The organism is Erwinia sp. PME.40.26/001 (assembly GCF_055556675.1).
Window position 1 is genome coordinate 1 of sequence record NZ_JBVHNP010000016.1, and the last position, 48,322, is coordinate 48,322.

Sequence of the window (48,322 nt, forward strand, 5' to 3'; positions counted from 1 at the left end):
TGGAGCGGGAAACGAGACTCGAACTCGCGACCCCGACCTTGGCAAGGTCGTGCTCTACCAACTGAGCTATTCCCGCTCTGGGTACCGACGAAAATTGTTCACCGGTACGGGGTGCGAATTATACGAGTATTTTGCCCTCCCGCAACCCCGTCACGGCAAAATTTTACTTTTTTTTTGCCAACTGCCGATTAAACCGCCATTGCGCTGATTTTTGCAGCATTACCGGGTTAAAAACAGGGCTGTTGGTCCATTTCCCGTTAACGGCCAGCATTACAGCTGGATGAAGTGCTCACGATAGTAGGCCAGTTCCGCCACTGACTCGCGGATATCATCCATCGCCTGATGGGTACCCTGCTTTTTGAAGCCCGGCAGGATTTCCGGTTTCCAGCGGCGTGCCAGCTCTTTCAGCGTGCTGACATCCAGGTAACGGTAGTGGAAGTAGGCTTCCAGCTCCGGCATATATTTAAACAGGAAGCGGCGATCCTGACCGATGCTGTTACCACAGATCGGGGAGCTGTTGGCGGGAACCCACTGTTCAAGAAAGGCAATCGTCGCCCGCACAGCGGCCTCTTCATCGATCTGGCTGGCTTTAACACGTTCCACCAGGCCACTGTTGGTGTGGGTACGCACATTCCACTCGTCCATTAACGCCAGTTGAGCATCTGACTGGTGAACAGCCATCACCGGGCCTTCGGCCAGAATATTCAGATCGGCGTCCGTGACCAGGGTGGCGATCTCAATAATCCGATCCTGCTCCGGGTCCAGGCCGGTCATCTCAAGGTCAATCCAAATCAGGTTGTTAGCATTAGCTGTCATAGTACGTCTCGCGTTGGCCGAAGCGGCATAGTGTCGAATTAAGGTGTATGATAGACGTTTTGCCCTGCCAGGGCGAAATATGCAAAACCGGTGTGAGGAACAGTGACTAAAAACAAACTATCCAAAGGTCAGCAACGTCGCGTGAGTGCCAACCACGATCGTCGCCTGAAACAGCGTGCTGATAAACCTGAGCCAGATGACAATCTGTTCGGTGAAGCGCGCGATGGCGTGGTGATCAGCCGTTTTGGTATGCATGCCGATGTGGAAGATACGGATGGTTCCGTGCACCGCTGTAACATCCGCCGCACCATTCGATCGCTGGTCACCGGTGACCGTGTGCGCTGGCGTCCAGGCGTGGAAGGGGGAGCTACCGTTAAGGGCATTGTTGAAGGCGTGCATGAGCGTACTTCAGTACTGACGCGTCCCGACTTCTATGACGGTGTGAAGCCTATCGCCGCCAATATCAATCAAATCGTCGTGGTGTCAGCGATTCTGCCTGAGTTGTCGCTGAATATCATTGACCGCTATCTGGTGGCGTGCGAAACGCTGGGCGTTGAACCGCTGCTGGTGCTCAACAAAACCGATCTGCTGGATGATGAAGGTCGTGCCTTTGTTAATGAGCAGATGGATATCTACCGCCGTATTGGCTACAAGGTACTGATGGTTTCCAGCCACCGTAAAGAGGGCCTGGCAGAACTGGAAGAGGCGCTGACCGGACGGGTCAGTATCTTCGCCGGACAGTCCGGCGTTGGTAAGTCCAGCCTGCTCAACGCGCTGCTGGGTCTGGAACTCAGCGCGGCGGAGATCCTGACTAACGACGTTTCCGATAATTCAGGCCTTGGCCAGCACACCACCACTGCTTCCCGTCTCTATCACTTCCCGCACGGCGGCGATGTCATTGACTCCCCGGGCGTACGTGAATTTGGTTTGTGGCACCTGGAGCCGGAACAAATCACGCTCGGATTTGTCGAATTCCGTGACTACTTAGGCGGATGCAAATTCCGCGACTGTAAGCATGACACCGACCCCGGCTGTGCCATACGCGAAGCCGTGGATAAAGGTGAAATAGACGAGTCGCGTTTTGTTAACTACCACCTGATTCTGGATACGATGTCTGAAGTGCAGGCGAAAACCCGCCGCTTTAGCAGCGACAAAGACTGACAAAACTGGCCTGATTGACAGGCGCGGGGAAGTAAACACAGCGCTCATCGCCAGGCAATAGCCTAAACCTGTGGGCGCTGCTACAATCCGCTCCCTTTATTAGCGCTGTCCCCCTGATTGATCACGTTACAGAATGGCATACCGCGCCTCTGCAACCTGACCCGGGGCAGCTATATCTGATTGAGCCAGGAGGCTAACGTGTTAGATCGTATTAAACTCGGCCTGAATAATATACTGCCTAAAAAAGCCCTGACTGAACTGGCCGGCTGGGGTGCCAGCAAACGGGGTGGATGGCTGACCAAAGCCGTGATTGACGCTTTTGTCTGGTTTTACAAGGTGGATATGAAAGAGGCGCAGAAGCCGGACACCGCCAGCTATCGTACCTTTAACGATTTCTTCGTCCGCCCGCTGCGCGACGAAGCCCGCCCGATCGAAACCGACCCGAATCTGCTGGTTCTGCCTGCTGACGGCGCGATCAGCCAGTTAGGCCATATTGACGGAGAACAAATTTTTCAGGCTAAGGGACATACTTATTCACTGGAAGCACTGCTCGCGGGTAATTCCGCGATGACTGAGATGTTCCGTGACGGTGAGTTTGTCACCACTTACCTGGCGCCACGTGACTACCACCGTGTTCATATGCCTTGTAACGGGATCCTGCGCGAAATGATCTACGTACCGGGCGACCTCTATTCGGTGAACCCGCTGACGGCACAGAACATTCCCAACCTCTTTGCGCGTAACGAACGGGTGATCTGCCTGTTTGATACCGAATTTGGTCCGATGGCGCAGATTCTGGTGGGCGCTACGATTGTTGGCAGCATCGAAACCACATGGGCGGGCACCGTAACGCCACCGCGTGAAGGCGTGATCAAACGCTGGAGCTGGCCGGGTGCGGATGCCGAGGGATCGATCGTCCTGTTGAAAGGTCAGGAAATGGGGCGCTTTAAACTCGGATCAACCGTGATCAACCTGTTTGCTCCTGGTAAAGTTAAGCTGGCAGAAAGCCTGACGGCTGAGAGCAAAACCCGTCTTGGCACGACCCTCGCCATCGCACTGCAAAAAGACAGTGCGGAAGACGTCCTCCATCATCCATAGCGGATAATCATGTCACGTCTGATACTCACCCTTTTGTTAGGCTGGAGCCTGCTCCAGCCAGTTTATGCCGCCAGCGCACCGGAGGCGACGCAGATCAAACAACAGCTGGAAGAGGCGAAGTCAGAAAAAACCTCCGCAAGTCAGACCGCCACCGTCGAGGCCCTGCAGTCCACGCTTAACTGGCTGGATGAATATCAGAAATCGGTGGATCTTACGCAGGATTATCAGCAGGTCATCGACGATTTTCCCAAGCTCTCCCGTGAATTACGCCAGCAGATCGTCACCCTGACAGACAGCAACAAGCCGCTGCGCAGCAACATGAGTGCCGCCGATCTCGATCAGGAGATCCTGCAGGTCAGCAGCCAGCTGCTGGAAGAGAGCCGCCAGGCCCAGCAGGAGCAGGATCGCGCCCGTGAGATCAGCGACTCTCTCTCCCAGCTGCCGCAGCAGCAAACCGATGCCCGCCGCGCGCTGAACGAGATAGAACGTCGCTTACAGGGACAGCCTGCCCCCAACACGCCACTCGGTCAGGCTCAGCTGGCGCAGCGTCAGGCGGAGTCTGCCGCACAAAAAGCCCGCGTGGATGAGCTTGAGCTGGCACAGCTTTCAGCCAACAACCGTCAGGAGCTGGCGCGTATGCGCGCCGAAGTCCATCAGCGTAAAGCCGCCAGCCTGGATGCCTATTTACAGGATTTACGTAATCAACTTAACAGCCTGCGCCAGCGTGAGGCCGAAATGGCCCTGGCCCGCACCGAACAGCTGGCCGAAAACAGCGGTGATATGCCCGCTGGCATCACCGAACAGTTTCGCATCAACCGCGAACTTTCCAGCGCACTGAATCAGCAGGCGCAGCGCATGGACCTGGTGGCCTCGCAGCAGCGAACCGCCGCCAATCAGACCATTCAGGTTCGCCAGGCACTCAGCACCATTCGCGAACAGTCGCAGTGGCTGGGCGTCTCCAACGTGCTGGGCGAAGCGCTGCGTGCCCAGGTAGCCCGCCTGCCGGACATGCCCAAACCGCAGCAGCTGGATAATGAAATGGCCCAGCTGCGCGTGCAGCGCCTCTACTATGAAGATCTGCTCGAGCGTCAGAAATCGCTGCGCCAGCTGCGTCAGGATGACAACAGCGACCTGACGCCTGAACAACGCCGTATCCTTGAAGCACAGTTGAAAACCCAGCGTGAGCTGCTGACCTCCCTGCTTTCCGGCTGTGACAACCTGATCCTCGGTGTCACCAAACTGAAAGTCGGCAACAGCCAGCTGGTGGATGCGCTAAATGAAGTCAAAGAAGCCACCCACCGTTACCTGTTCTGGACGGCTGATGTCAGCGCCGTGGACTTCAGTTACCCCATCAACCTCGCGCGTGACCTGCACCGCCTGCTGTCGCTGGACACGTTGGGTCAGTTGGGCGGCGCGATGGTGATGATGGTGACCAGCCGCGAAACCGTGCTGCCGCTGCTTGGCGCAGTGCTGCTGGTCGGCTTTAGCATCAGCTCACGCCGCCACTTCCGTAAATTCCTTGAACGCGCCTCCAGTAAAGTCGGCAAGGTGACCCAGGATCACTTCAGTCTCACCCTGCGAACGGTGTTCTGGTCAATTCTGGTGGCACTCCCTCTGCCGGTGCTGTGGGCAGCGCTGGGCTTTGGTTTGCAGCACGCCTGGCCCTATCCGATTGCCATTGCCATCGGTGACGGCGTGACCGCCAGCGTCCCACTGCTCTGGGCGTTTATGGTCAGTAATACTTTTGCCCGTTCGCAGGGGCTGTTCATCGTCCATTTCCGCTGGCCACAAACCCGTGTAGCGCGCGCGATGCGTTTCTATACGCTGTGCATCGGTCTGGTAGTCCCGCTGATGATGATGCTGATCGCCTTCGATAATCTTGAAGACCGCGAGTTTTCAGCCACGCTCGGTCGCCTGTGCTTTATTCTGATTTGCGGTGCCCTGAGCCTGGTGACCGTCAGCCTGAAACGGGCGGGGATCCCCCTGCATCTGGATAAAGAGGGCAACGGCGATAACTTTATTAACCGGATGCTGTGGAATGCGATGATCGCAATCCCGCTGGTCGCGGCCCTCGCCTCCTGTATCGGCTATCTGGCGGCAGCTCAGGCGCTGCTGGCGCGCCTGGAAACCTCGTTAGCGATCTGGTTCCTGCTGCTGGTGATTTACCATATTATTCGCCGCTGGATGCTGATCCAGCGGCGGCGTATCGCCTTCGATCGGGCACGTCAGCGCCGGGCTGAGATCCTTGCCCAGCGTGCGCGCGGCGAAGAGGAACTCGCCGCCCAGCAAACCGCCGCCGACAGCGTGGAGGTAGAAGAGCCGGTGATCGATCTGGATGCCATCAGCGCGCAGTCATTACGCCTGGTGCGTTCAATACTGACGCTGATCGCGCTGGTTTCGGTGATCGTCCTGTGGTCAGAGATCCACTCCGCGTTTGGCTTTATGGAAAATATTCGCCTGTGGGATGTCAGCACTACCGTACAGGGAGTGGAAAGCCTGCAGCCGATCACGCTGGGCTCGGTGGTGATTGCTATCCTGGTCCTGGTGATCACCACCCAGCTGGTGCGCAATATGCCTGCCCTGCTGGAGCTGGCGCTGTTGCAGCACCTCAGCCTGACGCCCGGCACGGGCTATGCCATCACCACCCTGACCAAATATATGCTGATCCTGATTGGCGGTCTGGTCGGGTTCTCCCTGATCGGCATTGACTGGTCGAAACTACAGTGGCTGGTGGCGGGTCTGACCGTCGGCCTGGGCTTTGGTCTGCAAGAGATCTTTGCGAACTTTATCTCCGGCCTGATCATTCTCTTCGAGAAGCCGATCCGCATCGGGGACACCGTGACCATCCGCGATCTGACCGGTAGCATCACACGCATTAATACCCGCGCCACCACCATTACCGACTGGGACCGCAAAGAGATTATCGTGCCGAACAAGGCCTTTATCACCGAGCAGTTTATTAACTGGTCGCTGTCAGACTCGGTCACCCGCGTGGTACTGACCATCCCGGCCCCGGCCGAGGCGAACAGTGAAGAGGTGACCAACGTGCTGCTCACCGCCGCACAGCGATGCAGCTACGTGCTGGAGACACCGCCGCCGGAAGCCTTCCTGGTGGATTTGCAGCAGGGGATCCAGCTATTTGAGTTGCGCATTCACGCTGCCGAAATGGGGCACCGCATGCCGCTGCGACACGAGCTGCACCAGCTGATCCTGCGGGGTTATCAGGAGCACGGGCTGGAGATGCCGTTCCCACCGTTCCAGGTGCGTATGGAAACGATCGGTCGCAAAACCCCCGCCAGCAACGGCGCGCCTGCGGCACGTAATTATAAATCGGGCGGGTTGTGATGGCCCGGCACCGGCCGAAGGTGGCCCTTCAGCCCTGACGCCGGGATCCTGACGGGGCGCACCGACTTTTCAGTGCGCCCTGCGCGCTAACAACGATCGACGGTAAACGCAATCACATCACTGAGCTGTTCGGCCTTCAGGGCCAGCATCACAATACGATCCACCCCCAGCGCCACGCCGGAACATTCCGGCATCCCGTGAGCCAGCGCGTCCAGCAGGTGAGTATCAATCGGCTGCACCGGCAGACCGGCTGCGGCACGTTTGCGGTTGTCCTGCTCGAAGCGCAGGCGCTGTTCGCGGCTGTCGGTAAGCTCACGGAAACCATTGGCCAGTTCAATCCCTTTGAAATAGACCTCGAAGCGCTCTGCCACGCGATGATCTTCCGTGCTGATCTCAGCCAGCGACGCCTGGCTTGCCGGAAAGTGATAAACGAAAGCGGGTTTCTCTTTACCGATCTCAGGCTCCACGCCCAGCATAAACAGCAGCTGTAAAAGCGTGTCGCGATCTTCTTCCCGATGGGCAAGATCGCCTGCGCCCAGCTTCACGGCGGCCTCACGCAGCTGCGCTTTATCGGCCGACAGCGGGTCAATCTCCAGATGACGGATAAACGCCTGCTGATAGGACAGGGTTTCTGCCGGCGCACACTCCAGCACCTGCTGTAAGAGATCGTCCACCTCGTTCATCAGGCGGTACATATCATAGTGTGGCCGGTACCACTCCAGCATGGTGAATTCGGGATTATGGTGACGCCCCATCTCTTCATTACGGAAGCTGCGGCACAGCTGAAAGATCGGGCCACTGCCCGCTGCCAGCAGGCGCTTCATATGGTATTCAGGGCTGGTCATCAGATAAAGATCGATGCCTGCGGCGGCGCCGGGCCCCACAAACCGCGTCTGGAACGGGAACAGATGCACGTCCGTCACCGTTGCCTGGCTCATCGCCGGGGTTTCCACTTCCAGTACGCCGCGATCGGCAAAGAAACGCCGGATTTCAGCCATAATCGCCGCACGCTTCAATAAATTGGCGATGGGTGCACAAGGCCGCCAGCTGGCCGAATCGCTCATCTTTTTCACTCCAAAGTCAGTAGGGGCAGGAAGTCTACCTGTACCAGCAGCAACACACAATTCTACGTCGAAAAAACCAGCAGCGCTTTATCCTTAAAAATAAAGTGGTTTTTATCCGCTACCCGCCTAAATGGCCGAACACATCAAATTAGCGCGTTTTTAACCCGCCTATACTGGGCGGCGACTGGCGGGTCAGAACCACCCGCCGTGCCTCTGGAATCATGTCAAACACTTACATACCTTCACTATTTCGCCCCGCAGGACCCGCTTCAATGGCGATGCGGTGGGAAGTATGTCGGGTATAAGGGAGGAAGCTGTGCAAACCCTGAATGCCGATTTGGTCATTGTTGGAGCCGGTGGTGCCGGGCTTCGTGCCGCGATTGCCGCTGCCGAAGCCAACCCGCGACTAAAGATTGCCCTGATATCCAAAGTCTATCCGATGCGCAGCCACACCGTGGCCGCCGAGGGGGGAGCCGCTGCGGTCACCCAGCAGCAGGACAGCTTTGATTCTCACTTTCACGATACCGTTGCCGGGGGCGACTGGCTGTGTGAGCAGCCGGTCGTGGACTACTTTGTCCAGCACTGTCCGCAGGAAATGGCGCAGATGGAGCTGTGGGGCTGCCCGTGGAGCCGTAAAGAAGACGGATCGATTAACGTGCGCCGCTTCGGTGGAATGAAGATCGAACGGACCTGGTTTGCCGCCGATAAGACCGGTTTTCATATGCTGCACACCCTGTTTCAGACTTCACTGAAATACCCGCAGATCCAGCGCCTGGATGAGCATTTTGTCCTCGACCTGCTGGTAGATGATGGCGTCGCGCACGGTGTGGTGACCCTTAACATGATGGAGGGTACGCTGCTGGAGGTGCGCGCGCAGTCAGTGATCCTCGCCACCGGCGGGGCCGGACGCGTCTACCGTTATAACACTAACGGCGGCATCGTCACCGGCGACGGTATGGGCATGGCGTTTCGTCATGGTGTTCCGCTACGCGATATGGAATTTGTCCAGTATCACCCGACCGGCCTGCCGGGTTCGGGCATTCTGATGACGGAAGGCTGCCGGGGTGAAGGCGGTATCCTGGTCAATAAAGACGGCTACCGTTATCTGCAGGATTACGGCATGGGGCCGGAAACCCCGCTCGGTGAACCGAGGAACAAATATATGGAACTGGGGCCCCGCGATAAGGTTTCCCAGGCCTTCTGGCACGAGTGGCGCGCAGGGCGTACCATCGCCACCCCGCGGGGTGATGTCGTGTACCTTGACCTGCGCCATCTGGGTGAGAAAAAGCTGCGGGAGCGACTGCCCTTTATCTGCGAACTGAGCAAAGCCTATGTGGGGGTCGACCCGATTACCGCCCCTATTCCGGTTCGCCCGACCGCACACTACACCATGGGCGGCATTGAAACCAACGACCAGTGCGAAACCCGTATTCAGGGTCTGTTTGCCGTCGGTGAATGCTCATCAGTCGGATTGCACGGGGCTAACCGCCTGGGATCCAACTCGCTGGCCGAGCTGGTGGTCTTTGGTCGCCTGGCGGGCGAACAGGCTGCACAGCGGGCCTCCCAGCCACATCCACTACGCGACACCGTCCTCAGCGCACAGCGCAACGATATTGAGAAACGCCTGCATGGCCTGGTGAACCAACAGGGCAACGAAAATGCAGCCACCCTGCGCGACGAAATGGGCATGGCCATGGAAGAGGGCTGCGGCATTTATCGCACCACCGACCTGATGCAAAAAACGATCGATAAACTGGCCGAGCTGAAGCAGCGTTTTTCCCGCCTGCGCGTTACCGATACCTCCAGCGTATTCAATACCGAACTGCTGTACGCCATTGAGCTGGCCCACGGGCTGGATGTGGCGGAGTGTATGGCCCATTCGGCCATCCAGCGGAAAGAGTCTCGCGGTGCCCATCAGCGACTGGATGAAGGCTGCACCACGCGCGACGACGAACACTTCCTCGCCCATACCCTGACATTCTACAACCCGCAGGGTGCCCCTGCGATCGCCTATGATCCGGTCACGATCACCCATCTCCCGCCAGCCGCACGCGTGTATGGCGCGGCCTCTGAGGACAAAACCCCTAAGGAGCCTGCTCATGAGTGAGAGCAAACGCCGTCAGATTGATATTCTGCGTTATAACCCGGAAAGCGATCGCGTTCCGCGCAACGAGATTTATGACGTGCCGTGGGATGAAACCACCTCGCTGCTTGATGCTCTGGGTTATATCAAAGATAACCTCGCCTTTGACCTGTCGTATCGCTGGTCATGTCGCATGGCCATCTGCGGCTCCTGCGGCATGATGGTGAACGGCGTGCCGAAACTGGCCTGTAAAACCTTCCTGCGTGATTACCCGTCAGGAATGAAGGTCGAGCCGCTGGCTAACTTCCCGATTGAACGCGATCTGGTGGTCGATATGACGCACTTTATCGAGAGTCTGGAGGCCATTAAACCCTGGATCATCGGCAACACGCGCGGTGCCAGTGAAGGTCCCGGACGGCAAACTCCGGCGCAGATGGCGAAATACCATCAGTTCTCTGGGTGCATCAACTGTGGCCTGTGCTATGCCGCTTGCCCGCAGTTTGGCCTTAATCCGGAATTTATTGGTCCGGCGGCCATCACCCTTGCCCACCGCTATAACCTTGACAGCCGCGACCAGGGTAAGGCCCAGCGGATGCCGCAGCTTAACGGTATTAACGGCGTCTGGAGCTGCACGTTTGTCGGATTCTGCTCAGAAGTCTGCCCTAAACACGTCGATCCGGCCGCCGCTATCCAGCAGGGCAAAGTGGAAAGCAGCAAAGACTTCCTGATCGCCACGCTCAAACCCCATTAAGGAGGCCATGAATGACCACAAAACGTAATGCGTATATTCGTCCGGTACGGGGAAACTGGTGGCAGGCGCTGCCATTTTACCGTCTGTACATGCTGCGTGAAGGCACAGCTATTCCCGCGCTGTGGTTTAGCATTGAGCTGATTATCGGCCTGTTTGCGCTCAAACTGGGGCCCGATAGCTGGGCAGGTTTTGTCAGCTTCCTGCAACACCCCATCGTCCTGTTGCTGAACCTGGTGGCGCTGGTCGCCGCCCTGCATCACAGCAAAACCTGGTTCGACCTGGCCCCCAAAGCACAGATTATTATCGTCAAAGGGGAAAAGCTGCCACCGGAGCCGGTGATCAAAGGGCTGTGGCTGGCATTGATTATTCTGAGTGGTGCGGTGCTGGCCGTATCACTGCTGGCCTGAGGAGTCATGATGAAAACACAACCACAACGTTCTGATGAACCGATCTTCTGGGGGTTGTTTGGCGCGGGAGGCATGTGGGCTGCGCTGGTCAGCCCGGTGATCGTTCTGCTGGTTGGGCTGCTGCTGCCGCTGGGCTGGGCCCCTGCAGGAACCTTCAGCTACGAGCGCATTCTGGGTTTCGCCCAGTCACTGCCGGGCAGAGTGATCCTGCTGTTGATTATCGTCCTGCCGCTGTGGTGCGCGCTGCACCGCCTGCACCACAGCCTTCACGATCTCAGACTGCACGTCCCGTCCAGTAAACTGCTGTGCTACGGGATCGCCTCGTTATTGAGCGTGGTGGCGCTGATCGCCGTTATTGCGGTCTAAAAACACAGCACAGGCTATACTTAAGCCATTCAATGATAAAGGAATGGTTTATGTCACTCTGGAAAATGCTCACCGCAGGCGCCGGGGCACTGCTCTCGGTCGCCTGTTCAACCACCCCACCGCAGGGCGTTACCCCTGTGACCGGATTCAACGCCGAACGCTACCTGGGCAGCTGGTATGAGATCGCCCGTCTCGATCACCGTTTTGAACGCGGGCTCGATCACGTTACCGCCACCTACAGCAAGCGAGACGATGGCGGCCTGAAAGTGGTTAACCGGGGCTTTAATACGAAAAAACAGCGCTGGCAGGAGAGCGTGGGCAAAGCCTACTTTACCGGCCCCAGCGATCGCGCCACCCTTAAAGTGTCCTTCTTCGGGCCATTTTACGGGGGGTATAACGTGATCGCGCTGGATAGCGATTATCAGCATGCGCTGGTGTGTGGGCCTAACCGGGAGTACTTGTGGATCCTGTCCAGGACACCACAGTTGGATGCCGGCGTGAAAGCCGATCTGGTGGCGCAAGCCCGTCGTGCCGGGTTTGCCGTGGATAAGCTGATCTGGGTTAATCAGCAATAACGACGTCGGGCCGGTGCAGCGCGCCGGCCCGTCAAAGCAGATTAATTCGTGCTTTTCTGAATTGCCTGACCACCTGCCTCAACATCTTCACCTACGCCACGCGTGGTGTTACAAGCTGAGAGTACGGAAGAGAGCACCAGAACTGAAAGAATGGCAACAATACTTTTCTTCATAGCAATTTCCTTTTAATTAGAGATAAGTACAACGCTATAAGCATAGCTGCATTTTATCCACCTGCCCGTGGTAAGCAGAAAAAAGGTCAGTTTATGAGAAGTTCAGGGGGAGTGAATTGAAAAGATAAGGGCCTGACGGGCAGGCCCCTACTGATTCGGGCTTATTTTACGCGTGAAACGTATTCGCCAGAACGGGTATCGACTTTGATCACTTCACCAATCTGCACGAACAGTGGCACTTTCACTACCGCACCGGTAGACAGCGTTGCTGGCTTGCCGCCCGTCCCCGCAGTATCGCCTTTCAGGCCCGGATCGGTGTCGGTGATTTCCAGCTCAACGAAGTTCGGTGGCAGCACCTGGATCGGCTTACCGTTCCACAGGGTCACGATGCACTCAGCATTGTCGAGCAGCCATTTAGCCGCATCGCCCACGGTCTTCTCTTCAACAGGGTGCTGTTCGAAGGTTTCCGGGTGCATGAAGTGGTAGAACTCACCGTCGTTGTACAGGTAGTTCAGGTTGGTATCAACGACATCAGCGCCTTCAGCGGAGTCGGTAGATTTAAACGTTTTCTCAACGCGCGTTCCGGTCAGCAGACGGCGCATTTTAACGCGTGCGAATGCCTGGCCTTTACCTGGCTTCACAAACTCGCTGGATTCGATGGCATAAGGTTCGCCTTCGAACATGATTTTAAGACCGGGACGGAAATCGTTGCTAGAATAAGTCGCCATGAAGGCCCTCTAAATTTATAACTGGTACTTAGCCAAAAAAATGGCACACATTGTAACCCTAAATACCCCTGTGCGAGAAGAATGGTTGCATCAACTTGCCGATGTAATCACTGATCCGGATGAATTACTGCAACTTTTAGCGTTGCAACACCACCCTGAACTGGTTTCAGGCCATGACGCACGGCGTCTTTTTGCCCTGCGCGTCCCGCGGGCCTTCGCTGCACGTATGCGTAAAGGCGATCCGCAGGATCCTCTGCTGCTTCAGGTGATCACCTCGCAGCAGGAGTTCGTTGATGCACCGGGTTACAGTACCGATCCGCTGGATGAGCAGAGCAGCGTGGTGCCGGGTCTGTTACATAAATATCGTAATCGTGCGCTGTTACTGGTCAAAGGCGGCTGTGCCGTCAATTGCCGTTACTGTTTTCGCCGCCATTTTCCGTACTCTGATAACCAGGGCAATAAACGCAACTGGCAGCAAGCCCTGGAGTATATCCGACAACAGCCAGAACTGGATGAGATTATTTTCTCCGGTGGCGATCCGCTGATGGCGAAGGATCACGAACTGGACTGGCTGATGAGTGAACTGGAGCAGATCCCTCATATCAGACGCCTGCGCATCCACACCCGCCTGCCGGTCGTGATCCCCAAACGCATCACGGAAACACTGTGCCAGCGGCTGGCTCAGTCACGCCTGCAAACGCTGATGGTGACCCATATCAACCATGCGCAGGAGATCGACGACGATCTGCGTCTTGCAATGCAAAGCCTCAAGCAGGCCGGGGTGACGCTGCTCAATCAGAGCGTATTGTTGCGCGGCATTAATGACAATGCCGCCACGCTGGCCACGCTGAGTAATGCACTGTTTGATGCCGGTATCCTGCCCTATTACCTGCACGTACTGGATAAAGTGCAGGGTGCCGCACATTTCTATGTAGACGATGAGCGTGCCCGCGTCATTATGCGTGAATTGCTGGGCAGGGTATCAGGCTATATGGTGCCGAAGCTGGCGCGGGAAATTGGCGGGGAGCCGAGCAAAACGCCGCTGGACCTCCAGCTACGTCAGGAGTAAGTCCTGCTTTTGTGCCGGAAAGTAAAAAGGGTGGCCATCATGCCACCCTTTCTGAACATCAGCAGCCTGACAGGCTTACGGACATTTATAAACCTGGCCGCTCATTTTACTATCCAGCGGTGCAAAGCTGGACCAGATGTTCTGGGTTGGGCTGGTCGCACCGTAAATGACGTTGCCGCCCATCTCTGCGGCACGATTGCGCAGGTCGTTAGCCGCGCCGCGCAGTGAACTGCCCTCGCCGCCGGAACCCGAGAACCAGTTACTTTGCGATCCGGTAACGTTGCCCAGCAACTGGCAGCTGCTGGCCGGTTGCTGATCGGTAAAGGTGACGCGTTCGCCCGCAGAACTCAGCGTGTTAGAAGAAGAACTACAGCCTGCCAGCAGCAGGGCCGCCACAGAGAGTCCCAGCAAGTTAATCCGCATTATAATCCCCATTTATTATCATCAGAATCAGGCCAGAGCGTACCGAACATAAGCACGGTGTCTTATCTATCCTTGCCCCATGCACCTTAACCCGTTCAGCGGGTTAGCGTTGCGCCATTACTTATACTATTTTCCCCCCAAAAAGAAAAACCCCCCGTCAAAGACAGGGGGTTTATTCTCACACGGGGGTGGGAAGGAATTACATCATTCCGCCCATACCGCCCATACCACCCATGCCGCCAGCACCTAAATCAGGCGCGTCGCCTTTAGGCAGGTCAGTCACCATACATTCGGTGGTGATCATCAGGCCAGCAACAGAAGCCGCGTACTGCAGTGCAGAACGGGTGACTTTGGTTGGGTCCAGAATACCGAAGTCGATCATGTCGCCGTACTCTTCGGTCTGCGCGTTGTAACCGTAGTTACCTTCGCCCGCTTTCACGTTGTTGGTCACAACGGAAGGCTCTTCGCCGGCGTTAGCTACGATCTGACGCAGTGGGGATTCCATCGCGCGCAGCGCAACTTTAATACCCACGTTCTGGTCTTCGTTCTGGCCGCGCAGTTCAGACAGCTTAGAAGCCACACGTACCAGTGCAACACCACCACCAGCAACAACGCCTTCTTCTACCGCTGCACGGGTTGCATGCAGGGCATCTTCAACGCGTGCTTTTTTCTCTTTCATTTCAACTTCAGTGGCTGCGCCCACTTTCAGAACGGCAACGCCGCCTGCCAGTTTCGCTACGCGCTCCTGCAGTTTTTCACGGTCGTAATCTGATGTTGCTTCTTCGATCTGCTGACGGATCTGCGTCACGCGACCAGAGATAGCCACTTCTTCACCGGTACCATCAATGATGATAGTGGTGTCTTTGCTGATCACAACGCGTTTCGCCTGGCCCATATCTTCCAGACCGGCTTTTTCCAGCTCCATACCGATCTCTTCAGAGATCACGGTACCGCCGGTCAGAACAGCGATGTCCTGCAGCATGGCTTTACGACGGTCACCGAAACCAGGGGCTTTAACGGCAGCCACTTTCACGATACCGCGCATGGTGTTCACCACCAGCGTTGCCAGTGCTTCGCCTTCAACATCTTCTGCAATGATCAGCAGTGGTTTACCGGCTTTCGCAACGGCTTCCAGCACTGGCAGCATTTCACGGATGTTGGAGATTTTTTTGTCAGCCAGCAGGATGAATGGAGATTCCAGCTCAACTGCGCCTGTTTCTGGCTTGTTGATGAAGTAAGGGGACAGGTAACCGCGGTCAAACTGCATACCTTCAACCACGTCCAGCTCGTCCTGCAGGCCGGTACCTTCTTCAACGGTGATCACGCCTTCTTTGCCCACTTTTTCCATCGCCTGAGCAATCAGTTCGCCCACGGTTTCATCGGAGTTAGCAGAGATGGTGCCGACCTGAGCAATCGCTTTAGAGTCAGAGCAAGGTACGGACAGTTTTTTCAGTTCTTCAACCGCAGCGATCACCGCCTGGTCGATACCGCGCTTCAGGTCCATCGGGTTCATACCCGCCGCGACGGCTTTCAGGCCTTCGGTGATGATGGACTGTGCCAGTACGGTGGCGGTGGTGGTACCGTCACCCGCAGCATCGTTAGCTTTAGAAGCCACTTCTTTCACCATCTGAGCGCCCATGTTTTCGAACTTGTCTTCCAGCTCGATTTCACGCGCAACAGAAACACCATCTTTGGTGATGGTCGGTGCACCAAAAGATTTATCCAGGACCACGTTACGGCCTTTCGGACCCAGGGTAACTTTTACTGCATCTGCCAGTACATTCACACCGCGCAGCATTTTTACGCGAGCGTCATTACCGAATTTTACGTCTTTAGCTGCCATTTTATCTTTTTCCTTAAATTCGTTACGTTCAGTGAATTACGCGCTGTTTACGCTTCAACAACGGCCAGGATGTCGTTTTCAGAGATGATCAGGACTTCTTCGTTGTCGATCTTTTCAGTTTTCGCGCCGTAGCCTTCGCTGAAGATGACCACATCACCTACTTTGACGTCTAATGGCTTCACGTCGCCATTTTCCAGGATGCGACCGTTACCGACGGCCAGGATTTCGCCACGGGTGGATTTACCCGCCGCCGATCCGGTCAGCACGATGCCGCCTGCAGATTTGGATTCAACTTCTTTACGCTTGACGATAACACGATCGTGCAATGGACGAATTTTCATTGTTAGCTCTCCTTTGAGAAGTCCAATCAGTTTTGGGATGAAAGCCGGGCATCATGAGCAACCGGCCTCGTGACGAATGAGATGCGGCCGCAGGAGAGGCCTTTCAAGGGCCAGGCGTAAATTTTTTTGCTAATGGCACTGTTTGGTGTTTTTTTGCACAAGCGCAGGGAAAGACAAAATAAAACGGCGCCCCGTCAGGAAAGCGCCGTTTTTGCCAGGCAGTGTACTTTAGTGTTTGTCGTTGTCACGATCGTGCTCAATCAGGTTTGACTCTTTGCGCTCGTACTCGCCATCAACGGTAAATCCACTGTCGGGGCCTGCGCCCGGACCACGCCAGACTTTCAGATGCGGCATCAGTTTCAGCGTCAGGTGTTTTTGCACCGGCGGCAACAGCAACAGCAGGCCGATGAAGTCGGTAAAGAAACCTGGCAGCAGCAGCAGAAAGCCTGCCAGTACCAGCGACACACTCTTGATCATCTCGGCAGCCGGACTTTCACCAGCGTTCAGCTTCTGCTGCATCAGCATAAAGTTTTTCATCCCCTGATTTTTCACCAGCGAGATACCAATGCAGGAGGTGAAGATCACCAGCAGCATGGTCATTAATACACCCATCACATGGGCGACCTGAATGAAGAGAGAGATCTCGATCCATACCAGGGCAAATATCACTAAGAACGGTAACCAGCGCACCGCGTTCTCCTGTATCAAGGGCTGCCCTGCAGACTGCATGGCAGCATAAAATGGCGATCGTCGCGATCGATAGTATAGAAGGTGGGAACGAAACCTCCGGTTTTCAACCGGAAAGGTGGAAAATCATTCCGCGTCTTCCATTGTGAGGACGATCACATAAGATTGAAACTGTTTGATTCAGCAGGCAGTTTAAGTGATCTGGATTCAGGCTTTTACATCGCAACAGAATATGATCGTGCTCGGGTTGACGCAAACGGATAAAATGCCGCGGCAGCCGTTCCCCGGCCCGATATTCTCTGGATGTCGACCGCTGAAGCAGGCACTTGAATTGTATTGATTTAACCGGTATTCCCAACAGAAGGTTCTCATGGCTAATAACATTCGTATCGAAGAAGACCTGTTAGGTATGCGTGAAGTTCCCGCGGATGCTTACTACGGTGTTCATACTCTGCGTGCGATTGAAAACTTCTATATCAGCAACAGCAAAATCAGCGATATTCCTGAGTTTGTCCGCGGTATGGTCATGGTTAAAAAAGCAGCGGCACTGGCTAATAAAGAGCTACAGACCATCCCGCGCAACGTGGCTAATGCCATTATCAGCGCCTGTGATGAGGTGCTGAACAACGGCCGCTGCATGGATCAGTTTCCGATCGATGTCTATCAGGGCGGCGCAGGCACCTCGGTCAACATGAACACGAACGAAGTGCTGGCTAACATCGGTCTGGAGCTGATGGGGCATCAGAAAGGGGAATACCAGTTCCTTAATCCAAACGACCACGTCAACAAATGCCAGTCAACGAACGATGCTTACCCGACCGGATTCCGTATCGCGGTTTACAGCTCTATTTTAAAACTGCTGGATGCTATCGGGCAGTTGAGTGAAGGCTTCCAGCGTAAAGCGGTGGAGTTCAATACTATCCTGAAAATGGGCCGTACCCAGCTGCAGGACGCGGTACCAATGACCCTCGGTCAGGAGTTCCACGCCTTTAACGTCCTGTTGAATGAAGAGATCCGCAGCATCCTGCGCACCGCCGAGCTGCTGCTGGAGGTAAACCTCGGCGCAACGGCCATCGGCACCCGTCTGAATACCCCGGATGGCTATCAGCAACTGGCCGTAGAGAAGCTGGCCGAAGTCAGCGGGCTGGCGTGCGTTCCGGCGGAAGACCTGATCGAAGCCACCTCAGACTGCGGCGCCTACGTGATGGTACACAGCTCACTGAAGCGCCTGGCGGTAAAACTGTCAAAAATCTGTAATGACCTGCGCCTGCTCTCCTCGGGGCCGCGCGCCGGGCTGAATGAAATCAACCTGCCGGAACTGCAGGCGGGGTCGTCAATCATGCCTGCCAAAGTGAATCCGGTGGTGCCGGAGGTGGTCAATCAGGTGTGCTTCAAAGTCATTGGTAACGATATTACCGTGACGATGGCTTCTGAAGCCGGTCAGCTGCAGCTGAACGTAATGGAGCCGGTGATTGGCCAGGCGATGTTTGAATCCATTCATATCCTGACCAACGCCTGCTACAACCTGCTGGAAAAATGCGTAGACGGCATCACCGCCAACAAAGCCGTGTGTGAAGCCTACGTGTTTAACTCCATCGGCATTGTCACCTATCTCAATCCGTATATCGGCCATCACAACGGCGATATCGTGGGTAAGATCTGTGCAGAAACCGGTAAGAGCGTCCGTGAAGTGGTGCTTGAGCGCGGCCTGCTGACCGAAAGCGAGCTGGATGATATTTTCTCAACGCAGAATCTGATGTTCCCGGTGTACAAAGCGAAACGCTATACCGATGAAAACGAACAATAACAGACCCGATCATTAGCTCCCTTTTAAGGCACGTGTTCACTGAACAACGTGCCTTTTTACTTTTCGCGGCACACAAAATTTTAACGGTTTATTAGCAAAAAAATTAAGGAACACCCTATGTTATTACCTGAGCTTATCGTCGTCTTTCTCGCGATTTATCTGGGGAGTCGGCTGGGAGGGATCGGCATCGGCTTTGCCGGTGGCCTCGGGGTCCTTGTGCTGACCCTGGGCTTTCAAATCAAACCCGGCGCCATCCCGTTCGATGTGATTGAGATCATCATGGGCGTGATTGCCGCCATTGCCGCCATGCAGGTGGCCGGAGGGATGGACTACCTGGTTAATCTGGCCGAGCGCCTGCTGCGTAAACATCCGCGCTATATCACGCTTCTGGCCCCGCTGGTGACCTATGTGATGACCCTGCTGGCAGGGACCGGCCACACCGCCTTCTCCACGCTGCCGGTTATTGCCGAAGTGGCTAAAGAACAGGGTGTTCGCCCTTCCCGTCCACTGTCGATTGCGGTGGTCTCCTCACAAATCGCGATTACGGCGTCACCGATTTCTGCGGCCGTGGTGTTTATGGCCGGCATCCTCGAACCCAAAGGCATCAGCTATCTGATGCTGCTGGCGGTGGCGATCCCCTCAACGATGGCAGCGATCTTTATTGCAGCACTGGTCACCAACTTCCTCGGTAAGGAACTGAAGGACGATGAAGTCTACCAGGCCCGTCTGGCAAAAGGGGAAGTTGCCCTGCGCGGTGCCAGCAAGTTTGAAGAAAAGCCGGGAGCAAAACGCTCGGTGCTCCTGCTGCTGCTGGGCATTATCGCCGTGGTGTTCTATGCCACAGCCATCAGTGATGCCGTTGGTTTGATTCAGAACCCGGTACTGCCGCGTAACGAAGCGATCGTGGTGTTCATGCTGACGGTAGCCGCACTGATCTGCTTGACCTGTAAGATCGATACCGGGGAAATTCTCGGGGCCAGCACCTTTAAATCCGGGATGAGCGCCTGTGTCTGCGTGCTCGGCGTCGCCTGGCTGGGTGACACCTTTGTGAAGGCTCACATTGGCGATATCCAGCAGGTGGCGGGTGAGCTGCTGCACGACTTCCCATGGATGCTGGCGGTGATCCTGTTCTTCGCCTCTACGCTGCTTTACTCGCAGGCGGCCACCACCAAAGCACTGATGCCTGCGGCGCTGCTGCTGGGCGTTTCGCCGGTGACCGCCGTGGCCTCTTTTGCTGCGGTATCCGCCCTGTTTGTGCTGCCGACTTATCCGACGCTGCTGGCGGCGGTAGAGATGGATGACACCGGCTCCACCCGCATCGGCCGCTTTGTCTTCAATCACTCTTTCCTGATCCCCGGCACGCTGGCGATAGTCCTGTCGGTGGCCTTTGGCTTCCTGCTGGGGGGCATTATTCTCTGATGCGGCGACGGGCGGAACGGTAAAATAGCCGTCCCGAAAGATCGAAGGGAAAAATACCCGCCCAACGGCTGATTGAATAAATGGCCGGTCCCTGCCCCTTAGCAGGGGCCGGCCTTCTTTTTCGGTCGTCCCGTTCTGTTCCGCGCGGCCCTCACCAGGGAATGTCATGCTATTATCTCCCTTTCCGCCTGGTCGGTCCCCCATGGAGAGAGCAAGACCCGTTATGACCCAGCGACTTATTTCCCTGATATTCCTGCTGTTTGCCACGCTGTTCAGCCTGAACGCCGGTGCGTCGCTGTTTGACAACCATGCCAACAGTCAGTTTGTGACGGTCAATCAGGCCTTCGCTTTTGATTTCACACAGAAGAACGATCGGCTCACCCTCAGCTGGCAGGTCAGACCCGGCTACTACCTTTACCGGCAGCAGATCAAGATTGGCGTCCAGGGTGCCACCCTTGCTGAATGGCAGCTGCCCGCAGGCCAGCCTCATGAAGATGAGTTCTACGGTAAAACCGAGATCTACCCTGACAGCCTGACGCTGCCGTTCACCGTCACCCAGGCCGCCGCCGGTGCAGAGATAACGGTGACCTATCAGGGCTGCGCTGCCGCCGGCTTCTGTTATCCGCCGGAAACCCGTACGGTTCCGCTTAATGCCGTTGCAGCCCACAGCGTCCCCGCCCCTGTCGCCGCGTCCGACGCGGCTCTGTCGACCCATAGCAGCCTGCCTTTCTCGCCGTTATGGGCGCTGCTGATCGGGATTGGCGTGGCCTTTACCCCCTGTGTACTGCCGATGTACCCGCTGATTTCCGGCATTATCCTTGGAGGGAACCGCCGCTACAGCCCCGGTCGCCTGTTTGCACTGGCCATGGTCTACGTGCAGGGCATGGCGCTGACCTACACCCTGATGGGCATCGTGGTCGCCGCTGCCGGGCTGCGCTTCCAGGCGGCATTACAGGCCCCTGCAATACTGATCGGGCTTTCTGTGCTGTTTATTGTGCTGGCGCTGTCGATGTTTGGCCTGTTTACCCTGCAGCTGCCTTCTTCACTGCAGACCCGACTGACGTTATGGAGCAACCGCCAGCAGGGGGGATCGCTGCCGGGCGTCTTCATGATGGGAGCCCTGGCCGGGCTGATCTGTTCCCCCTGCACCACCGCCCCGCTCAGTGCCATCCTGCTGTATATTGCACAAAGCGGTAATATGCTGGCGGGTGCCGGTACGCTCTATCTTTATGCGCTGGGCATGGGCCTGCCGCTGGTCGCCATTACGCTGTTCGGCAACCGCCTGCTGCCAAAAAGCGGCCCGTGGATGCAGACGGTGAAAGAAGGCTTTGGCTTTGTGATCCTGGCCCTGCCGGTGTTTCTGCTGGAGCGGGTGATCGGCGATACATGGGGAGTTCGCCTCTGGAGCCTGCTGGCCGTTGCCTTCTTCGGCTGGGCATTTATCAGTACCCTGAAAAGCCACCGGGGCTGGCTGCGGGTACTGCAAATTCTGCTGCTGGGGGCGATGCTGATCGCCGTACGCCCTTTACAGGACTGGGCGTTTGGCGGTGCGCAGACGACAGAAGCGGCCCCGCAGCTCACGTTTACCCGCATCAGTGATGTGCAGCAGCTGGATCAGCAGCTGGCCAACAGTGGGGGCAAGATCACCCTGCTCGACCTGTACGCCGACTGGTGCGTCGCCTGCAAGGAGTTTGAGAAATACACCTTCAGCGATCCGCAGGTGCAGGCTGCGCTGGAGCATACGCAGCTGTTACAGGCCGATGTCACCGCCAGTAATGCCGCTGATCGCGCCCTGCTGGATCGTCTGAACGTACTGGGCTTACCGACTCTGCTGTTCTTTGATGCACAGGGTCATGAAATCCCCGACTCACGCGTGACCGGGTTTATGAAACCCGCCGCTTTCCGTGCACATTTGCAGAAACTGGCGCGTTAAACGACACTAAGGTTCGATAATGAAGCGTACAAGAGGAGAACCGCGTGCAGCGTGAACAAGTACTTGAACAGGCTCTGAACGTGCTGGAACAGCATGGGTTAGCGGCGACCACCTCTCTTGCCATGATGGCCGGTGAACTGGACTGCAGCGAACAGGAACTTCAGCGCTTCTGGCCGGACCGGGATGCGCTGCTGTATGACGCCCTGCGCTACCACGGCCAGCAGATTGAGGCGTGGCGCCGCCAGCTACTGCTGGATGACAGCCAGAGTGCCGGGCAGAAACTGCTGGCGCGCTATCAGGTGCTGGCCGATGCGGTCAATCATCAGCGCTATCCCGGCTGTCTCTTTATTGCCGCCTGCAGTTTCTACCCACAGCCTGACCACCCTATCCATCAGATTGCCGAGCAGCAAAAACAGGCGTCCTGGCAGTTCACTCATCAGTTACTGAGCGACCTGGAAACGGACAACCCCGAGGGCGTGGCACATCAGATGGAACTGATCCTTGAGGGCTGCCTGTCGCGACTGCTGGTGAAACGTCAGGTTCAGGACGTGGAAACCGCCCGCTGTCTGGCGGAAGATGTATTGAGTTTCGCACTGTGCCGTAAGAACGGGGCGTTAAGCTAAAGCAGGGTGAGCGTACCCGGGTAAAAAGCAGGCAGTCGGCAGGGTTTTACGACTTTTTTGTGACAAAGCCGTTGACGCCGAACGGGGATTACGGTTTAATGCGCCCCGTTGCCCGGATAGCTCAGTCGGTAGAGCAGGGGATTGAAAATCCCCGTGTCCTTGGTTCGATTCCGAGTCCGGGCACCATATTCCGAACCCTCGCTTAGGCGGGGGTTTTTGCATTATGGCTCAATAACTTGTTGGTTTGTCAGTAGTTACCCCTCTTATTCTCCTCCGGCCCCGCTTCCCGGTGGTACAGAAAGGTGGTACAAAATGGGCATTATGATACAGCCAACTAAGAACAGATTCGGCGTTTACCACATCCGTAAAGCCGTACCCAAACACCTGGTCGCCATCCTTGGTAAACGTGAAATCAAGTTCACCCTTGATACGAAAGACGTGAAGGAGGCCAGAGAGCGTGCACCTGCCAAAATCATCCAGATTGACCTCATGCTCAGGTTGGCGGAAAAACAGCTTGCCGCAGAGCAGACTCTGACTGATGCCGATATTGAACTCATTGCCGGTGTGTGGGCATCAAAGACCATGCAGCAGGATGATCTTATCCGGGAACGTTACATCGTCGAAGATGAACTTGATGGTAAAACCGGGCTGTTCCACTCCTCCGAAAATGACATCATCCACACTTATCTGGAAGACAGGGTAAGCAAACCCGGTTTCAAGTCGCAGACATGGCAGGGCGAGCGAGATGTTTCCATCTGCAAACTGCTGGCTGTCGAACTGGATGAAGCTCTGGAGTACACACCTGTTACCCTGACGCCACTATGGCGTAACCGACTGGCATGGCGTCTTGCAGAGCGGCGTAGCGAGCTGACTAATACTTACCTTCTCAGCTTGCAATCCAGAATCTACGCCGGGAAAAAAGGCCTGGACTCACTCCCCGTAGAAAAAACTATGAGTCTCACCTTTGCAGATTGACCTGCCCCCAGTATTAGATACAACGCTCAGTTAGTAATGTCGGTTTGTTTACCTTCTAATTTTCCATTTCTCCAGCTTGCTGCAAATTCAGCCGGCGTCTGGTATTTCAGCGATGAATGAGGTCTGGACTCGTTATAGTCCTGCCGCCAGTCATTAATGATTTTCCGGGCATGAAGAATATCGCTGAACCAGTGTTCATTCAGGCATTCATCCCGAAAGCGACCGTTGAAACTCTCAATAAATCCATTCTGCGTTGGCTTGCCCGGCTGGATTAAGCGCAGCTCAACGCCATGTTCAAAGGCCCATTGATCGAGCGCGCGGCAGGTAAATTCCGGGCCATGATCGGTTCTTATCGTTGCAGGATAGCCACGAAACAGCGCAATGCTGTCCAGAATACGTGTCACCTGAACGCCTGTAATCCCGAATGCCGTGGTGATCGTCAGGCACTCCTTCGTGAAATCATCCACGCAGGTCAGGCACTTAATCCGGCGGCCGCTGGCAAGTGAATCCATGACAAAATCCATCGACCATGTCAGGTTCGGCGCATCCGGGCGAAGAAGCGGCAGCCGTTCAGTCGCCAGCCCCTTACGGCGCCGCCTGCGTTTTACACCCAGACCGTTAAGGTGATAGATGCGGTAAACCCGCTTGTGGTTGACGTGAAAGCCCTCCCGACGCAATAACTGCCAGATGCGCCGGTAACCAAATCGGCGGCGTTCAAGTGCCAGCTCTGTGATACGTAAAGAGAGCTGCGCGTCAGCAGCCGGGCGCTGAGCCGAATAACGGCAGGTTGAAAGTGACAGACCGGCCAGCCTGCAGGCACGGCGTTGCGACAGACCCGTTGTCTCACACATGGCTTCCACGGCTTCCCGCTTCTGGTCTGTCGTCAGAACTTTCGGCCCAGAGCCACCTGAAGCGCCTCCTTATCCAGCATGGCTTCAGCGAGCAGCTTCTTAAGGCGGGCGTTCTCCTCTTCAAGTGACTTGAGCCGCTTCACTTCGGGGACTTCCATGCCGCCAAACTTCTTGCGCCAGGTGTAAAAGGTGGCGTCTGAAATAGCATGCTTACGGCAGAGTTCCCGGGCTGAAACCCCGGCTTCGGCCTCGCGGAGAATACTGATGATCTGTTCGTCGGAAAATCGCTTCTTCATGGGAATGTCCTCATGTGACTGATGAAGACATTACTAACATCGCGGTGTGTTAATCAACGGGGAGCAGGTCAGCCGATCTGTCTACCCCAAACGGAACCCGGCGGGCGAAGTTCTTCATGGGAGCAGAGGATAATGAGGGGGTGAACAGCCTGACATTTTCCAGTCTGGGCATTGCGTTCAACGTTGTCTACACGGCGGATAAGAAATTCACGCTCAAAATGATAAGTGGTGGAAGCGGAGAGTATTCATGTAATGTCATGTAACTCATACATATCCACACAGTTCAAGTAGATCTTAAATAAGGGGAGAGCATCATCTCCCCTAAAAAGCCATTTTGGATGTGTTGTCAGCTAAAGAAAGACTGATAAATCTGCCAAGCCAACTGGGTAGCTAACACTGGCGGAACCGCGTTCCCAACTTGAGTGAACTGTCGAGAGTGCGTACCTGTAAACTCATAATTATCGGGAAAAGTTTGCAAACGAGCCGATTCCCGAACCGAAAGCGTACGAGGTATAGACGGATGAAGATGAGAACGACCACCGCCAGATGACCCTCCAGCTATAACTGTCTTAGAAGGTAGCATTGGATGCAATCTATCAACTCGACCAAGCTTGTCTCGACCGCCAAAAGGCAATTTTACGTAACGTAGGACAGATGATGCTTGATGCTTCCTAGTTACATGATTAGGTAATTTACTTAGATCTTCGCACAGAGCTGCTGCACAAGGCACTTTTTTATCAGCTTTTAGCGGGGGCACAAAAGATTTACCTAACCTATTGCCCACTAAGAACATTCGTGTGCGATGTTGAGGCACAAGGAAATCAGAAGCATTTAGAATCAATGGCTTCTCGACAAAGTAACCATTTTGACTCAACATCTCGATAGCTCGATTTAGCTGAACACCATCATCAACCTCTAAAAGCCCAACGACATTCTCAACAAGAAACGCTGCAGGTTTGTATTTAATGATAAGGTTGATGTAATCGAAGAGTAAGTTGCCGTTCTTTTCATGAGCAAAACCAACACGTTTGAAATTCTCGCCATCTTTACTAAAGCGTTGATTGGCTGCTATAGAAAACGGCTGACATGGCGGCCCACCTACAAAAACGCCAGGATAGTCAGAGCTCACACCGCATTGGGCTAACGCTTTACATGTATCTTCAAAATCAGAAACATCCCCTTTCCAGTCTGGAGGACCAATCACTGACCAGTTTGGACGATTATGCCTCAATGTGTTACTGAAAATTGGGTTTAGTTCTACTAAAGCATCATGAGAAAAACCTGCTGCCTCAAAGCCGAGATCTAATCCACCGGCCCCAGCGAAAAAACTTACCATAGGGACATTGTGTACAGGTTTTCGCAATCTATCCAGCGTTACGTATTCTTCTAGAGACGTATCTTTCGCTAACTCGTAAGAATCCTCGTAACGAAGGTCATCATAACCCCATCCATACGATTGCAAAACGGAATCAAGCTTTGCATCATCCTCTTCGGCCTGTTGCAAAATGGTAGCTTGCTCGACCAACTCCTTGAGTTGCTGTTGTTTCATATGCACGCTGATGTTACCTACATTTTACCGGATTTTTCGCTTATGCGAGGCTTAAACATCTGTAGAAGTATACAGGCTCTTTGCACACTCATAAACCTCATTTGCTTCTTCTTTAGACGTAAAATCGCTCTTGCCTTCATCACGCAGAAAATTACGGTAATATTGATGAACTGCCTTGTGACAAGATGGACACAGTCCTACAAGATCATTCAATAGCGTACTATTCCCCTGCACCCTGACCGTAGATGCTAAAGGCAACTTGTGATGAACTTCGATAAGGCTGTTTACCCAAGGATACTGGGTATGTGAGGTTTTGCGACACATATCACAACGGTCAGGTTCAGAAGACGAACTTAAAAACTGCTCTCTTAGTCTTCTATTCCGCTCTACCCGATAGTGGTTAATTAATCTTCGCTTTCCTTCTTGGAAAGTCTGCTGTGCCTGAGTTTCATCAGATTGATAGCTATCCTCATCTAGATTTACAAAGTGTGAATCAACGGCCTCTGATACGAGCACGGTTGAACTGTCCAACGATCCCATCATTAAAATAGCAGCATCAGGTTCATCGGGTAAATCTTGTACAATCGCATCAGGGCTTAGCAGCTGGTATAAACCGGTTTTAGAAGACGCTAAGACTGAAGGGTCAATAAACAGATGACCTTGCTGCCAAAAAAGGAAGCTTATCTGGCTCATTACTTTCATCATTTCATTTATTTGGCGAAGTTCATCACCTTCGGGTGCCCGGCTTGTTTCGCCAATAGATGAATAGAACTCGAGCCCTTCTAAACCTGTAACGTTATTCCCAGCTAACACACTACACACATCTCTAGCAGACAGGCCATTCACATCAAATCGCCCCGTGAGTAACACTTTGATAATTGCCAGCATCGGGTAGACACGCTGTAGTGAAGCGTCGAACCCTTCGAATGCAGGAGAAGGATAAAAAGTCCGTTTCGCTAGTGTGAGAAGATAGCTATCTGCATCACTAGCCATCTCCCCTGAAACCAGCGACTTAGCAATATCAGTACAGTGATAACGACCATCAATTCGAGACGCGATCAAACTCAGTTTGATCACACGGGCATAGTTACGCCAGACTTTGTAACTATCAGGTGAAAACGGTAATTCAGTTCTAAGCAACAGTGGCTCTCGGAGAGGATCATACTCGGGATCGGTATCTTCTGCCCCATCAATATCAACAAAAACTGTCGCAATTTTTCTTAGGTTTTCAACAGAAAAATAATCCAAACGTCCTTGATCCCAACGCCATCTGCTCATTTCATTATCACCTTGCGGATTAATCCAATTGAGTTGATCCTATTGGCAGAAGATAACAGAGCAAGTGAAGATATCTCCATAAAGCGTGAAGCGTGATAGAACTCACAAAAATGCACTCGGAAAGCAGGAGTCCAGCAGTAATTTTGTAGTTTGAAACTTGATGTATGGTACAGAACAGTGGTACATTTGGAATCGAAGCGAAAGACTAACTGATTAACAATCATAGAGTTAATGAGTCAAGAATCGTGTCCTTGGTTCGATTCCGAGTCCGGGCACCAAATTCAGAAGAACCCGCTTTTAGCGGGTTTTTTGCTTTCTGCCATCCGGACTCTCCATCGAACTGCGTTCGATGACGGGTCTCATCCCTGAGACCCGCCCTTACCTCTGCTATTTAATAAAAAATGCCGCTTTTAAATACTGGACGATTACGGCCACCACGCACAGTCCGGCAGCGATCAGCAACAGCCAGCAGAACACCCTGAAAGGATAATTTCTCCACATGGTGGCGATGCTGCGCAGTTCGTCAGTGGAAAACCCTTTCAACCGGTGATGGAACAGACAGAGATAGGCCGCACTGTATATCACCCACAGCAAAGGGGTGAGCATCGCCAGGGTACGTCCCAGGGTAAGATAAAGGGCGAGCGGAATGGCAATAAACGGGATAAAGGCCAGGTCATCCCAGCGTTTTAACTTCTCCCTCAACCGATCGTCCTGCTCTTTAATCGCTTTCTTACTGAGTGACATGGCCCGCTCTTTTTCCGTAAGAAGATAACAGAAGTTTATCAGGCCCCGGCCCGTGACGGGAAGCCCTCTAATTTTGAGAGGTTACGTCCGGTGCGCCTGGTGATCCAGCCGCCTGCCTGAGCAAAAAATAGCGCTTCTGTAACTGCGCCAGCGCTATTGAAGCCTGCTGTCGTTCAGTCTCAGACGGGCTGGCGGCATAACGACGCAGACGTTCCTCAGCCGGTAGTGCGCGATTAAACGCCTGAGTCACGTCGTACACCACCGACTTGAGCTCGCTCACCGTGATATATTTTCCGCGCTGGCCATCGAGGGCATTCAGTCTGGCGGTCAGCTGCTGCAGCTGTGCCATCCCCACCTGCCAGCCTCCCATCGTGTCTGCCGGTAGCGCCGACGCACTCATCTGCTGTTGCCACGCGGTAGCCATATTATCCGTAGCGGGATCCTGCGGGTTAAGCGTCTGTGCCTGATGCACCAGCCGCTGTCCATAATTGAGCGCTTCTGGCCAACGTAAACCAGGCAGCGGTTTGCAGCTCAACACCGTTTTTTTCAAATAACGACAGGCTGAGTTTTTCGACTAAATGCCAGTTCACATCTGGCCGTGCCGGGTGGGAGAGTTTGCCCAGTTCGTCGCGCAGGGCGGCATAATCCGGCAGCGTACGGGGATCGTCTGCGGCAGCATATCCACACTGATGCTGTTGAGGCGCGGCTCGTAGCGCAGCAGTACGCCGGACAGCGTGGTCATCAATTGATGTGCAGTGCCGGGCATCCCCTGCAGGATTTTGGTCATATCCGGCAGCCCATAGTCGGGCAGATGCGCCAGCGAACCGGCGCGGCAGTTGAGGATGCGCTGCATGTTATCGAGCACTGAGAGGATCACCTGGTTTTCCTCGCTGACGTTGTGCAGATCCAACCCGCCGCTGAAGTTACCATAGAGCATTTCATACAGTGAGGGGGCGTTATGGGTGTGAGGCATTACTTGTCCTTAAGCGGTTGCAGATTTTTGAGCACTATTTCCTGCAATCGATTCAGCCCGATGGATTTTCCATTGAACGAACAACTAAAAAGTCCTGCGAAATGCTGGCACCTTTATCGACCGTTTGCAGATCGTGAACAAACCAGGCATACATTTCTGGCGGGGCACTGTAATAAGGCAGTGGCTGAGGCTGCTCAAGGAATGCCGCATGCGCATAGTCAAGAAATCTTAGTGCCCTGGTCAAGGCAGGTCCATATACATCAGGTATAAGTGAAAGACGTTTATCCATCTCATTATTACTCATACTGTTTCTCATATTTATAGCCGCATCATGAACATCTTCCAGCCAGCCCCAGTTTTTATGCAAAATTTCGAGTTCATTTTGAAACTGGCTTGCCGTTTCTTTCGCTTGCGGAGTAGTACCTAGTAAACCTGCAGATGCACCAGCTGAAGCCAGCACGTCACCACGCCTCTTTAAATACCTTATGCATTCACTGCGATATTGATAATATTGTTGCCCTAACCACTCAATATAGCTGTCCAGATGGGCATTTTGTGCACCCACCGTCAGGGCTTTGTAAGGGATAGCACGTTGATAAATATTCGCCCACTGAGCAACAGATTTATTATTTACGCGATCCTGCATGACGAAGTAGGCCGCAACATCAGTATCAGTTTTATCCAGCGTCTGGAAGTCTGGAAAAGGGACGCCCGCCATAGTCGCAGCGCGATACATTCGATGTAATGCCACCCGACATAGTTCGGCACTTGGCTTTTGTTCATTCGGTTTCAGGCCGCCGCCAATATCTTCAGAACAACCCGGCATCAGCTCTTCCTTGTGGCTTTTACTTTTACCTCCCAGCCTGTAGAGGCTTCTCCAGGAACGGGTTTCATGCGCCGCCACCAGATGTAGCGCACTTTTAACCGCCGAAGGTAATGCGGAGTCCTGATCTATCGATTTGTCCCCCAACAGGACGCTGACTCCACTGACTGGTCCGCCGAGGGCAGAAACAAACCAGTCCACGCCACTTTTACTGCTGGCAGGCGTATGCCGGGCGCAGTCAAAAAGTCCGGTAAAAATGATATCTACCAGTATTCCCTGATAAATGTACTTATCGCCCTGTTTCTTACACATCTCCTCGAGGAACGTATCGATAAATTTTCGCGCAAGCGTGGCACCGAGATCGTAACCGAATAACGAAATGGAAATCAGCTTGATTGGAACCGGGCTATTCGATTTAGCCCTTTCAAAAAAACGCTCAAAGCGTAACTTTGTTGTGCCTAGTCGGGTATCAACACCGGTAACTAACATATCCGCAATGGTAGGGTTATCACGTAACCAGGGAGTAGCTTCAATACTGACTTTTTTCACTGCATTTTTTGTTGTATCCCATCCCAACTTTTTCCATTCGGTTGGGTTGACTAATTTTTTTCCTGAATTTTTTAGTACTTCCCACCAGTCTCCATTTTTTAATATTTCCTTCCCTGCATCTTTCGCCATTTCTTTTGGCTGATCTTTTAAATCATCCAAAACTGAACTTTGTGCCCCATCCATTAAAATATGCAGCTTTTCAGTTAGCTCCTCATCAAATGGCGTCCCTAACCCTGAAATATAAAATTTATCATAACTTAGATTAGCCGTGTTATCTTGAGGGTTTGGGTGTGCTCTAAATAAACGAGAAATATTGGTAAGCCTTTGCTGAGAAGCATCTTGCTCAATACTTCGGTGTATACCATCAAAAAAAAATCCAACATGCCAAATTCGCGAGCAGTTGTTTAATTTAGCATCATCTGCCTGTTGGGCACAATTTGCTGCAGCTAAGATATTAGAGATCTCCATTAGTTATTTCCTTTTTCTATAATTTTCCTCGATAATTCAGGATGTTTTTCATAAGGGGACCAGGCATTATCACTCCAACCCAAAAGAACCTTGTCGCGAGGTAAGAAATGAACATGCAGATCATTTTCACCCCATTCCCGCTCTGGTAACGGCATTATAACCCGACGTGTTTCTCTACGAAGCCCGGCATTATACTGATCGCGCGTTGTACTCAACGTCCAGATAACCTCAGCAGTTTTACCACTAATGCTGCCACAACAGGTAGCAGCGCCTCCACCAGACGAGTATGGATTTTTTTTATATGCGGAAGCATTCGCCCCTGCCACCCCATTAACACTAAACCCCAATATCGGGCGATCTATTTCACTATGAATAATCAGCGTCACTGGTCCGGTCGGTGGCCCCCAGATAGAAGCACAAATAATCCAGCCTCCATACACTAGCACTACCGACAGCATAACGCCCCATATCCATTTACCCCACCGGGCATAACCTTTATTAACGGCCTTATCTAATATGTCCATACGCTTGAAGAAGTCCATATTTACAACCTCTTAATTATCATTTTTGTCACTATCATGATTCTCAGCTGAGTAATACATCTGCCAGCGATGTTTTCCCCTGGCTTACCTTCAGCAACGCTGCCTGCATCTCATCAGACTCAAGGACCTTCTTGCCACCGTTAAGGTAATACAACGCATAAATTTTTTGATCCAACGGTGTGGCGATGCCTGCAGTTTTAGCTTTACCCAGAGCCTTAATCACCATGTCGCGCTGTACACACGGAGTGAAATGTTGGCTCATAGGCATCTTCTGCCACTGCGTCAGCACGCTGCTGACTTCGAGTTTGTCCGCTATTTTCTGCCAGATTTCATTATTGAGTTTTACTGTATGATTCCTGGGATTCTCTGCGGTTGATACCGCTATCTCAATCGACTGCCATCCATCCTCTGAGGGCACCCACCATTGCGTAACACCATTAAACAATAATGCATGCCATTCCTGCTCATTCTGCTGAGCCAGGACACTGATAACATGATGAGCATAAAAACGAACCAATGCAGTTGTACCATCAGGAGTAATGATGCTACAGCCACTTGCAAGCTGCATTGCCAGTGTGCCTGAGGATCGAGTTGAAACTATCACGCCAACAACGCCCGGAATTTTTCCAATATATTCGCCCAGTTGATCCTTGTACTTAATATCCAGCAGCCACGGACCGTAATTTTGGGCTTCAACCAGCTGCGGATGGCGATACAGTGAATACATCTCTGATGAGTGCAGCGCCTTAAAAGCAGTGAATACTTCCGGCAATTGTGCGCCCCCCTCAAATATAAGGCTAATCTGGTATTCATCCGTCACAGGAATAAACTGTAGTAACATCGTTGTAACCATTTTAAGCCCCCTGCACGATGGCATCATTTGCTTTAATCGCGTTCAGTAAACATTCAATGCAGATTTTGCCTTGAAGTGGTGGATACTGCCCCGGGAACAGAGGCATAGTCAGTGGCATTGCATCCTTTGCCCGCTTCGAGGTGCGCTTCACCCTGCGCTGGTACACGCCCGTGGTGCCGTACTCCACCCGGCACGCGTCTAACTTCAGGTAGCTGCCGCCGCCCATCAGCGTGATGCGCTTCTTCCCGGCGAACAGGATGTCTTCGGTGCTGGTCAGCGTGAACTTCTTCTGCGCAAAGAAGCCCAGTTCGCCATTCTGCGCCTGCATCTCCACCGGGCCTTCGCCCGACTTCAGGCTCAGCTGTCCCGTCCTGGCAAACAGCCCGATTTTCTCGCCCGCCAGCGCCGTCATATTGCCCATCACCCCGGCGCTGATGTCTCCCCCGGCGTTGATAACCACGTTGTCTGCGGCGGCCAGCTGCATATCCTCACCGCTGGTAAACGCCATCCCCTCAGGGGCCGAGAAGTGCAGAATCTCATTCAGCGGCTTCAGGCGTTCGTTGAACATCGCTATCTGCGATTCGGTGTCCGCCTTCAGCGCCTCGGCCTGTTGTGCCGCCGCCTGGAGCTGTTCCAGCTGGCGCTCAAGCTGCTCAATCTCCTTCAGCGCCGCGTCCATATCCAGCACCTGACCCTCACCCTTCGGCTGCGCGTCGGCGCTGACGAACAGTCCCCTGGCCGCGCGCAGCGTGCCGTGTTCGTCAGTGCGCAGCTCGGTGCCGGTGCCGCGCGGCTTCTCCTGTGCGTCGACGATATGCCCGGCGTTGAGCTGGGTTTTGCCGTATTCCGTCGCCAGCTTGATATGCTCTTCCCGGCGCTGGTCCTCCATGCGCAGCTTATTGTTCGCCGGGGTACGCAGTACGTTGCGTGTGCGGTTGTCGCGGGCAACGTGGTCCGGGTGCGCCGGGTCGTGCAGGGCGTGGGAGATATACGGCAGGTCAATGTCGCCGTTGCCGTAAGCGATGGCGACTTCGGTGCCGTCGATAAGCGGGGTGTGCCAGCCGTAATCCTCTCCGGCATACGGTTTGGCCATTCTGAGCCACAGATACGCGTAGCCCTGCTCACTGTCGCTGCGGTCGAAGTCCAGTTTGACACGGTAGCGCCCGTGTTCGTCGAGGTGCGCGTAGATATCGCCCTGCTCGCGGCTTTCAATACGGGCGGGCAGCGTGCCGTGGATTTCCGGGCGGCTGGTTTCGACAGGGCGGAAGCAGTAGCGCTCGCTGTAAGGCATGCCAGTCACCGACACGTGCAGCCGCGAGTCGCGCGCGGCGCTAAAGGTCACCCGCGTGATGATGACGCCCTCTTGCAGCGCGTTAATCACTTTACCCTGCGGCTCCAGCACCTGACCGGGCGCGAGGCCGGAGGCGTTGCTGAACAGGTGTACCCACGCCGATTTGTTCAGCTCGCGCTCGTGGTGAATGCGGGCGTAAAACGCGCCGGACTCGGTGGCCGGCTCCGGGTCGCCGTCATCGCCCGCTTCACGGAAGGGCGCGGCGTAGCGGTAGTGCACCCCGGTGGTGACGGCGTCGCTGCGCACGCTGACCGTGGAGCCCTGTGGGGTCGACGCCGTGCGGTAGTTGTAGTCACGTGTGCTGCTGCCACCCGTGACCACCTCGTTGCGGGTGCGCACGTCCCATACCGACTCCGCCGCGCCGTCATACAGCCCGGCTGGCTCGCTGTACGGCAGGCGCATAGCAAACTGGTAGCCTGACTGGCTGTCGGCAAATATCAGCATTTCGCTTTCAGTCGTCGCCTGCGTTTCGCTGCGGAACCAGATGCCAACCTCGGACAGCAGACGCTGGATAAATTCGAGGTCGCTTTCCCGCCACTGGGTGATCAGCTCGCGTGGCGGGTACTCACGCGCCAGGCGAAACTCAAAATCCGGCCCGTTAAAGTCGTGCCTGCGCAGCACCTCCTCCACCACCTCCGGCACCGACTGATTCTGGAATACGGCACACTGGCGGGTGCGTGACAGCAGCGCCAGCCTTGACTCCAGCGTCACCCGCCAGTGAGACTGGTCGGCATTGGTAGAGAGCCACTCCAACCCGGTCAACACGCCGTGCACCTCGCGCCCGGCGCGCATACGCAAGCTGGCATATTTCATCAGCACCTGCTCCGGGGCTATATCGTCCGGCGGCGCGGTGAACTCTATCGTCCAGCGGAACGGCTCGCTTAACGCTTCCCGCCCCGTAAAGTTCAGCACGTTCGGCCGCAGCGGGCTGCCGGTAATCTCCAGCGCGTAACGTGGGCTTAAGTCGAACAGAGCATTCCAGTTATCCATAACTCACTCCTTTACGGGGACGAGGCTAAGCCAGCCGTCCCCCAGTTCAATAATGCGCGCTTTGTCCGGGTCGAGATCGTTGCGGGACAGCACCAGACGCCAGCGGTTGTCCTTCATGTCCGGACGGTTGAACAAACCGACCACCGCCACAAACTGGGCATTTTCATCCATCGGCATATCCAGCGTGACGCTGCCATCCGGCATCACCAGTAGAGAACGCGAGGCCAGCACGTCGTCCTTCAGCGCTGCGTCCGCGTTATTAAGCAAACTCGGGTAGTTCGCCGCATCCACTGCCTTACGATCTGTTAACTGATAGACACGCACCATGGTGGCCAGCGGCGTCTGCTCACCGTCGGCGTTAGCGGCCGCGCGCGGGGCAAAATCCAGATGCAGGATTTTGATCTGCTTGTAGAAGATGGATTTAGTCAGGCTGACCGTACCGTCCGAGACGGTCTGGGTGAGACCGCAGCCTGCCAGCAGGCAGCAGGCGATGAGCGTCAGCGCCCGGGTTACTGTAGTCATTCAGATATTCCTTTATCCCTTGCAGACTTCAGATTGGCGATGCGCTGGCTGCGTTCCCACGTCCCGGTGACACAGCTGTCTGTGCGCCGGGGTTGTGTTTATTTGTCGCCTGCCTGCCATCTGAATCAGTTTGGGGAGAGTGATGTGTAATTATTTAAAGCGGTATTGGCCATCTTCTGCCGGGGGTAAAGCGGTGCATTGCACGCCCACGTAGCAGCCAAGACTGACGGTCAGGGTTTCCCGATTATCGCTGAGCTTGCCATTTTTCAGCCCCAGCAGGCCGGTGTGACCAAGCTGGATACGGCGCGTTTTACCGAGACGCGGTTCAGGTAGCAGGCTGACCGGCACGGTCAGACGTAAGCGGGCATCGCTTCGATAGCCGAGGTAAACGCGCAGCAGGGCCAGCAGGTCGGTGTGGTAATGGCCGCCCGGCAGCCAACCTTCGGCCTCCTGCGGATTACGCGTCACCAGCGTGAGTAACACGCGGCTGCCGGACTCTTTCGCCGTTTTACCCAGCGTGGCGCGCTGCCAGAGCGGCACGCGACTGTCTGCTGCCAGACCGGCACGGCGTTCAATCGGAACTTTCACCGGGTCATGCGGCGTCACTAACGCCTGAGTATCCGGTGCCAGCAGGCTGACCAGAGCGCGGATCCCCTCGGCGTTGCGCGTTGGCAGTCGCATGGTGCCCAGCAATGCCAGAAAACGTGAAACGGGCGTGGCAACGTGCGCTGCCGTACCGGGGATCCCTAATCCCACCAGCCCCAGCAGGCACTGCGAGGTGGCGTCGCCCCCACCCGCTTCAAAGGTGGCCGGGTATGCGTATTTGCGCCAGATACGATAATACTGGGTCGTGATACGGTGGCTGAAGATATCCAGAAAGGCGCTCGTCGCCTCGTGGCCATCCCGACGCTGGGCAATATCGTCCAGATAGTTACCCGGAAGAGGCGAGTCCACGCCGTACATCCCAAGAAAGGTGGTGCGCACCGTGGGCGGTAAATCCGGGCTGTCTTCGTCGGTTTCCACACGTTTCAGTTCACTGACCGGGAACCCCATGCCCGGCCACGGACGAAAGCGCACCGGATCAGTACCTGGGTGGCTGGTTGCCCCCAGCAGCGGCGCGTCTGGATCTGTCTGCTCCAGCAGCTGGCAGAAGCGGTAAAAATTCACCCGCCAGATTTTCTGGCTCAGTGCCAGCGTCAGCCGGGTACGTGCTGGCTGTGATTCTCGTTCCATCGCAGTCGTTTCCCTGTAGGTTGCAGCACCAGCGTCAGCTGGTTGAAAAGATGGATATCCGCATACAGCGCGAAGAAGCGGTGCAGCATTTCCCCGAACAGATTGACGTCACCTTCTCCGGCAAAGTTATCGGCGTTGAGGGTCACTTCGATATCCACGCCGCGCAGCATAAAGCCGCGTTCAAAGCGGCGGATCAACGTGTGCTTCACCGCGACGATCGCTTCCAGGCGGCGGCGATTCATTTCGTCATCCGTCCAGTCATACAGCGCCAGCGTCCCGCGCAGCACCTCGGGGTTATCCATCATGCTCAGGAAGTTCGATCCCAGGTGGCTCATCACCCGCCAGTGGAAGCGATCGCTGGCCGGGGGATAAAGCGGCATGGTTGGCGCAGAGAGGTTCAGCACCTTAACCGGCACTTTACCGGCCTTCACCACCCGGTCCAGCAGGGTGCCTGCCAGCGCCTTGCGCGGCAGCTGCCCGTTGGTTCCGGTGATACGCATCGACAGCGACTCAGGCTTTTCGGCCAGCTTCTCGACTTCAAACGCGCCGCCGCCAAGGATCAGCCAGGTGTCATACAGCCCGGATGCCCCACGCCTGACGCGGGTGTGGTAATAGCGCTCCGGGGCATCGTGGCGCATCATGCCGCCCCGGTGACGGAAGCTGGTAAAGGGCACATAGGGGTGCTTGCCGTGCTTTACCGCACCGTGGATATCATCGACGCTGTAAATCTCGGTATGCCCGTCCTGTAAACGCAGCGGCCGCAGCAGATACTCGTTGTCCAGCGGGTTGAGCGTCAGCGGGTCGGCCTCCAGCGTGAAAAGATTGATGACCGGGGTGCAGTGCAGGCGGAAGTTTTCGGTTTCAAACGGCAGGTCCGAGGGCCAGGCTTCGTTCAGCACGATGTCGATTTCAAACCAGCTGCTGGCGGCATTCAGGCCGATCGTGTCCAGTCCGCGCAGCTCAAGAAACATAAACTTTGGCCGAAAGCTGAAGTACTCCAGCAGCAGCTGGTAGCCGCTGAAGGCGGACTCGCCCTTTGGCCACAGGCGATCCTGATCCTCAAAGCCCATTGGCCTGCACCAGCCATCAAACTGGCGGCGTTCAGTGTGGGTACCCGCATGGCGCGCCCAGGTGGCATGTACCCGCCGGGTCAGCGCCAGATGCAGCGCAGAAGCAACAGGACCGTCGGCATTCAGGTAAATAGCCACCTTGTCGAGCCCGGCTTTGGCCCAGTCCACTTTTTCCGGGCACTCAAAACGCAGGCGGATGGCGGAGCGCCCGTCCGTTTCGGTCTGCAGGCAGGCACCCGCCAGGTGCAGCGGCTGCAGCGGTATCTCACGGGTCGTGCGGTACTGGCAGGCCGTTTTATGTGGCCCGACCGGGCGCGAGAGCACCGGGAATCCTTCCTGTAAAACCTCAGCCAGACGCAGACTGCGCCAGTCGGGCGAAAACGCCACGATCGCCAGCGACGGAATGGTGCGCATGTAGTGGGGCCACAGCAGGCTGACCAGCCCTTCGGTCAGCTCCGGCAGATCGTCGTCGAGCTTTTCGCGCATCCGTCCCATCAGGAAAGCGAAGCCTTCAAACAGGCGTTCCACATAAGGGTCGCGCGCACCCGGCTTATCCAGGTTGAGCATCGCGGCCCGGTCTGGATGTGCGCGCGAGAACGCCTTCCCGGCCTCGCGCAGATAGCGCATTTCAGCCTCGTAATAGCGCAGGGTTAAATCATCCATGGTCGTAGATCCAGTGTTATCAAAAAATATCAGCCACAGAGCACCATGGCACGAGCGGGGTCGATAGCGATAAGCCCGGCGAGAAGGGCATCCATCTCCGCCGCCAGGCGGGTTTTATCAGACTCACTGCGGCTGGCCTTAATGCGCAGCAGCTTCAGGCTGCGGGCCCTGGCTTCGAAAATCAGCTGCGGCTCCCAGTCAGGCAGTGCGATCTGATCCGCCTGGGCGAGCATGTCGTTGAGGAGATGCAGCGCCATTTCATTCTTACCGTGTTGCTCGGCGATACGCGCCATCAACAGGCGCAGCAGCCATTTCTGCCGTACGGAGGTAATGCCGGGACGGGAATGCAGCCAGCTCAGAGCCGACTCCACGCCATCGGCATCAGCCTGCGCCAGCGCTTCGCTCTCCAGCCCGAGGATGTCGTCATCATTCCCCTCGGGAGTCGCACTGGGGGTATCGCCCATCCAACCGCCCTGTTCTTCTCTGACCTGCTGGCTTATCCAGTTCAGCGTCACTTCGTCCGCAAACGGTGTGCCGTCATTGTATGCCAGGGTCTCAAAGCCCGGCAGGCGCTGGAGAAACAGGCGCAGATCTTCGCGAATGATGGCGGCCCAGCCGTCATACGGTGCCCCGCAGCGGCTTAGCGCCTGATGCAAATACCACTGTAAATCGAGCCAGAGGTGATTGACCCCTTCACCAAACATACTGCCGGCCTGCTCCATCAGTTCCTGCCAACTTTGTTGCAGATACAGACGTTTCAGCTGGGCGCGATAGTCGGTACGCGGGGGGGTCAGCCGCGTACGTCCGCTGGCATCCAGCGGCGGCAGTTCGTGGATCGTGTCCCAGCGGATGCTTTTCATCAGATGGTGCCCGGAGAGCCAGCCGAGCGGCTGCTCGTGCAGATAGCGCGCCAGCGTGCGTGCCTGGTCCAGCAGGTCACGGCCTGACTGCACGTCTTTCATTACGGGAGCCGGGGCGGCTTGTACCGAACCGCTGGCGTTGCGCGAATCCTCAGCCGGGCGGCTGTTCTGTGGCACCACGCTATCCAGCCCCCCCGACTGCACCAGCCGGTTCTCCAGCGCCTGATATAGGCCCCCCAGTTCAGGGCGACTGCTCTCTTCCCACAGCTGCAGGCCGTTGTCCAGCAGGACCAGTGCAGCAACGATACGTTGATAACCGCTGCGGTCCACTTCCGGATAGAGGGAAAGGCTGTCGAGAAAACGCCCACCGCCCAGCCAGCTGGCCGCCATTTTGCGGCTGTTAGGGCGGGCAGGAAGTAACGTCTCGCCAAAGCGATTGACCAGTGCGGCCATCAGCGACAGGCCTTCTGCCAGGCCCGATTCTCCATCGCGGTGCAGTCTTGCCCAGATATACCAGGTTGCGACCCGGACATCCTTGCAGCGGGTGCAGAGCAGCCTTTCCGCCAGGTCGCACATCAGGCCGGTATCAATGCCGGACAGCTTGTTGATCTCTTCACGCATCTGCTGAAAATCATCGTCGTACCCCGGATCTTCCCCGACCGGGCTGTCGCCGGGTATTGGACTGAGCCATTTATCCCAAAGGGCGGCATCGGCCGTTGCCTGCAACAGCAGCGCCTGCTGTCCGGCTTCGTCGGCCGCGCAGGTGGTTATCAGTGTCTGTAATGTCGCCATAAAATGTTCTCTGCATCCCTGTTGCGCCCGACACATACGTAGCGGGCATGACTGATTAATAGCCTGCTGAGGCCGTGCTTTCTTCAGCGTCGTAACCTGTGGACTCATCAAGAAAAATTTGCTCCGGCAGCCTGAAATTGCGCAGCTGCAGCAGCGCCATCGGTCCCGCGCTCAGTTCGCTGCGCAGGACAACCTTCAGCGATTCACCGTTCGGGGTGAACCACACGAGCTGGGTGCGGCTGGCGTCCAGTGCCGTCGCCTGTGCCTTCTCCAGCAGGCGGATAAGCCCCCAGTTTCCCTGCTGGCTTGTGTACAGCTGCATACCACTTTTTACACTGCGCCAGCTGAGCTGAGCGCCAGGGTAGTAGGTGTTTCCCGGCCAGGTGAAGCTCTGCCAGCTTTCCATCTGGTTGAAATAATCCAGGTTTTGCTCGTCAATGGTCATCTGCAGCCGGGCTATATTGCGTGACGGGCGGGCCATCAGCTCGAAATGCACGCCTGCATCGCCTTGCGGAAATACGATGTCGGCAATCTCAGCAAGCTGGTTAATTGCCCTGAGAAACTGCGGACTTATGGTCATACCCTGGCTGGCTGCGGCATCGGCCACCCAGCGATTACCTTCCTGGTGCAGAATCCCGCCGAGGCTGGTCTTCAGGAAGGTGGTAATGCGCCCGGCGTCACTGCGCAGGAACTGAGCCAGCAACGGCAGTGAAGCGTCACTGCCCGTGGCTTTGAACGGGTAGCGCCCGGCAAAGGCTTTATTCCACTGACTGACAACCGAACTCTGCCAGCGGGCATTCAGGCTGCCGGCCGCCGGAGCCAGCACCTGGCGCCAGGCGAGATCCAGCGGCTGAACGAAGAGTGACTGACCAAACCCGCTCCACTCCTGCCCGAGGCTGGCAGCCATCAGGCTGCCGTAGTCGCGGGTGTCGGTCAGATCGATAGCTTTCCCCTGGAATACCGTCTGCGCCAGCACCTGCGACATTGCCTGCGGGTCCGGCGCGCTGGTGACCTGCTGCAGCTTGAGGCGTACCTGGGTAACGCGGGCAAGCCAGGACTGAAAACTCAGACTGCCGTAGCTGCCGGTTCCATCTTTGCCGGTCATCACGCCGATCAGCGGACCAAACACACCGTCAAGGGGTCCGCGAGGCCCCTGCGCCTGGGCAACGAACGACTGCCCGTCCTGCTCTTTACCCATCATTTTCTTCGCTGAGTCGACAATTGAATCGGCAAGCCGCGCGCTTTTTTCGCCGGTTTTACCCTGCCACGCCAGCGTGTTCATCAGGGCAACCAGCGGCGACTGGCGGACGTCGGCTACCAGACTGAGCTGGGCAATCGCTTCCGGGAGGGACGTGGCTTCATGCCACCGAATGCTGTTCACCATGTTCAGCCAGGCGTTACCGAAGTCAGTAAAGTAGCGTTCGGTCAGGCGCGCCTTCAGGGCTTCTGGCGATATCTCGCTGTCCGGTGGGTGTTTTTTGTCCGACAGCACCCAGTCAATTTCATCGCGGCGGCTCTTCACCACCTCATTGATTGCGTCCTGCACCTGCTCCTGCCACGCCTGGCGTGTGAACATGCCCGGCACCACCTCTTCCGTACTGAATACCGGCGACGGATCGGTATCACCGGTCAGATCCCGCAGGGTCAGGTCCGGCCAGTTGCTGGCAATACGTTTTAACATCGACTGGTACAGCCCGGACTCTCCGTTGCGCTGCCCTATCTGTTTAAGCAGGATCTGGCGTACGTTACGCACCAGCTGCGCATCGGGTACCGTGCGCCACTCCGGGTGCGCCGGCAGGTTCTGCGCATAAAACCCCAACAGTTTCGGTGCCAGTGCCTGCCAGGTTCCGTCCGGCACACCCTGACGCTTCGGCCAGATTGACAGCATGTTTTTTGCCAGCCAGTCCGCATCCGCGTTGTCAGGGCGGGCAAGCATCAGGTAGCCCTTCAGCCGTTGATAGGCCTGCTGCGTACCCTGCACCCTGCCCTGGCTGGCGGGAGGCAGTTGCACAAAGGCATTCAGCTGCTGCCGAAGATGAACAGCCGCCGCATCGCGCATCAGCAGGTTGTTATTACGGGTGTACAGCGGCCAGAGTGCGGTCAGCGTGTCGCCGTCCTGATTCAGCCCGAAGCGGGTGTACCAGGGCGCGCCAGTTGACTCACGATACTGCAGGCGGGCGATGGCCTGCTGCAACATCAGCTGGTTACGCAGGCGCTCCGCCAGCGGCAGTGTGTTATCCGCCGCAAGTCGGGCAGTTTCCTGCGCCTGATAAATCTGCGTGCGGTTAACGGCCAGAGACAGCACCGTCCCGGCGCACCACAGTGCAATCAGGGTGAGCAGCAGCAGGCGCAGCGCCTTCAGCCAGTCAAAGGTCAGCTTGCGCGCGGCCACCTGACGGCTGTCTTCTTCCAGCGCCTGCCAGCCTGGACTGCTGAGACGGACGTGGGCGGCCGTGTTTGCCCCGGCAAGCTCCGGGCCGATCATGATGCCGCGCAGGCGGTACGGTGCCGGGCCCTGCATCAGGCCGGTAAACAGCAGTGTCAGGCGGGCTTTCAAGGCTCCGTGTAATTGCGACGACAGGCGTAACAACCCGTCATGGCGGGCATCGTTCAGCAGTTGCACCATACCGGCCGTACGCAGGCGCGGCACCATCTCATCCAGCGATGCCACGGCCTGCTCTGGGGTTGCCCCCGGGCCAAACAGGGAACCCACCGGGGCCAGTTCACGGCCATCCTGCTTCCCGTTAGCTTTGTCAATCAGCCACAGCCAGACCGGGGCCTGCCAGCCCAGCAGCCTGTCGGCCTTCTGGCGGTGACGAACGCAGGCATCGCGCTGCGCTTCTGCTGGCAGGCTAAGGGTACTGACCACCTGCACGATACCATCCAGCGGTCGGCGCGGGCGCAGCTGGCGCAACGCCTGCAAGAACGCCTCATCCGGCGCGGCTTCTGCATCACCGCCGTGGATCAGAACGACGCCATCGCTCTCCTGCCACCGGTCGCGGCCCAGCCCGGGAACGGCGTTCTCAATATCAGCAGCATCGCCCTGAACCAGCAGGATGCGGACTTTGCGCTTCCAGCGGCGGCCATAGCGCAGGCTGAGGTGTTCGGTTACTGATGCGGCGCTGAACGTATCTGACGCCGCGTCGGGCTGGAGCGAAAGGGGTGACTCCTCCGCACCCGCTTCGCGTTGATTTTGGCGGTACAGCACCTGAACACCCGATTTTCCTGCGCGGTCAAAGACTTTCTCTATAAGCCATCCCAGCAGAATAAGTACGGTCGCAACCGACAGGCAGAGAGTCAGCAGGCGGCCATGATCCAGCGGACCGATCCCCGTCCACTGCGCCATTTTTTCCGGCAGCGCGAGGAATAAGAAGCTGATTACTGCTGTCAGAAATACCAGAACAGCGACGAGTGCGCCGATAAGCGTTTTTATTTTCATGAGAGGTCCTGATTAATCCCTGTTGTTCTGGCAGGTGTGATGCCAGCCACCCAGATTTCCCCGGGATGGGCTTCTGCCACCACAACCTGTGCACTACCCTGTCTCGCCATGCTGACAGCAAGATTGACCGCTAACCACGGAGCCGCCCTGCCGGTATAGCCCACGGTCTGGTCCACATCATGGTTGTCTTTCGTCATGCTGAACGCCGTCCCGTTGACTTCGCAGGCACGGCTCCAGTCCCCGGCGCGATCCACTTCACTGCCTGTGATGATGGCCCCCATGACGTGTTCTACCGGAAGATTGCTCCAAAGCAGCGCCCTGTGGAGCGTACGGATGAGCGTGGCGGCGCTACCTTTTTCCGGGCGATGTAATTTCACCGCATCCGGGAAGTCAGTGTGATCCCGGTTGACTAACAGGGTCCAGGTGATGGCCTCACCTTCATTATCCTGAGGAGCGGAGCGAATTTGGGCGCTAACAGCGAGCAGCACAGCTGGCTGTTGCCATAACTCATCCAGCCAGAAATCCAGAGCGACAAAACCTTTAGTATTGAGCTGGCGAAACGGCCTCTCCGTCTGCGCGACGACGGCCTGTCTTATTTGTTCATTCGCCTGCGGAACCCCGGGAATGTCACAGTCCGTCATAATCCAGCACGCCACATCGGCGGGAATTTTAGCCAGCACAGGCCTGAGCTGGCCGACAATGTTGGTTATCACGGCGTTAAGATCCTGAGACTGCCGTTCGTCAGAAAATCCCGCGAGGCGGGAATGACGCACGGGTAAAACGCCCGTCCTTGGGATCTGCATATCCAGCTGAGACGCGGAAGATTTCACAGCGCTGAGTAATTTTTCCGCGCCGCTGCCTGACTGTGTTTTCACTCCGGTCAGCAGGACTCTGGCGGCCCTTTGCCCACGCGCGGTTTCCTGCGCCAGCAATTCTTGCCGTTCGCGGTTCCACGATGCGGCCCAGACCTGATCGCACTTATAGCTGAAACGGCGCAGGGTAAAGAGCACCCCCCAGAGGCAAAATGGCAATCCTGATGCCATAAACCAGAATGCAAGCCCCGAGCGTTCCCTTGTCCAAAACCAGAAAGTCAGGACGTTTCCCAGCATCATGATCGCCGTGAGCAGGTATAACCAGCGCCGGGTAACTGGTCGCGGGATCGCCGGGGCAGCGTCAGGAATTGCATCCAGAAAAACAGGCATGATCACCCAACCTTCGCCGCTGAAAAGGAGCTGATCAGTGTGCAGCCACAGCCGCACTTATGGCCGTGGAACGCCACGGGAATACCGTTATCGAGATAATTCGGATTACCTTCGATAATAATGGTTACGCCATGAAATGGCATCGGACAGGAGACCGTATCCCCCTTACGGGCCACACCAATGCCGCCGAATTTCATTTCTTCAGATGCCGTCAAAACCGTTCCGCCGTGCGTGGTTTTGTCTCCTTTGCGAATAATCTGCAACATATATTCCTCCATGTATTAGGTGTCAGGACAAATAAAGCTATCTATTTTTTACTAGCCAATTTTTAACAAGTGAAAAATAGCGCCCCGCTCAGCGGTCTGTTATTTTTCTGGAAAAAACAAGTCATGGGTGCATTTATTTATGGGAATTGAAAACCATTATTTCTTATTATTGAATAAGAAATATATTCAACATTAATTCTTGTAATATTTTTCTCACCAAAAGAGTTAACTTCACATCACAACCTACTTATTTTTCGAGCACCTCGGCTAACTTCAAGGAGAGCGACAGCATCTTGTGCTTGTGCAGTCGTTGTAAGTATCCCAGCTTCAGTTCCAGGCACTTTATGAGATTTCCGGTTTCTCAGCCATCAGCCGGTATTCTTCCAGTGTCAGGTTATTCAGGGACTCATGAGGTCGCTCACTGTTGTACTCATTCAGCCAGCGCTCCGTTATTTTTCGTACCTCATTCAGTGTTCTGAACAGGTAAAAATCCAGTATTTCTGTCCGGTATGTTCGGTTAAACCGTTCTATAAACGCGTTCTGTGTTGGCTTACCCGGCTTGATAAATTCCAGCATCACGCCATGGTCTTCAGCCCATTGCGCCAGCGCCAGTGATATCAGTTCCGGCCCATTATCCATCCACATCTTCAGCGGATATCCACGGTTTGCTACTATTCTGTCCAGCACCCGGACGACACGCTGCGCTGGGATATTCAGGTCAATTTCTATCGCCAGAGCTTCACGGTTAGTCCGAAAACGTCGCCCACATGTCAGCGCGTCGTGCATAAAATCAATCGACCAACTTTGGTTGAGTGCTTCCGGCGTTGCCAGCGGAGCCGGATTGCGCACCGGCAGGCGTTGTTTACCCTTACGACGAAAATTCAGTTTGAGAAGACAGTAAATCCGGTGGACACGTTTGTGGTTCCAGACGTGCCCCTGCCTGCGAACTACCTGAAAAAGCTTCTTAAAACCGTAGCGGGGATAGCGCTCAGCGACCTCGGTCAGCCTCTGGATCACCACTTCATCACGTCGCGTATCCGGTTGATAACGAAACACCGTCCTGCTTAGTGATAACGTCCTGCATGCCTGGCGTATGCTCATCGTAAATTGCGTGGTCAGATAGTTGACGAGCTCACGCTTTATCGCTGGTTTTAAAGCTTTTTTTCGATGACGTCTTTCAGCGCCCGGCATTCCAGACTCAGATCGGCAAACATCTGCTTCAGACGACGATTCTCGTCTTCAAGATCTTTGATCTTTTTGATATCAGCGGCTTCCATACCGCCCTATTTCGCCTTCCAGTTTTAATAGCTGGCTTCAGAAATAGCAGCCTCACGACACACATCTTTGACGGTTCGACCAGCTTCTACAGATTTCAGAACGACAATGATCTGGTGCCCGGTGAATCGGATCTTACGCATAGCGATCTCCTCAGGTGACATAATCAGTATGTCGGAAGATCTCTAAAAATGAATGGGCCGTTTTGGTGGGATACTTACAGAACCTCTCCTTTATTACACACCTCATTCCTCAAGACTACACTTCCTTTGCTTGATACAAGCCATGTATTATTATTATGCGAAGTACACACCCCCGCTCGACTAATCGTTACAATAGAATATTTCCCACCTACAAGATCTTCTTTATTCTTATATATTACGAAAGTGTATTTATCATTTTCCCTATCCTAAATAACAGAGAGGCAATCAACCTTGCCTGTTAATAAATAAGATATATCAATACTATCCAGTTTAGAAAATCTCTCATCCACTTTGCTTTCAATATAGCAACTGCTCAGCGGAGGCAAACTCGTGGCCGCTTTTGTTCGACGGCACGGGATAGCTGATTTTAATCAGTTTTGCCGGCATGATCTACGTCCCTGTTAGTTGCTGGCCAGCTTGATAGGTGTTTTTCTGGTGTCCCTGACGTAGGTTTTTGGAAGTCGGGATTATTAATCGGCGTCATTTTTTCCCCTAAAACCGCAGTCAATCAAACTAAATTCAGACCGATAAAATTATTAAAAATCCTATCCATACGTTTAATTAAGGGAACTTAAATCCATTATCCCTTACCTTTTCGTCTGGTACATCTTCGATACTTTTTCTTTTAATGTGCTACTCACCAAACGAATTTGATTTACACCTTCTTGTGCTTATTTTTTCCCCACCCTTGCTAATTTGTAGGAGGGCAACTGCATCTGGCCTTTCTTCTGGTACAATAAGAACATATGAATACTCCCCTTTATTAAAACCCAAATAAGTGCTGTAGGTTCCAAGATCTACCCATCTTTTCATTTTATTCTTTGAAGAGAAATCAACAGAAAGCTCAGTAATGTTGTTTTTCTTAAAGGAATACCTAACAGTATCATTATTTTTTTTGGCGCAAAAAACTGCAAGCCGTTGTACTTTCCCTGGAAGGTTACATGATGCGACCATTATTTCATCAACGTTACATTCATCAGCAAAAGAATAAGGCACTAACATAACAGCACAAATAAATACTATTTTTTTCATAAGAACACCTGTTCGCATAATCTGTAAGAAATTTTTCTTTCCGCAAGCCCCATATCTCCTCCATTTACTATTCGAGTAACATCTCCTACATCCTCATACCCTCTTCCTTTATCCTCAGAGTAAGGCTTATATTTCAACCAATACCATATAGCACTGCGTATCGCATATGGCATTTCGTTAATGATATCTGGATTACTTACTGAGTCAGGAGCATTATCGCTCCAATATTTATGATAATCAGTCGGAAATCCATGATATTTTTCATAGCCTGTAATTTGAATCAATCCTCTACCTCTAAAGTTATAGCCATCGTCAGGGTTAGTTTGCCGATTCCCATTCAACCTTAGATAATGTTTACGGCCAATTGCCTGTTCATCAGCTCTGCGAATTATTACGCCTCTGGCATTTTTTGCATATCCATCCTGTTCTGCCTCTGAAGAATGCTGCCTGTAATATCGACTGAAAGACCTCAATGCATCTGGAGAGAACTGAAAACCTTCTGTTTTACCTTTCATTTGAGGACCAACTTCTCCTTTAATTTGGGAGAAGAAATGCCTTAGTCTGGTGGGAGTATTCAGTTTGTACGTCTCAAGCTTACTTCGTAACTCATTGACCACTGTATTTAGGTCTTCATCAGAAGCTTGTGGGAAAATCCTTTTCAGTTGATCATAGGTTACTCCATCTGCAATAGGCTTAAGTGCACCCAAAAACATCACCGGGTGCATATGCCACAACGACGGCCCCAGCTTCTCCGTCGTCACGTCCTGCATCCAGGTCAACTTATCGAGGAATGCTTCACTGTACTTCTTCC

41 protein-coding genes, 2 tRNA genes and 2 pseudogenes are annotated in these 48,322 nt (G+C 54.9%); 15 read left to right on the forward strand and 30 right to left on the reverse strand.

What is annotated here, in order from left to right; genetic code table 11:
* A tRNA-Gly gene (locus tag ACZ3HG_RS22490) sits at positions 1-76 on the reverse strand.
* A 194-nt stretch (positions 77-270) separates the two neighbouring features.
* Positions 271-816 carry an oligoribonuclease gene (gene orn / locus ACZ3HG_RS22495; RefSeq protein WP_062745700.1) on the reverse strand — a complete coding sequence of 182 codons (546 nt, stop codon included), beginning with the start codon at positions 814-816 and terminating at the stop codon, positions 271-273.
* A 102-nt stretch (positions 817-918) separates the two neighbouring features.
* Here orn and rsgA point away from each other — a divergent pair, with 102 nt between their 5' ends.
* The 3 genes from rsgA (at position 919) to mscM (ending at position 6,420) form a co-directional block, all read left to right on the forward strand.
* Positions 919-1,977 carry a small ribosomal subunit biogenesis GTPase RsgA gene (rsgA, locus tag ACZ3HG_RS22500; RefSeq protein WP_191934348.1) on the forward strand — a complete coding sequence of 353 codons (1,059 nt, stop codon included), beginning with the start codon at positions 919-921 and terminating at the stop codon, positions 1,975-1,977.
* A 198-nt stretch (positions 1,978-2,175) separates the two neighbouring features.
* Entirely contained in the window at positions 2,176-3,075 is a 900-nt protein-coding gene (gene asd / locus ACZ3HG_RS22505) for an archaetidylserine decarboxylase (protein WP_191934349.1), read from the forward strand.
* A 9-nt stretch (positions 3,076-3,084) separates the two neighbouring features.
* A complete protein-coding gene (gene mscM, locus ACZ3HG_RS22510; RefSeq protein WP_465334519.1) occupies positions 3,085-6,420 on the forward strand; it encodes a miniconductance mechanosensitive channel MscM in 3,336 nt (1,111 codons plus the stop codon).
* An 86-nt stretch (positions 6,421-6,506) separates the two neighbouring features.
* Here mscM and epmA read toward each other — a convergent pair whose 3' ends face one another.
* Complete coding sequence (gene epmA / locus ACZ3HG_RS22515) at positions 6,507-7,484, reverse strand: elongation factor P--(R)-beta-lysine ligase (protein WP_062745707.1); 978 nt, start codon at positions 7,482-7,484, stop codon at positions 6,507-6,509.
* A 316-nt stretch (positions 7,485-7,800) separates the two neighbouring features.
* Here epmA and frdA point away from each other — a divergent pair, with 316 nt between their 5' ends.
* From frdA to ACZ3HG_RS22540, 5 genes are read left to right on the forward strand one after another with little or no spacing between them, the layout of a single operon-like run.
* Positions 7,801-9,591 (forward strand): fumarate reductase (quinol) flavoprotein subunit, encoded by a 1,791-nt coding sequence (gene frdA, locus ACZ3HG_RS22520; RefSeq protein WP_465334521.1) that lies wholly within the window; start codon positions 7,801-7,803, stop codon positions 9,589-9,591.
* Positions 9,584-10,318 carry a succinate dehydrogenase/fumarate reductase iron-sulfur subunit gene (locus ACZ3HG_RS22525; protein WP_191934352.1) on the forward strand — a complete coding sequence of 245 codons (735 nt, stop codon included), beginning with the start codon at positions 9,584-9,586 and terminating at the stop codon, positions 10,316-10,318. The genes frdA and ACZ3HG_RS22525 overlap by 8 nt, the downstream gene beginning before the upstream one ends.
* 11 nt (positions 10,319-10,329) lie before the next feature.
* Entirely contained in the window at positions 10,330-10,725 is a 396-nt protein-coding gene (gene frdC, locus ACZ3HG_RS22530; protein ID WP_465334524.1) for a fumarate reductase subunit FrdC, read from the forward strand.
* A 6-nt stretch (positions 10,726-10,731) separates the two neighbouring features.
* Positions 10,732-11,091, forward strand: a complete 360-nt coding sequence (frdD, locus tag ACZ3HG_RS22535; RefSeq protein WP_191934354.1) for a fumarate reductase subunit FrdD — start codon at positions 10,732-10,734, stop codon at positions 11,089-11,091.
* Positions 11,092-11,141: 50 nt separating this feature from the next.
* Positions 11,142-11,666, forward strand: a complete 525-nt coding sequence (locus ACZ3HG_RS22540) for a lipocalin family protein (protein WP_062745728.1) — start codon at positions 11,142-11,144, stop codon at positions 11,664-11,666.
* A gap of 41 nt (positions 11,667-11,707) precedes the next feature.
* Here the strand turns inward: ACZ3HG_RS22540 and ACZ3HG_RS22545 are convergent, their stop codons facing one another.
* Complete coding sequence (locus ACZ3HG_RS22545) at positions 11,708-11,839, reverse strand: entericidin A/B family lipoprotein (RefSeq protein WP_062745730.1); 132 nt, start codon at positions 11,837-11,839, stop codon at positions 11,708-11,710.
* A 161-nt stretch (positions 11,840-12,000) separates the two neighbouring features.
* A complete protein-coding gene (gene efp / locus ACZ3HG_RS22550; RefSeq protein ID WP_062745732.1) occupies positions 12,001-12,567 on the reverse strand; it encodes an elongation factor P in 567 nt (188 codons plus the stop codon).
* Positions 12,568-12,607: 40 nt separating this feature from the next.
* Between efp and epmB the strand changes: the two genes are divergently transcribed.
* Positions 12,608-13,636, forward strand: a complete 1,029-nt coding sequence (gene epmB, locus ACZ3HG_RS22555) for an EF-P beta-lysylation protein EpmB (RefSeq protein WP_191934355.1) — start codon at positions 12,608-12,610, stop codon at positions 13,634-13,636.
* Between the two features lie 75 nt (positions 13,637-13,711).
* Here epmB and ACZ3HG_RS22560 read toward each other — a convergent pair whose 3' ends face one another.
* The 4 genes from ACZ3HG_RS22560 to ACZ3HG_RS22575 all read right to left on the reverse strand — a co-directional run bounded on the left by ACZ3HG_RS22560 (position 13,712) and on the right by ACZ3HG_RS22575 (position 16,933).
* A complete protein-coding gene (locus tag ACZ3HG_RS22560; RefSeq protein ID WP_191934356.1) occupies positions 13,712-14,059 on the reverse strand; it encodes a DUF4156 domain-containing protein in 348 nt (115 codons plus the stop codon).
* 199 nt (positions 14,060-14,258) lie between these two features.
* Positions 14,259-15,902 (reverse strand): chaperonin GroEL, encoded by a 1,644-nt coding sequence (gene groL / locus ACZ3HG_RS22565; protein ID WP_062745755.1) that lies wholly within the window; start codon positions 15,900-15,902, stop codon positions 14,259-14,261.
* A gap of 47 nt (positions 15,903-15,949) precedes the next feature.
* Positions 15,950-16,243 carry a co-chaperone GroES gene (locus ACZ3HG_RS22570; protein ID WP_062745758.1) on the reverse strand — a complete coding sequence of 98 codons (294 nt, stop codon included), beginning with the start codon at positions 16,241-16,243 and terminating at the stop codon, positions 15,950-15,952.
* Positions 16,244-16,471: 228 nt separating this feature from the next.
* A complete protein-coding gene (locus tag ACZ3HG_RS22575; protein WP_191934357.1) occupies positions 16,472-16,933 on the reverse strand; it encodes an FxsA family protein in 462 nt (153 codons plus the stop codon).
* A gap of 367 nt (positions 16,934-17,300) precedes the next feature.
* On the opposite strand from ACZ3HG_RS22575, the gene aspA reads away from it, so the two are divergent.
* The 6 genes from aspA to ACZ3HG_RS22605 all read left to right on the forward strand — a co-directional run bounded on the left by aspA (position 17,301) and on the right by ACZ3HG_RS22605 (position 23,687).
* Entirely contained in the window at positions 17,301-18,737 is a 1,437-nt protein-coding gene (gene aspA / locus ACZ3HG_RS22580; protein ID WP_191934358.1) for an aspartate ammonia-lyase, read from the forward strand.
* A 117-nt stretch (positions 18,738-18,854) separates the two neighbouring features.
* A complete protein-coding gene (locus ACZ3HG_RS22585; protein WP_191936066.1) occupies positions 18,855-20,156 on the forward strand; it encodes an anaerobic C4-dicarboxylate transporter in 1,302 nt (433 codons plus the stop codon).
* A gap of 223 nt (positions 20,157-20,379) precedes the next feature.
* Positions 20,380-22,089: a protein-disulfide reductase DsbD gene (locus tag ACZ3HG_RS22590; RefSeq protein WP_465334529.1), complete on the forward strand. Its 1,710-nt coding sequence runs from the start codon at positions 20,380-20,382 to the stop codon at positions 22,087-22,089.
* A gap of 44 nt (positions 22,090-22,133) precedes the next feature.
* Positions 22,134-22,712: a transcriptional regulator gene (locus ACZ3HG_RS22595; RefSeq protein WP_191934361.1), complete on the forward strand. Its 579-nt coding sequence runs from the start codon at positions 22,134-22,136 to the stop codon at positions 22,710-22,712.
* 110 nt (positions 22,713-22,822) lie between these two features.
* Positions 22,823-22,898 (forward strand) — tRNA-Phe (locus tag ACZ3HG_RS22600).
* A gap of 126 nt (positions 22,899-23,024) precedes the next feature.
* Positions 23,025-23,687 carry a DUF6538 domain-containing protein gene (locus ACZ3HG_RS22605; protein ID WP_465334532.1) on the forward strand — a complete coding sequence of 221 codons (663 nt, stop codon included), beginning with the start codon at positions 23,025-23,027 and terminating at the stop codon, positions 23,685-23,687.
* Between the two features lie 26 nt (positions 23,688-23,713).
* Here the strand turns inward: ACZ3HG_RS22605 and ACZ3HG_RS22610 are convergent.
* The 21 genes and pseudogenes from ACZ3HG_RS22610 to ACZ3HG_RS22710 all read right to left on the reverse strand — a co-directional run.
* Positions 23,714-24,834 (reverse strand): IS3 family transposase gene (locus tag ACZ3HG_RS22610; RefSeq protein ID WP_465334534.1). Its coding sequence is split into 2 segments (ribosomal slippage): positions 23,714-24,576 and positions 24,576-24,834, totalling 1,122 coding nucleotides; the frame shifts between segments, so codons are not numbered across the junction.
* 346 nt (positions 24,835-25,180) lie between these two features.
* On the reverse strand, positions 25,181-26,383 hold the full coding sequence (locus ACZ3HG_RS22615) for a DNA cytosine methyltransferase (RefSeq protein WP_465334536.1): 1,203 nt from the start codon (positions 26,381-26,383) through the stop codon (positions 25,181-25,183).
* 51 nt (positions 26,384-26,434) lie between these two features.
* Positions 26,435-27,661 (reverse strand): HNH endonuclease, encoded by a 1,227-nt coding sequence (locus ACZ3HG_RS22620; RefSeq protein WP_465334538.1) that lies wholly within the window; start codon positions 27,659-27,661, stop codon positions 26,435-26,437.
* A 387-nt stretch (positions 27,662-28,048) separates the two neighbouring features.
* A complete protein-coding gene (locus ACZ3HG_RS22625; RefSeq protein WP_191935594.1) occupies positions 28,049-28,405 on the reverse strand; it encodes a hypothetical protein in 357 nt (118 codons plus the stop codon).
* A 67-nt stretch (positions 28,406-28,472) separates the two neighbouring features.
* Positions 28,473-28,943 carry a VasL domain-containing protein gene (locus ACZ3HG_RS22630; RefSeq protein ID WP_342354639.1) on the reverse strand — a complete coding sequence of 157 codons (471 nt, stop codon included), beginning with the start codon at positions 28,941-28,943 and terminating at the stop codon, positions 28,473-28,475.
* Positions 28,900-29,058: pseudogene (locus ACZ3HG_RS22635) on the reverse strand (type VI secretion system ImpA family N-terminal domain-containing protein); the annotation flags it as partial. The gene ACZ3HG_RS22630 and the pseudogene ACZ3HG_RS22635, both read right to left, overlap by 44 nt.
* On the reverse strand, positions 28,992-29,378 hold the full coding sequence (tssE, locus tag ACZ3HG_RS22640; RefSeq protein ID WP_244633765.1) for a type VI secretion system baseplate subunit TssE: 387 nt from the start codon (positions 29,376-29,378) through the stop codon (positions 28,992-28,994). The pseudogene ACZ3HG_RS22635 and the gene tssE, both read right to left, overlap by 67 nt.
* Before the next feature lie 52 nt (positions 29,379-29,430).
* Complete coding sequence (locus ACZ3HG_RS22645) at positions 29,431-31,218, reverse strand: DUF2235 domain-containing protein (protein ID WP_465334541.1); 1,788 nt, start codon at positions 31,216-31,218, stop codon at positions 29,431-29,433.
* Positions 31,218-31,760 (reverse strand): DUF3304 domain-containing protein, encoded by a 543-nt coding sequence (locus ACZ3HG_RS22650; protein ID WP_465334542.1) that lies wholly within the window; start codon positions 31,758-31,760, stop codon positions 31,218-31,220. Before ACZ3HG_RS22650 ends, ACZ3HG_RS22645 begins: the two co-directional genes overlap by 1 nt.
* Before the next feature lie 43 nt (positions 31,761-31,803).
* On the reverse strand, positions 31,804-32,613 hold the full coding sequence (locus ACZ3HG_RS22655) for a DUF4123 domain-containing protein (protein WP_465334544.1): 810 nt from the start codon (positions 32,611-32,613) through the stop codon (positions 31,804-31,806).
* Between the two features lies 1 nt (position 32,614).
* Positions 32,615-34,954 (reverse strand): type VI secretion system Vgr family protein, encoded by a 2,340-nt coding sequence (locus ACZ3HG_RS22660; RefSeq protein WP_465334546.1) that lies wholly within the window; start codon positions 34,952-34,954, stop codon positions 32,615-32,617.
* A 3-nt stretch (positions 34,955-34,957) separates the two neighbouring features.
* Entirely contained in the window at positions 34,958-35,476 is a 519-nt protein-coding gene (gene tssJ / locus ACZ3HG_RS22665; protein ID WP_465334548.1) for a type VI secretion system lipoprotein TssJ, read from the reverse strand.
* Between the two features lie 150 nt (positions 35,477-35,626).
* Positions 35,627-36,709, reverse strand: coding sequence for a type VI secretion system baseplate subunit TssG (gene tssG / locus ACZ3HG_RS22670; protein ID WP_465334550.1), 1,083 nt, complete (start codon positions 36,707-36,709; stop codon positions 35,627-35,629).
* On the reverse strand, positions 36,673-38,442 hold the full coding sequence (tssF, locus tag ACZ3HG_RS22675) for a type VI secretion system baseplate subunit TssF (protein WP_465334552.1): 1,770 nt from the start codon (positions 38,440-38,442) through the stop codon (positions 36,673-36,675). The genes tssG and tssF overlap by 37 nt, the downstream gene beginning before the upstream one ends.
* 29 nt (positions 38,443-38,471) lie before the next feature.
* The gene (tssA, locus tag ACZ3HG_RS22680; RefSeq protein WP_465334554.1) at positions 38,472-40,094 is read right to left on the reverse strand and encodes a type VI secretion system protein TssA; all 1,623 of its coding nucleotides are present in this window, start codon (positions 40,092-40,094) and stop codon (positions 38,472-38,474) included.
* A 55-nt stretch (positions 40,095-40,149) separates the two neighbouring features.
* Entirely contained in the window at positions 40,150-43,533 is a 3,384-nt protein-coding gene (locus tag ACZ3HG_RS22685; protein WP_465334556.1) for an ImcF-related family protein, read from the reverse strand.
* Complete coding sequence (locus ACZ3HG_RS22690) at positions 43,530-44,735, reverse strand: hypothetical protein (protein ID WP_465334558.1); 1,206 nt, start codon at positions 44,733-44,735, stop codon at positions 43,530-43,532. The genes ACZ3HG_RS22685 and ACZ3HG_RS22690 overlap by 4 nt, the downstream gene beginning before the upstream one ends.
* A gap of 2 nt (positions 44,736-44,737) precedes the next feature.
* Positions 44,738-45,001: a PAAR domain-containing protein gene (locus ACZ3HG_RS22695; protein WP_465334560.1), complete on the reverse strand. Its 264-nt coding sequence runs from the start codon at positions 44,999-45,001 to the stop codon at positions 44,738-44,740.
* A 342-nt stretch (positions 45,002-45,343) separates the two neighbouring features.
* Positions 45,344-46,419, reverse strand: a pseudogene (locus tag ACZ3HG_RS22700) (IS3 family transposase).
* Positions 46,420-47,112: 693 nt separating this feature from the next.
* Positions 47,113-47,511, reverse strand: a complete 399-nt coding sequence (locus ACZ3HG_RS22705) for a hypothetical protein (protein ID WP_465334562.1) — start codon at positions 47,509-47,511, stop codon at positions 47,113-47,115.
* A partial coding sequence (locus tag ACZ3HG_RS22710) for a glycoside hydrolase family 19 protein (protein WP_465334564.1) occupies positions 47,508-48,322 on the reverse strand: 815 nt, incomplete at its 5' end. The genes ACZ3HG_RS22710 and ACZ3HG_RS22705, both read right to left, overlap by 4 nt.

Excerpts from the sequence above, each read along its gene's own strand:
- orn (WP_062745700.1), bottom strand. The coding sequence starts at position 816 with ATGACAGCTAATGCTAACAACCTGATTTGGATTGACCTTGAGATGACC.
- mscM (WP_465334519.1), top strand. The coding sequence starts at position 3,085 with ATGTCACGTCTGATACTCACCCTTTTGTTAGGCTGGAGCCTGCTCCAG.
- epmA (WP_062745707.1), bottom strand. The coding sequence starts at position 7,484 with ATGAGCGATTCGGCCAGCTGGCGGCCTTGTGCACCCATCGCCAATTTA.
- ACZ3HG_RS22525 (WP_191934352.1), top strand. The coding sequence starts at position 9,584 with ATGAGTGAGAGCAAACGCCGTCAGATTGATATTCTGCGTTATAACCCG.
- frdC (WP_465334524.1), top strand. The coding sequence starts at position 10,330 with ATGACCACAAAACGTAATGCGTATATTCGTCCGGTACGGGGAAACTGG.
- frdD (WP_191934354.1), top strand. The coding sequence starts at position 10,732 with ATGATGAAAACACAACCACAACGTTCTGATGAACCGATCTTCTGGGGG.
- ACZ3HG_RS22540 (WP_062745728.1), top strand. The coding sequence starts at position 11,142 with ATGTCACTCTGGAAAATGCTCACCGCAGGCGCCGGGGCACTGCTCTCG.
- ACZ3HG_RS22545 (WP_062745730.1), bottom strand. The coding sequence starts at position 11,839 with ATGAAGAAAAGTATTGTTGCCATTCTTTCAGTTCTGGTGCTCTCTTCC.
- efp (WP_062745732.1), bottom strand. The coding sequence starts at position 12,567 with ATGGCGACTTATTCTAGCAACGATTTCCGTCCCGGTCTTAAAATCATG.
- epmB (WP_191934355.1), top strand. The coding sequence starts at position 12,608 with ATGGCACACATTGTAACCCTAAATACCCCTGTGCGAGAAGAATGGTTG.
- ACZ3HG_RS22560 (WP_191934356.1), bottom strand. The coding sequence starts at position 14,059 with ATGCGGATTAACTTGCTGGGACTCTCTGTGGCGGCCCTGCTGCTGGCA.
- groL (WP_062745755.1), bottom strand. The coding sequence starts at position 15,902 with ATGGCAGCTAAAGACGTAAAATTCGGTAATGACGCTCGCGTAAAAATG.
- ACZ3HG_RS22570 (WP_062745758.1), bottom strand. The coding sequence starts at position 16,243 with ATGAAAATTCGTCCATTGCACGATCGTGTTATCGTCAAGCGTAAAGAA.
- aspA (WP_191934358.1), top strand. The coding sequence starts at position 17,301 with ATGGCTAATAACATTCGTATCGAAGAAGACCTGTTAGGTATGCGTGAA.
- ACZ3HG_RS22585 (WP_191936066.1), top strand. The coding sequence starts at position 18,855 with ATGTTATTACCTGAGCTTATCGTCGTCTTTCTCGCGATTTATCTGGGG.
- ACZ3HG_RS22590 (WP_465334529.1), top strand. The coding sequence starts at position 20,380 with ATGACCCAGCGACTTATTTCCCTGATATTCCTGCTGTTTGCCACGCTG.
- ACZ3HG_RS22605 (WP_465334532.1), top strand. The coding sequence starts at position 23,025 with ATGGGCATTATGATACAGCCAACTAAGAACAGATTCGGCGTTTACCAC.
- ACZ3HG_RS22615 (WP_465334536.1), bottom strand. The coding sequence starts at position 26,383 with ATGAAACAACAGCAACTCAAGGAGTTGGTCGAGCAAGCTACCATTTTG.
- ACZ3HG_RS22620 (WP_465334538.1), bottom strand. The coding sequence starts at position 27,661 with ATGAGCAGATGGCGTTGGGATCAAGGACGTTTGGATTATTTTTCTGTT.
- ACZ3HG_RS22625 (WP_191935594.1), bottom strand. The coding sequence starts at position 28,405 with ATGTCACTCAGTAAGAAAGCGATTAAAGAGCAGGACGATCGGTTGAGG.
- tssE (WP_244633765.1), bottom strand. The coding sequence starts at position 29,378 with ATGCCTCACACCCATAACGCCCCCTCACTGTATGAAATGCTCTATGGT.
- ACZ3HG_RS22645 (WP_465334541.1), bottom strand. The coding sequence starts at position 31,218 with ATGGAGATCTCTAATATCTTAGCTGCAGCAAATTGTGCCCAACAGGCA.
- ACZ3HG_RS22650 (WP_465334542.1), bottom strand. The coding sequence starts at position 31,760 with ATGGACTTCTTCAAGCGTATGGACATATTAGATAAGGCCGTTAATAAA.
- ACZ3HG_RS22655 (WP_465334544.1), bottom strand. The coding sequence starts at position 32,613 with ATGGTTACAACGATGTTACTACAGTTTATTCCTGTGACGGATGAATAC.
- ACZ3HG_RS22660 (WP_465334546.1), bottom strand. The coding sequence starts at position 34,954 with ATGGATAACTGGAATGCTCTGTTCGACTTAAGCCCACGTTACGCGCTG.
- tssJ (WP_465334548.1), bottom strand. The coding sequence starts at position 35,476 with ATGACTACAGTAACCCGGGCGCTGACGCTCATCGCCTGCTGCCTGCTG.
- tssG (WP_465334550.1), bottom strand. The coding sequence starts at position 36,709 with ATGGAACGAGAATCACAGCCAGCACGTACCCGGCTGACGCTGGCACTG.
- tssF (WP_465334552.1), bottom strand. The coding sequence starts at position 38,442 with ATGGATGATTTAACCCTGCGCTATTACGAGGCTGAAATGCGCTATCTG.
- tssA (WP_465334554.1), bottom strand. The coding sequence starts at position 40,094 with ATGGCGACATTACAGACACTGATAACCACCTGCGCGGCCGACGAAGCC.
- ACZ3HG_RS22685 (WP_465334556.1), bottom strand. The coding sequence starts at position 43,533 with ATGAAAATAAAAACGCTTATCGGCGCACTCGTCGCTGTTCTGGTATTT.
- ACZ3HG_RS22690 (WP_465334558.1), bottom strand. The coding sequence starts at position 44,735 with ATGCCTGTTTTTCTGGATGCAATTCCTGACGCTGCCCCGGCGATCCCG.
- ACZ3HG_RS22695 (WP_465334560.1), bottom strand. The coding sequence starts at position 45,001 with ATGTTGCAGATTATTCGCAAAGGAGACAAAACCACGCACGGCGGAACG.
- ACZ3HG_RS22705 (WP_465334562.1), bottom strand. The coding sequence starts at position 47,511 with ATGAAAAAAATAGTATTTATTTGTGCTGTTATGTTAGTGCCTTATTCT.